This is a genomic window from Winogradskyella vincentii, from assembly GCF_020166345.1.
Classification (GTDB): Bacteria; Bacteroidota; Bacteroidia; order Flavobacteriales; family Flavobacteriaceae; genus Winogradskyella; species Winogradskyella vincentii.
Map to the genome: position 1 here is coordinate 1 of NZ_JAIUJS010000007.1, position 57,671 is coordinate 57,671.

Sequence of the window (57,671 nt, forward strand, 5' to 3'; positions counted from 1 at the left end):
TCTTACCATTCCGAACAGAGTAGTTAAGCCCGTTAGCGCCGATGGTACTGCTTTCTGTGGGAGAGTAGGTCGCCGCCTTTCTTGAAGGCCCTTTGCTGTTTTGCAAAGGGCCTTTTTTTATGCCTTTTTTTTAATCGTACGACCCCGCTCTTAAAACCAGAGTGGATTGCACTTCTAATTTAATATTTCATTATCTTCGAACTATCTTTTCATTTTAGTTAAAAATTTAAATAAAACTAAAATTTTTGATCAGCAAAAATAGCATATTATTTATATGAATAAAGCGGTATATATCGCATCGAATGATGCAGATAGTGGGAAGTCAATACTTACTATTGGACTGATGAATGCCTTATTAAGACATAAACCGTCAGTTGGTTATTTTCGACCTGTAATTGACGATAATTTAGAGAATAAAAAGGACAATCATATTAACACAATTTTATCTTATTTCTCAATTGACATAAAGTATGAGGACGCCTATGGTTATACCATGTCAAAACTTATAAAAAAATGGAATAACAATAAAAAAGAAACCATTTTAAATAAGATAATATCAAAATATAAGAAGCTTGAAGAAAGATTTGATTTTGTCATAGTTGAGGGAAGTGATTTTTCAGATTTCAGTTCGATTATTGAACTTGATCTGAATATTTTAATAGCTAAAAATCTTGGTACACCTGTAATTATTATTTCGAGTGCTCTGAATAAAGAAGTAGAAGAATTTTGTGATAGTTTACATCTCACATATGATTCTTTTGATCAAAAGGACGTGAATGTTATAGGAGTAGTCGCTAACAAAGTTGAGGAATATCATTTAAAAACTATAGAAAGGAGTATTGGTAGTTTATTGCCTGATACTATTACTACTAGTATTATACCAGTTGATGATAAGTTGAAAAATCCAACGATGAAAGAACTAGCCGAATATATTAAGGCGGATGTAATGTTTGGATCCGAATTTTTAGATAGACCGACTGGTGAAATTGAAATTGGTGCAATGCAATTGCAACACTTTTTAGAACATTTAACAGACGATGCAGTGATTGTTACTCCAGCAGATCGTGAAGATATCTTAATGGGAAGTTTGCAAGCAAATATTTCTTCTAATTATCCAAGTCTTGCGGGTATAATATTAAGTGGTAATATGGAATTGTCCCAATCAGTAGTTAAACTTATTGAAGGTTTAGATAAAGTTGTGCCAATTGTCAGAGTTAAGGAGCCTACTTTTAACATTGCATCTCAATTAGCAAATGTTAGATCGCATATCTATTCTACAAATACTGAAAAAATTAAGAAATCGATTGAGATTTTTGAAAATCATGTTGATGTGGACCGTTTGATGGAACATCTTGATTCTTATGAAATAAGCAACCTGATGACACCACGGATGTTTCAATATTATTTGATGAAACGTGCCATGCAAAAACGAAAGCACATTGTTCTTCCTGAAGGGAATGATGATCGCATTCTTTTAGCCGCATCAAAACTTCAGGAATTAGATATAATAGACTTAACAATCTTAGGTGACATTACTAAAGTCAAGTCTTCTGTAGAAAGGTTAAATATTCCTTTTGATTTTGATAAAACAGCAATTATTAATCCAAACAATTCTGGTTATTTAGACGAATTCACAAACACACTATATGAATTGAGAAAGCACAAAGGTATAAGCCCAGCAATGGCAGAAGACCTTATGAGGGATGTCTCATATTTTGGTACCATGATGGTTTATAAAGGCTTAGCTGATGGTATGGTTTCAGGTGCAGCACACACAACTCAACATACTATAAGACCGGCTTTACAATTTATTAAGACTAAACCTGGTTTTTCAGTGGTGTCATCTGTTTTCTTCATGTGTTTAGAAGACAGGGTAAGTGTTTTTGGCGATTGCGCCATTAATCCAAATCCTACGGCAGAACAATTATCTGATATTGCAATTGCATCTGCTGATACAAGTATATCATTTGGTATAGATGCCAAAGTAGCCATGTTGTCTTATTCTTCTGGAGTTTCTGGACAAGGTGAAGATGTTGATACGGTTAAGAAGGCCACAGCAATTGTTAAAGAAAAGCGTCCTGATATTAAAATTGAAGGACCAATTCAATATGATGCTGCTGTGGATCCTGAAATTGGGAAGAAAAAATTACCAAACTCTGAAGTTGCAGGACAGGCAAGTGTATTGATTTTTCCCGATCTAAATACAGGGAATAATACCTATAAAGCAGTTCAACGTGAAACAGGAGCATTGGCAATTGGGCCTATGCTTCAGGGTCTAAATAAACCTATAAATGATTTAAGTAGAGGTTGTTCTGTAGATGATATATTCAATACAGTTATCATTACAGCAATTCAAGCTCAAGAATAGAACTAAAGAGTATGAAGGTATTAGTATTAAATTCAGGTAGTTCCTCTGTAAAGTACCAATTGTTTTCCATGCCAGATGAAATGGTTTTATGCTCCGGTGTTGTAGATAGAATTGGACAACTAGACTCAAGTATTAAACACAGGTCTTCAAAACATAACCTTAATAAAAAGATTGAAATTTCAGACCATAAAAATGCTCTAGATTTAATAGTAAACTTATTGCTAGATGAAAATAATGGAGCCATTGCTTCGATTGATGAAATTGAAGCAGTAGGGCATCGCGTTGTGCATGGAGGTAGTTCATTTAAAGAGACAATTGAAATTGATTCTATTGTCAAATCACGAATAGAAGAATTGTTTATCCTGGCACCGTTGCATAATCCTGCCAATCTAGAAGGAATCAATGTGGCAGAATCAGTATTTGTAAATGCAAAACAAGCTGCTGTATTTGATACTGCATTTCACCAAACTATACCCGAGCACGCCTATAAATATGCGATACCTAATGAATTTTTAGAAGATCATAATATACGACTCTATGGTTTTCATGGTACAAGCCACAAATATGTTTCTGAAAAAGCAATTGAATATTTGGGAGTTAAGAATTCTAAAATAATTACCATTCATTTGGGTAATGGTTGTAGTATATCAGCAGTAGAAAATGGAGAATGTAAGGATCATAGTTTAGGTTTTTCACCAGCTAATGGACTGATTATGGGTACACGCTCTGGGGATATAGATCATTCAATTATTTTTTATCTGATCAATTCTTTAAAGTTTGATATTGATGAAGTGAATAAGATTTTGCAAACAAAAAGTGGTATGCTAGGCCTGACTGGTTTTAGTGACTTACGAGATATCGAAGCAGAAGCTCTTAAAGGAAATTCTGAATGTAAGCTTGCACTAGACATGAGTGTATATAGGATTAAGAAATATATTGGATCTTATGTGTCTGCAATGAATGGATTGGATTGCATAGTCTTTACTGCCGGGATTGGAGAAAATTCTGAACTTATGCGTGGATTGGTATGCGCCGATATGGATGTTTTTGGTATTGAATTAGACGAATCTGCCAATAGTTCTTACTCAAATGGTGTTTCGGACATAAGCAAGAAAAACTCAAAAGTGAAAATATTGATAATACCTACAAATGAAGAATTAGAGATTGCCAGACAAACATATAACCTATTCAATCAAGAATAGGCATTAAAAAACCGAGTAGAATTACTCGGTTTATTTATTTGTGGATATATATTATGTTGTTATTGGTTATCCTTTAATAACTCCTCTAGAAATTACGATTTTTTGAATTTCCGATGTGCCTTCATATATCTGGGTGATTTTGGCATCACGCATTAAACGTTCTACATGGTATTCTTTAACAAAACCATTTCCGCCATGGATTTGAACAGCCTCAACGGTTTGTTCCATTGCAACCTTAGAAGCATATAGTTTTGCCATTGCACTTGACATATCATGATTAACACCTTGGTCTTTTTCCCAAGCTGATTTCATCACTAAGTGTCTAGCAGCTTCAATCTCGGTGTACATATCTGCCAATTTAAATGCAATTGCTTGATGGTTACATATTTCTGTACCAAATGCTTTTCTAACTTTAGAATATTCAAGAGCTAATTCGTAAGCACCAGATGCGATTCCAAGTGCCTGTGAAGCGATACCAATACGACCGCCAGATAAAGTTTTCATAGCAAACTTAAATCCAAAGCCATCCTCTCCAATTCTATTTTCTTTTGGCACTTTTACGTCATTAAACTGCAAAGTGTGCGTATCACTACCTCTAATACCCAATTTATCTTCCTTTGGTCCAATATCAAATCCTGGTGTGCCTTTCTCTACAATAAAAGCATTAATACCTCTGTGCCCTTTTTCTCTGTCAGTCTGTGCAATAACAAGATATACATCCGATCTACCACCATTTGTAATCCAGTTTTTAGTACCATTAATCACGTAATGGTCACCCATGTCAATGGCTGTAGTTTTTTGTGAGGTTGCATCACTTCCAGCTTCAGGTTCGCTCAGACAAAAAGCACCTACATATTCTCCCGTAGCAAGTTTGGTAAGATATTTTTGTTTTTGTTCTTCAGTACCATAATTCTCAAGACCATAACAAACCAAAGAATTGTTCACAGATACAATAACAGAGGCAGAAGCATCAATTTTAGAAAGTTCTTCCATAATTAAAACATATGAAATTGTATCCATTCCACTTCCACCATATTTTGGATCTACCATAATTCCCAAGAATCCAAGTTCTCCCATTTTCTTCACCAATTCATCTGGAAATTCTTGTTTTTCATCACGTTCTATAACACCAGGAAGTAGTTCTGTTTTTGCAAAATCACGTGCAGCGTCACGTATCATTAAATGCTCTTCGGTCAAGCTAAAGTCCATATAACAAATTAATTATTGATTTGATAAAATTTTGATGCAAAGATAACTCTTATTTGCTGTATTTTCAATAACTAATAGTATTTTTACTAATATGATAAAATCTTCTTATAATGTAATTGGAGTAATGTCCGGAACATCATTGGATGGTGTAGACATAATTTATGCTCAATTTGATTATAATGCTAATTGGAATTTTAAGATAAAATATTCTAATACAGTCCCTTATTCTAACGAGTGGATAGAAAAATTAAAGTTACTGACTCGTAGTTCAAAGGAGCAATTAATAGGGTTAGATTTATCATACTCCAAATTATTAGCCAATATGATAAATGAGTTTATTAAACGGAACGAAATAAAAGATATTGACTTTATTTCGTCACATGGACATACAGCTTTACATAGACCTGACTTAGGTTTTACATATCAAATTGGGAATAAACAAATTCTTGCGGATACATTAGGTCAAAAAGTAATATGTGATTTTAGATTACAAGATGTAGAATTAGGTGGCCAAGGTGCACCTTTAGTTCCAATTGGTGATCAGCTTTTGTTTTCAGATTACCAATATTGTATTAATCTTGGTGGTTTTGCCAATATTTCATTTGATTTTGAAGATGAAAAAATAGCTTTTGATATATGCCCAGTTAATATTGTACTGAATCATTATGTTCATGATATAGGATTAGAGTTTGATGAAAGTGGCAAAATTGCATCCAAAGGTGAAGTAAATAGAAAATTATTAGATGAATTAAACGACCTGCCATTCTATAATCTATCACATCCAAAATCGCTGGGTTTAGAATGGGTTGATGATCATATATTTCCAATTATTGACAACTATACTTTAAAACTTGAAGATAAATTATCCACTTTTATTGAGCATATAGCAATTCAGATTTCAAAGTTTATTAGGAAAAAGGGTGAAAAGGTATTGATTACTGGAGGTGGTGTATATAACAAATATCTAATCTCCAGAATACAAGACCATGCCGATTCAATTATTGTAATTCCATCTAAAGATATTATTGAATTTAAAGAGGCTTTGATTTTCGCTCTATTAGGTATTTTGAAGGATAGAAATGAAGCAAATTGTTTAGCAAGTGTAACTGGCGCTAAAAAGAATCACTCATCTGGAAAAATTTTAATGCCGACAGTATAAATTAAGTTGTTAATTCACATTGTAGCTTTTTTAGTTTTTTATATTTGTTATAACTAACTAAATCACAACTCTTGATAAAGGAATTACTTCAGAAATACGAAAATAAATCTCCAGAAATCGTATTTCATTGGAACGATCCCGAGACAAATGCAGAAGGTTGGACCGTCATAAACTCCTTAAGAGGAGGTGCAGCAGGTGGTGGCACCCGTATGCGCAAAGGTCTTGATATGAACGAAGTACTTTCTCTTGCTAAAACTATGGAAGTAAAGTTTACTGTTTCTGGGCCATTAATCGGTGGTGCTAAATCTGGTATAAACTTTGACCCAAAAGATCCAAGAAAAAAAGGTGTACTTGAACGTTGGTATAAAGCTGTATCGCCCTTACTTAAAAGTTATTATGGTACAGGTGGTGATTTAAATGTAGATGAAATCCATGAAGTGATACCAATTACTGAGGCGAGTGGCGTTTGGCACCCACAAGAAGGAGTTTTTGAAGGTCATTTCAGGCCTACACAAGCAGATAAAATAAATAGAATAGGTCAATTGAGACATGGTGTTATTAAGGTAATTGAAAACCCAAAATATTCTCCAGATGTTTCAAGAAAATACACTGTTGCAGATATGATTACTGGATATGGAGTCGCTATTGCAACAAAGCATTTTTATGATTTAAATGATGATTCTATAAAAGGTAAAAGAGTTGTTGTGCAAGGGTTTGGCAACGTTGGCGCATCGGCAGCTTTCTATTTTGCACAAATGGGCGCAAAAATAGTTGGCATCATTGACAAAGTAGGTGGTCTTATTAATCCCGAAGGGTTTTCATTTAATGAAATTATAGAATTATATCTTAATAAAAGTGGTAATACTTTAGTAGCAGAAAATTTAATACCTTTTGAGGAAATTAATAGTTTGATCTGGTCCTTAAAAACCGAAGTTTTTGCTCCATGTGCGGCATCTCGCTTGATTACCAAAGACCAAATAGATCAAATGATTAATACTGGTTTAGAGGTTATATCTTGTGGAGCTAATGTTCCATTTGCTGATAAGGAGATATTTTTCGGGCCAATAATGGAACATACAGACCAAAAAGTTAGCTTAATTCCAGATTTTATTTCAAATTGTGGAATGGCAAGAGTTTTTGCTTACTTTATGGAAAGAAAAGTTCAAATGACTGACGAAGCAATTTTTAAAGATACCTCTAAAGTCATAAGAAAAGCATTAAGAGAAGTAAAGAAAAAGAATCCTAACAGAGTAGGTATTAGTGAAACTGCATTTGAAATAGCGTTGAGACAATTAATATAAAACATCCCATAATATGGAAACAGTAATAATTCTCGTTTTTATTGGTGGCTATTTAGCCATAACATTAGAGCATAATATTAAAATAGACAAATTGATTCCTGCTTTAGTCATGATGGCTATAAGTTGGGCCTTAATTTCCCTAGGTATTGATGATTTCTCTCAATGGTTTGACTCTGGCAAGCATAGCTTGATGGAGAATTTCGGCATGCTAGGTCATGAAGATAAAATGCATTTAATGGAGGAGACTTTATTACATCATTTGGGTAAAACTGCAGAGATCTTGGTTTTCTTACTTGGTGCAATGACAATCGTTGAAATTATAGATTATTTTGATGGATTTTCTACAATTAAAGCAGCCGTAAATTTTAATAGTAGAAAGAAATTGTTGTGGATGTTTTCTGTGTTAGCATTTATTTTATCAGCTATAATTGACAACTTAACAGCAACAATTGTATTGATTTCTATTCTTCAGAAAATTGTTAAAGATAGAAATATCAGAATTTGGTATGCAGGTTTAATAATTATAGCGGCAAATGCAGGTGGAGCTTGGTCTCCAATTGGAGATGTTACAACTACAATGCTATGGATTGGAGACAAGGTCTCAACAGGTAAATTGTTTATATATTTATTCATCCCATCATTGCTATGTATGGTAGTGCCAACCTTTATCGCGTCGCTACTTCCTTCGTTTCAAGGAGACCTGGAATTACAAGCAGATGATAATAAGCCAAAAAATAAGTTTAGCTCTACAATGTTATTTTTAGGTTTAGGTGCAATTGTATTTGTTCCTATTTTTAAGGTAATCACACACTTGCCACCTTATGTTGGTATGATGTTGTCCTTGGGTGTTGTTGCAATCTTTGCAGAAATTTATAGTAATTCTAAGTTTGCGATATCAACAATTACTTCAGAGGAGCATCATGAACATGCAAGTCATAGTCCTGTGCACTATTCATTATCAAAAATAGAATTACCAAGTATCCTATTCTTTTTAGGTATTTTAATGGCTGTTGCGGCGTTAGAGTCATTAGGAATATTGTTTGGTTTTGCCGATGGCTTAAAAGAAAATATTGGTCTATTAGGCACTGAACCAACAGGAACGATAGTTTCAGATTTGGTTGTACTATTACTAGGAGTTGGCTCTGCTGTAATTGATAATGTACCTCTAGTTGCAGCTAGTTTAGGGATGTTCTCAGAACCACTAGATAATCAGTTATGGCATTTTATTGCTTATTCGGCAGGTACTGGCGGAAGTATGTTAATTATTGGGTCAGCAGCAGGTGTTGTAGCTATGGGTATGGAAAAAATAGATTTCTTCTGGTATCTAAAGAAAATTTCTTGGTTGGCATTAGTTGGTTTTATCGCTGGTGCAGTTGCATTTATGGCCACAAGAGCTCTTTTCTAACATACTTAAGTAAAAAACTTAGCGTTATAACTTACAAGAACTTTTAAAATTAAAACTTATCATATGATATTACTAAGTAATATTCAGGATGAAACTGAACTGTTAACTGATAGTGAATCAGTAGAGAAAACCCTTTCTATAATAGAGTTAATTACCAGTGGTGGAACATCTGGAATGGTTATTATACTTATTTTATTCTTACTGCTTATTGTTGCTACTTATATTTATTTTGAACGAATTTTTGCTATTAAAGCCGCGTCCAAAGTGGATTCAAACTTTATGAATCAAATAAAGGACCATGTCAGTAATGGGAAAATTGATTCAGCACAAATGCTCTGTGCCCAAATTAATTCACCGGTTTCAAGATTAATATCAAAAGGCATAACTAGAATAGGTAAACCATTAGAAGATATAAATACTGCAATTGAAAATGCAGGCAGATTAGAGATTTATAGTTTAGAAAAGCACGTAAGCGTTTTGGCTACGATTTCTGGTGTGGCACCGATGATTGGATTCTTGGGTACAGTTGTAGGTATGATTCTATCCATTTTTGAACTTGCAAATGCTGGAGGAACAATTCAAATGGATGTTTTAGCAAGTGGTTTGTATACAGCCATGACTACAACAGTTGGTGGTTTAATAGTAGGTATAATTGCATATGTTGCCTATAACCACATTGTTGTTAGAACAAATAAGGTTGTCTATCAGATGGAGGCTAATTCAGTAGAGTTCTTAGACCATTTAAACGAGCCTATTTAACGTGAATATCAGAGGAAGAAATAAAGTTACTCCAGAATTCAATATGGCCTCAATGACCGATATTGTTTTCTTGTTGCTCATATTTTTTATGATAGCATCAACTCTTGTAACTACAAATGCAATTGATATTATTTTACCAAAGGCAAGTGGTAAAACTGAGAATAAAAGATCCGTTGCAGTAAGTATTAAAAAAGACTTGACTTATTACATTGACCAAAGAAGAGTAGGAGAGAGTATACTAGAAAATGAACTTATTACGGCATTATCCGATCAAGAAAAGCCAACAATTGTTTTAAGGGCAGAAAAATCGGTTCCTGTTGAGAATGTAGTAAAAGTAATGGATATCGCTAATAGAAATAAATTCAAGGTGATTTTGGCAGTAAAACCAAAATAAGCGGCATTATTTTTGAATTTATACTAAGAAACTTTAGTAATGAAGTATTTAGAGACTAAACATGAGCGTAATGCGGCGAGAATAACAACCTTGATTTCAATTATTTTGTTGTTATTACTATTTGTGGTTGGTCCTCAATATTTAGATCCTCCTGAAGAATATGGTGTGGCTGTTAATTTTGGAACTACCGATTTTGGAAGTGGTAACAGACCATTGAGCCAACCAAAGAAAGCTGTTAAAGAACAAATTGAAGAATCTCAACCTGAGACTTCTAAAGTTGCACCAACTAAAGCAGAATCAAAAACCGAAGAGGTTATCACTGAAGACAATGCAGAAGAAATTGCCATAAAAAAACAGAAAGAGGCAGAGGCAAAAGCAAAGGCAGAAGCAGAAAGAATTGAAAGGCAAAAGCGCGAAGCTGAGGAAAGAAAAAGAAGAGAGGAAGAAGAAAAGCGAAAGAAGTTAGATAATCTAATTGGTGGTGTTAAAAATTCTGATGGTAAAACTGATGGAGGTGAAGGGCGAGATAATCAAAACGGTAATATAGGAAAAGTAAATGGAGATCCATATGCACCAAGTATTTTTGGAGGATCAGGACCTGGAAAGCACGGGATTGGTTTTGGATTGAATGGACGTAAAAGATTGAAATTTACGAGATATCAACATGAATGCAATGAAACAGGATTAGTGGTAATGAGAATTTTTGTAAACAAGCAAGGAAAAGTAACCAAAGCAGAAACTTATAAGGGTACAGATAATACTGATCCATGTTTGGTTGAACCTGCCAGAAAAATAGCACTTTCTTATAGGTTTAATGATGTGTCCAATGATCCTCAAGCAAAAGAATTGCAAGTAGGTTTCGTAAGTATTAATTTTGACCTTGGTCAATAATCAATGAATTATAAGGATACAGTTTCATGGATGTTTAAGCAATTACCTATGTATCAAAATAAAGGTAAAAGTGCTTATAAGGAAGACCTGAGTAATACCATTAAACTAGCCAGTTATTTAGATAATCCTGAAAATAAATTTAAATCTATACATGTTGCGGGTACAAACGGAAAAGGTTCCACAAGCCATATGCTCGCATCTGTGCTACAAGAAGCAGGTTACAATGTCGGCCTGTACACTTCTCCTCATTTAAAAGACTTTCGAGAGCGTATTAGGATTAATGGTAAGCCAATAAGCAAGCAATTTGTTATTGGATTTATGAATAGAAACCTTAATTTTTTTGAAGACAATCAACTCTCTTTTTTTGAAATGACGGTGGGAATGGCATTCGATTATTTTTCTAAAAAAAAGGTGGATATTGCAGTAATTGAGGTTGGCATGGGAGGACGATTAGATTCTACTAATATTATAATGCCTGAGCTCTCTGTAATAACCAATATCGGATTGGACCATATGCAATTTCTGGGTAAAACACTTAGTGCGATTGCAAATGAAAAAGCGGGTATTATAAAACCTAATATTCCGGTTGTAATTGGTGAAACTCAGGCTGAAACCAAGGAAGTATTTCATAAGAGAGCTCTAGAAAATAATTCAGAGATATTTTATGCTGATAAAGAAATTGATGAGGTTTACAATAGTGATTTAAAAGGTTTATATCAAACTCATAATATCAAAACAGTTATTCAGTCTGTTCAGATCTTAAATTCTTTGGGTTATGGCATATCAGACACACATATGCAACACGGTCTATTAAATGTTATAAATAATACTGGCTTAATGGGGCGTTGGCAAACACTTGGCTATAAACCAAAAATTATTTGTGATACAGCTCATAACAAGGAAGGTATGACATATGTTGTGGAGCAACTTAAATTAGAACTCTATGAAAAATTACATATTGTTTTTGGTACGGTAAAGGATAAAGACTTAAGTGCAGTGTTACCATTACTGCCTAAAAATGCCAAATATTATCTTTGCAAACCAAGTGTTGATAGAGGCTTGCACGTTGATCAATTAGAATATGTATTTAAAGCAGCCAATTTGAATGTGACTAAACATGAGAGTGTAAACGAGGCATTAAAAATGGCCCGATTAAATGCTAACCCTGAAGACTTAATATTTGTTGGTGGTAGTACGTTTGTAGTCGCTGAAATAATTTAATATTTTTAATAAATTTCTTTTGAGATTTTAAAAACTAATCTATATTTGCAGTCCAATAAACGGGCGCGTAGCTCAGTTGGTTCAGAGCACTTGGTTTACACCCAAGGGGTCAGGGGTTCGAATCCCTTCGCGCCCACGGAAGTCCGCAGAAATGTGGACTTTTTTTGTTTTAATATTGGGTCATTAACTCAGTTGGTTTAGAGTGTTACCTTGACAGGGTAGAAGTCACTGGTTCGAATCCAGTATGACCCACTAAAAAGTCCTATGTAATTGCATGGGATTTTTCATTTTGTTTGTATTGGTTGTTGCCCGTCTATGATGAACTATGGCTAATACTTCTTTAAACCAAAATTTGAGACATCCTATAGTTATTCCAGAGATTTATACCAAATAACTATTTTTCAGGTAATAGAGCGAATTTTCCTATTGGTATGGTTTTTATTTAAATAAAAATCAGTAATTTATTTTCCAATAAATTGCTGAAAACCAACCCTATCCACATGCTATCTTTTTACAAGAGATTTTTTATTTCCTTATCGTTTTTTATTGCTTTTAGTTTAAATGGTCAAACTCCTTATGGTGATACTAATGATTTATCTTTATCAGACATAAGTATTAACGATATTCATTTTGAACAGCATTTAGATTATGTTCCAAATGGAGAAGAGCTATCTGAAGTTACAATCACAACACCTGTTGATGCATCGAGATCAAACGCTTTTGTGGATGCCTTTATTACCACATGGCAAACTACGGTGGCCAACGAAATGATTACCATACCCACCGTTGGAGCAGGCTATAATTATGACGTGGATTGGGGAGATGGCAATACTACAATCGGAGCCGGTGGGAATGCTTCTCATACATATAATGTTCCAGGTATGTATCAAGTGAGTATTACAGGTACTTTTCCTAGAATATATTTTATAGATGATGCTGTCAATGCCCAGAAAATAATTTCTATTGACCAATGGGGAACCATTGTTTGGTCATCCATGGAATCTGCTTTTTTTGATTGTATTAACCTCACCATGAATGCAACTGATATTCCCGATTTATCAAATGTATTGACCATGAGAGCCATGTTTCGTGGATGCGAGTCTCTTGGAAATGGTACAGGAAACTGGGACTGGGATACAAGTAATGTGACAAATATGTCCGTTTTGTTTAATAGATGTCCCAGTTTTAATAAGAATATTGGAAGTTGGAACACAAGCAATGTCACAACTATGGCTGTCATGTTTTCTCTAGGAGATGCTTTTAATCAAGATATTGGCAATTGGGATACAAGCAATGTAACAAACATGGGAGGTATGTTTATTGGGCAAGAGGTTTTTAACCAAGATATTGGCAATTGGGATACAAGCAATGTGACGAATATGCGTGCTATGTTCATGAGTAATACTTCTTTTAATCAAAATATAAGTAATTGGGATACAGCAAATGTAACAAGTATGGCAATTATGTTTTGGTACGCAACTTCATTTAATCAAGACATCGGTAATTGGAATACAAGCAATGTCACAGACATGAGTCAAATGTTCTACGAGGCCATATTATTTGATCAAGAAATAGGCAATTGGGTTACAAGTAGCGTAACTGATATGAGTTCAATGTTTTTAGGAGCAATAGCATTTAATCAAGACATTGGCAATTGGGATACAAGTAACGTTACGAATATGTCATTCATGCTAAGAGGAGCGACTTTATTCAATCAAGACATTGGTAACTGGAATACCAGTAATGTTACTGATATGGCAGCCATGTTTTGGGATGCAATTTCTTTTAACCAAAATATTGGTAATTGGGATACGAGTAACGTTACAAATATGTCATCCATGCTAAGAGGAGCGACTTTATTCAATCAAGATATCGGTAATTGGGCGACTTCAAATGTTTCTGCTATGCCTGTAATGTTTGCTAATGCAACCTCATTTGACCAAGATATTAGTAATTGGGACACTAGTAATGTTATTGACATGGGATTTATGTTTTACAATGCAACAGCATTTAATCAAGATATTGGTAACTGGAATACCAGTAGTACTACGGATATGGAGCAGATGTTTTTTGATGCAGTTAGTTTTGATCAAAATCTTGAGAATTGGAACGTGGAAAATGTAACAGTTGCAGATGGTATGTTTCTAGGAGCAACTTTGTCGGTAACAAATTATGACAGTTTACTTATTGGATGGAATGCCCAAAATTTAAATCCAAATGTTAATTTTAGTGGTGGCTTAAGTCAGTACTGTGCTGGTGAAGCAGCCAGAACAAATATGATTAATAATGATGGTTGGAACATTACAGATGGTGGTTTTGCTGGTGGTGTTTTAGATGATTTGGTAAATCAGGTGGTAAATGGCACATTTACGTTTCCACCGATATCGGGACCGAGTTTAACAGGCAATGAAGCCTATTATACGGGAACTAATGGAACTGGGACGCAGTATTTGCCAGGTGATGTCGTTAACTTTAATGATTTTGCAAGTTATCCTGTGACTTTATATATCTACCAAAATTATGAGACCACTTGTTTTTCTGAGCAAGATTTTCAATTAACCATAAACAATACCTGCGAGTTCATCACCACTTGGCAAACTACGGAGGCTAATGAAGAGATTATTATTCCCACATGGCCTCCAGAAACCTATGATTACAATATTGATTGGGGCGATGGCAATGTTACTTTGGGAGCAACTTCTCATGCTTCGCATATATATGCCACACCAGGTATATATGAAGTAACCATTACAGGATTGTTTCCAAGTATTAATCATGGTGCTGTTTCTCCTAATTCTGGTCTAAATCTACTGTCGGTAGAGCAATGGGGTTGTAATCCTTGGACATTAATGGAACAGGCTTTTATTGGTTGTCCAAATCTCGTGATTAACGCTACGGATACCCCTAATTTAGATAATGTAACGACCACTTTTAACATGTTTTATGGTTGTACTAATTTAGGTTTAGGAACAGGCAATTGGGACTGGGATATGACGAATATAGAAACAATAAGGGGTATGTTCGCTTATACCCCTAACTTTAATAAAGATATAAGTTCATGGGATACCAGTAATATTTCTTATATGGGAAGCGCCTTTTTTGGTTCTGGCTTCAATCAAAATATAGGCAACTGGGACGTCAGTAATGTGAGCTTTCTGCAAGACATGTTTAGGGAGGCTTTCAATTTTGATCAACCGCTTGATAATTGGAATGTATCTAACGTAACAAATGCAGGTTCCATGCTTTTAGCTACTAATATGTCCATTGAGAATTATGATAATATTCTTATTAGCTGGAATGCTCAAAATCTAAACCCTGATGTTCCGTTTACAAGTGATCGGCAATACTGTGCAGGAGAAGCAGCTCGGGCCAATATGATAGCTAATGATGGCTGGATTATAATAGATGGAGGTTATGCAGGATCTGTAGTTGATGATCTTCCAGACCAAAATACTGTGGGTAGTTTTACCTTTCCAGCAATTACAGGTACTAATTTATCGGGTAATGAAGCCTATTATACAGAGCCTAATGGTACAGGAACGCAATATCTGCCAGGTGATATTATCAATTTTGCAGATTTTGCGACCTATCCAATTACCCTCTATATTTATGATAGTCCAATTCCTGGTTGTGAATCCGAGCAAGACTTTTTGTTAACCATTGATTGTGTACTTTCAACTTTTTACGCTGATACGGATGGAGATGGTTTTGGAGATCTAGCCAATACGATACAGGCGTGCACTGCTCCCTCAGGCTATGTTACAGACAGCACAGATTGTGATGATAATAATGTTTTGATTAATCCTGGCTTAGATGAAATTTATTGTGATGGTATAGATAATGATTGTAATCCCAACACGCCTGATGACCCTCAATTACCAACTGTAGTAGGAATAGATTGGATAAAATCAGATGATACAAGATTGTTGGATTATGGTAGCGATGGTGGCTTAGAAAGGATAGGTGCGGTTGGTTGGGAAGTTGGCGCAAAATCTACGCCTATTGCAGGTGATTTTAATTTAGAATACGAAGTGGAAATATTTTCGGCTGGTGGCGTTGGAAATGGGGATTGCTTTTTTGGATATGCTACAAATGATATTGATCCGTCAAATATTGTGGTATATACAAATAATGATGATAGAAAGATGATTTATTTTGATCAAGGATATATGCTATCTGATTGGCCTGCAATTTGGGATGATCATGTTAATATTACAGCCTCAGTTGGTGATGTGGTAACTTTAAATATAACAAGAGTTGGAGGTTTAATTACTTATAGTTTAACGGGTGCCTCTAGTGGAAACGTATCGGGAATTATTGAGTCAGGAAATACGGATGTAGTTTATGCTATAACTTCATTTTACAATGCAGGGTTAAAGCTTAACAAAGCTATTTTAAGTGCAACTATAGCAGATTCAAACTTGCCAATTTTTTATGCTGATACCGATGGCGACGGTTTTGGTGATCCGGCAAACACCATTCAAGCCTGTTCGGCTCCTGATGGTTATGTTGGTAATGATACAGATTGCGATGATAACAATGATACGGTTTATCCGGGTGCACCAGAACTTTGTGATGGTGTAGATAATGATTGTGATGGTGATATTGATGAAGGGGCAGCTGTCACTTTCTATGCAGATATGGATGCTGATGGTTTTGGCGATCCGTCAAATACTATAGAGGCTTGCTCACCACCACCAGGCTATACTTCAGATAATACAGATTGTGACGACACTTATGATACGGTTTATCCAGGTGCACCAGAATTGTGTGATGGTATAGATAATGATTGTGACGGAGAAATTGATGAAGGGGTAACCACTACGTATTATGCAGATACAGATGGTGATGGATATGGTGACCCAGCAAATACTATAGAGGCTTGCTCACCACCACCTGGCTATACCTCAGATAGTACAGATTGTGATGATACGAATGATACTGTTTATCCAGGAGCTCCAGAACTTTGTGACGGTCTAGACAATGATTGTGATGGAGAAATAGACGAGGGAGTTGCAACTATTTTTTATGTAGATTCTGATGGTGATGGCTATGGCGATACTAACGACACAGGGATAGAAAGTTGCACGCAGCCTTTAGGTACAGTTCCTAATAATGATGATTGTGATGACTCAAATGTAATGGTCTATCCAAATGCACCAGAACTTTGTGACGGCTTGGATAATAATTGTGACGGCCAAATAGATGAAGGGGTCACAACAACCTATTACACAGATTCCGATGGCGATGGCTTTGGGGATGCCAATGATGTAGGCATAGAGAGCTGTACACAACCACCAGGTACCGTTTCAAATAGCGAAGATTGCGACGACACTAATAGTACGATTTATCCTGGAGCACCAGAACTTTGTGACGGTCTGGACAATGATTGTGACGGTCAAACAGATGAAGGTGTAACGACTACTTATTATATCGATGCCGATGGCGATGGTTTTGGTGATTTTAATGATAGTGGAGTAGAAAGTTGTTCCTCCCCTCCGGGTACTGTAGATAATAATGATGACTGCGATGATAGTAATGTTACGGTGTATCCTAATGCACCAGAACTTTGTGACGGTTTAGATAACAATTGTGATGGTGTTATTCCCGAACCCAATCTTGACAATCTAGCAGATCAGATTGTGAATAATACCTTTAACTTGCCTCCAATTTCTGGAATAAATCTTTCCGGTAATGAGGCGTATTATACAGGCCCAAATGGAACAGGGACACAATATTTTCCAGGAGATATTATTAATTTTGATGATTACCCTTCATATCCTATTACACTGTACATTTATGATAGTTATGTGGATGGTTGTGACTCGGAACAAACATTTAGCCTTACCATAATTGAACCCTTGCAGTGTGCAAGATTAAGTAGTCCAATAAATGGAGAATCAAATGTTTTTATTGATACGGACATATCATGGGACCCGATAGATAATGCTACGGGTTATATTATCAGTATTGGTACATCTTTTGAAGGTGTCGATATTTTAAACAATTTTGATGCTGGCGATGCGGTAATTTATGACCTACCAGAAGATTTACCTTTTTTAACAACTATATATGTAAGTATAGTTCCTTATAATGACGAGCACGTGGCACTAGGTTGCTTAACTGAATTTTTTGTCACAGAAAAAGGTGAATCACCACCATTGTTTTTTACACCAAACAATGATGGTCAAAATGATTACTGGATTGTTCCCGATCGATTTAACAGAATTGATGTAATTCATATTTTTGATAGATATGGGAAATTGTTAAAAGAAATTAATCGCATCGAACAAGGTTGGGATGGGACTTATAAAAACAGTCTTATGCCAACAAACGGTTATTGGTATCAAATAACATATAAGGATGGTGAAAGATTAAGAGGTAATTTTACCTTAAAGCGCTAGAAATATTACATTCTATTATTAAGTTAGATCTACAATATTTATAATTAAAGCGCATCCAATAGCCGCTCTAAAGCCATACCTCTTGAACCTTTAATCAATAAGGTTGAGTTGTCGAGTTCCAGTGTTTTTAATATTGGTTGTAAATCATCAAATGATTTAAATTTCTTAGTGCTCGTATTTGTTTTGCATCCAAAGAAGTTTTCACCAATTAGGTAAATATTATCTTCAAAATTTTCTTCTGCGAAATCTACAATGTTTTGGTGTTCAATATGAGCTTCCTCTCCGAGCTCAAACATATCTCCTAAAAACAAGAATTTACGTTTTGCACTTAATTGCTTCAAGTTTTTTAGTACACTTAGCATACTTGTCGGGTTAGCATTGTATGCATCTAGTATAATCTTAGTTGAGTCTTTTTCTATAATCTCCGACCGGTTATTTTTTGGCTGATAATTTTCAATCCCTTTTTTAATGTTTTCGGTTGATACATTAAAATGATTTCCGATAGCTATTGCCACCGAAATATTACTGAAATTATATGTACCAATTAGGTGGCTCTGTATTTCGGTATTTTTAAAACTTACTTTAACGAAAGGATCTGCATTCACAAAATCGATTATGCAATCATTTTCAGGTTTAGATCCGAATGTTACTATTTTGTTGTAGCCTGATATTTGTTCAATTTGCTTATTGTCTTCTGTATTTATAAAAGCAGTTTTATTATTTGCTTTTACATAATCATATAACTCTGACTTACCTTTAATAACTCCTTCAATACCACCAAATCCTTCCAGATGGGCCTTGCCAAAATTTGTAATCAGAGCATAATCTGGTTGAGAAATACTGCTTAAAAACTCAATTTCTTTTTGGTGGTTTGCGCCCATTTCTACAATCCCAAAATCTAGATCATCAGCAAAGTCTAACAACGTTAATGGTACACCAATATGATTGTTAAGATTACCTTGTGTTGCGTTTACTTTATAAGTGGTAGATAATACAGAGTAAATAAGCTCCTTAGTTGTAGTTTTACCATTGCTTCCTGTTAGCCCAATGATTGGAAAATTAAATTGATTCCTATGGTGTTTGGCCAACTCTTGTAAACTTGTCAATGTATCATCAACTAACAAGCAATTGTTGTTTATACATGCCGAAGTTTCGTCAACTATACAATACATTGCTCCCTTTTTAAAAGCTTCATCTACAAATTTATTGCCATTAAAATTTTCACCTTTTAGTGCAAAATACATTGAGCCTTCGGTCAATTTTCTTGTATCAGTAGATAGCTTATTACAGGCTTTATATTTTTGATATAATGCTTCTATTTCCATTGGCCTAAAAATAAAAAAGTCCTGATGAATTTCATCAGGACTTTTTTATTTATTTAATTAATCTAATTTAGTTTCGTCTTTTACTATTCTTCTGAGATTTAGAACCTACTCTTGATACTGCACATCTAAATCCAATATAGTCTGTTGCCATATCTTGAGGGAAGTAACGGCGTTGAGCTGGATCAATCCAATATGCTCTATCTCTCCAAGATCCGCCTTTGTAAACTCTTACTTCATCATTGATTAAAGATGTTCTGCTACTAGACTTATCGTATTCTCTCAACAGTTTACCATCTGCAGAATCTATTTCGACAGAATGCTTTGGTGAGTTATACATCTTTCTAGTTAAGTCTTTATTTTCATCTCTTTCCTCATCAAAGTTTTCTCTGTAGTAACGTGAAGAGCGTTTGTCACCATCTCTAAAGTTTCTGTTATCACTATCATCAAACTGAGTTCTTAAATAAGTTTCTTCTTCGTCAACAGGTATTTTAGCGATTTCACCAGGAAGGTTTCTTGCTATAATTTTACCATTGCTTAAAGTATCATAAACTATTTCTTCAACTGTAACTATTTTTACGGTTCCATCTTCATTAAGAGCATTCTTAGTATATACATTACCTCTATAGTAATTGAAATCGTTAAACTCATCATCAACAATTGGTCTATAAACGTCAGCAACCCATTCTGCAACGTTACCTGCCATGTCATATAAACCATAATCATTAGGTTGGTAAGATTTAACTTCTGCCGTAATATCGGCTCCATCATCAGACCATCCAGCAATTCCACCGTAATCACCTTTTCCTTGCTTAAAGTTAGCCATTTGGTCACCACGATTCACACGCTTTCCAGATCTTGTGTATTGTCCATCCCATGGATACTTTTTACGTCCTCTATATACATTATAGCTGCGTAATTCACTCATACCTAAAGCAGCGTATTCCCACTCTGCTTCAGTTGGGAGTCTATATTTTACAGGAATAACTCCTGATTCTCTTTTTGCATAAACATTGATCTCATTTCCATCAGCATCAGTCTGAGGCTTACGTCTTCCACCTTTTAATACGTCTTCATTTCCTCCATATGTTTGTGAAGGTGCATTAATATAAGTATCAGTACTAAATGTACTTTCTGCATTTACATCAGTATATTGTGCATCTCTCTTCAGGTATCCAGCTTCTTGAAGCGCTAATTCTGCAACACGATCTGTTCTCCAATTTGCATACTCTACTGCTTGTATCCAACTAACACCTACTACAGGATAATTAGCATAACCCGGATGACGTAAGTAATTTTCAGTCATCATTTCATTATACCCTAAACGATTTCTCCATACAAGGGTATCTGGTAATGCTCCTTTGTATATTAATGAGTAGTTCGGGTCATCAGGAGGATATACTCCTTTTAAATAATCTAAGTAAAACAGATAATTTAGGTTAGTAACTTCTGTTTCGTCCATGTAGAATGATTGTACATGTTGTTGATTTGGGGAGTTGTTCCAATCATGCATTGGGTCGTCTTGTACTTTACCCATTGTAAAGGTTCCACCTTCAATAAACGATGTTCCTTGAGGCGTTTCTTGCTCCTTGTAATTGGTGTTGTACTGAAAACCACCTTGTTTATCGTTGATTTTCCATCCAGTGGCGCTATCTACGTTACCAGAACTAGATGATCTTTTACAACCAACAATTGAAGTGCAAACCACTAATGCTAGTATAAATTTGAGGTTTAAGACATTTTTCATATCCATATGTTTAAGTAAGCTCGTTTAAAATTTAGATTCGCAATATAACAATTAAAGGTAAACTGACAACTTTTTTTTTCGACAAAATGCAAAAAAAAGTGCATTTCATCCCTTTTTTTTAACAATATATCGGATTTTTGACCGTTTATCGGGTGTATTTTGCTCTTTAATAACGACCTCAAAAATAAATTATTGTTGTATTTTTGAAATAAAAATTTAGAGGTCATAATAAGTCTTAATACAAGTCGTTATTTTACTAAAAATTATTGGTTTTAAGGTGAAATGTTTGACCACATCAGAAAAGGATAAATGAAACAATTCTATACAGTTATATTTTTTTGCTTTTTTCTATTAAGCTTCAGTCAACAAAAGCAAATTAATATAGAATGGGAAGACGCCAAAGTTTTAGAAAATGACTTTGGCAAGATGAGGGTTCCAGGTTTTAGTTCAAAACATTTTAGTTATTCAACAGAAAAAGGGCTTGTGTATTTTGCTCAATGGAGTAATAATGCAAAGCGTATTAATGAAAAATCAGTTAGCCTTTCAAATATTTCATATCAGACCATGACTAGAAATGATTTATTCGATTTAAATGAAGAGTTGATTCCTGAAGAACCTGTATTCAATATATACAATACCAATGCAAGAGGAAAGAAATCAATTTATTTTGAAATATCACCTATAGTAAAGCAAAATGGTGTGATTAAAAAAATTACGTCCTTAACCATTAACTACAGTACCACTAATGCTCAAACAAGTGGTTTAGCAAAGGATGGCAACGATATTACAAATTCAGTTTTGGCCAATGGAGAATGGTACAGGTTTTATATTGATGAGTCTGGAGTTTTTCAGTTAACCAAGAATTTTTTAAGTAGTTTAGGAATTAATACTAATTCTGTAGATCCTAGAACCATTAAAATTTTTGGAAATGGTGGTAGAATGCTACCGTTATCTAATGCTGAGGATTATCCTTTCGATGTTGTAGAAAATGCTGTAAAATTTGTAGGTGAGGAGGATGGAAGTTTTGATAATGATGATTTTATTCTTTTTTATGGAGAAGGACCAACAACCTATAGTGAAGAGAGTAATACTAATTTGAATCTGTATACAGACAAGACCTATTATTATGTGAATATAAGTTCTGGTAATGGTAAAAGAATTCAATCTATGCCAGAAATTGAGCTACCTGCAGATTTTGAAGTAAATACCTTTCAAGATTATCAATTTTATGAAGTTGACGAGTATAATCTTGCGAAATTGGGAAGACGCTGGTTTGGAGATCGTTTTGATATAGAAAATCAACAAACCTATAATTTTACTTTCCCAAATTTGGTCGCGAATGAACCAATTAATTTTGATGTTGCCGTCGGTGCAGTTTCTGAAACAGCCACTTCTATGATTGTTACGGTTAATAGCAATCCGTTAACAACTCTAAATTTAAATGCTATAACTGAGGGTTCCATTTTAGGTTCCGCAGCGAATTTTTCAGATGCTATAAATGTGTCTTCAGATAATATAACTGTCGTATTGGATTATATAAACAATGGTAATCCATCTGCAAATGGATATTTAGATTATATAAATATTGAAGCAACAAGACAATTGTCCTATGCAGGTGGTCAATTGAGGTTTATAAATAAATCTGTGGCAAATTCAGCTGGTATTGTGCAATATAATTTGTCTAATACAGGATCAATAAGAGAGGTCTGGGATATCACGGATAGGTTCAATGTACAAAATAAAGTAAATGCACAGGCACAAGGAAGCTATAGTTTTAAAGCACCTGCTGGAGAATTGCGAAGTTATATAGCATTTTCTTACGGTGACTTACTCGAACCAATTAGAGATGCCATTTCTACAGTGGCAAATCAAGATTTAAAAGGAACAATATTTAATGATGCTCCTATGGGTATTGACTATATTATTTTGACACCATCCCAGTTTGTTTCACAGGCAGAGCGCCTCGCTCAAATCAACAGGGATCAAAGTAATCTAGTTGTAAAAGTAGTTGATTTACAATTTATATATAATGAATTCAGTACAGGGAGTCAAGATATCGCGGCACTTAGGAATTTTGTTAAATACGTTTATGATATTGGCAGAGACCCTGATAATGGTTTTGAAAGGCAGTTAAAATACCTATGTCTATTTGGTGATGGGTCATACGATTATAAGGATAGATTAAATAACAATACCAATCTTGTACCATCGTGGTATACAAATAGTAGTTTTAGTTTAACTAGTTCTTTCGTTTCCGATGATTTTTATTGTATGATGGATGACAACGAAGGAACAATGGGTGGTGGAGATAGAATGGATATTGCTGTTGGAAGAATATTGGCAGAAGATGTTCAAAGAGCAAAGGAAATGGTTGATAAAATTGAAGCTTATTATCAGCCAGAAGCCTATGGCAGTTGGAGAAATAATTTATTGTTAATTTCTGATGATGTGGATATTGCTTGGGAAAAGATACTTCAAGAAACTACAGATGGAATTGGTACAACAGTTGAAGCTGAAAAGCCTTTTATGAATGTCGTTAAGATACACACAGATGCGTTCCAGCAAGAGGCGTCATCTGCTGGTAATAGATATCCTCAGGTAAATAAAGCTATTAAAGATGCAATTGAAGTTGGCGCATTGGTTGTTAACTATTTTGGGCATGGAGGTGAGGATGGATTGGCCAAGGAACGAATTTTCGATAAAATAGATGCTCAAGAAATAAATAATGTTTGCAAGTTCAATCTTTTTGTAACTGTAACTTGTGAATATACAAAGTTTGACGATCCAGGCAGGCCAACAGCTGGCGAGTACACATTTTGGAATAAAAATGGAGGTGCATCTTCTTTAATTACAACAACAAGGCAAATTTTTGTTACGGTTGGTGTTTCGTATAATGAAGTACTGGATGATTACCTATTTGCCTTTGGGTCAAATGACTACCCAACTATTGGTGAGGCCTTAAGATTGACTAAAATTGATGATAATATTTCAGGGATAAGTCAAAAAAGATTAGTGTTCTTAATTGGTGATCCTGCTATGAAGTTGGCATTTCCAGAACCAGATATTCGCCTAACAAAAGTAAATGACGTTGATATTACGCAACCTATTGATACTTTAAAGGCACTTAGCTATGCCAAGTTAGCCGGTGAAGTAGTTGATACTAATGGTAATATATTATCTAATTATAATGGAACATTAACCGCTACTGTATTTGACAAATCCATTGAGCGCCAAACCTTGGCTAATGATGGAATTACTGAAAATGGACAGCAAATAAAATTAGATTTCACAACGCTTGGAGAAGTTTTATTTAAAGGGCAGGCTAGTGTAGAAAATGGTCAATTTGAATTCGATTTTGTTGTACCAAGAGACGTAGGTATACCAGTTGGAAATGGTAAAGTAAGTTTTTATGCGCAAACAACATCTCCTTTGTCTGATCAAGCCGGAGCAAATTTCGATATTAAAATAGGAGGAATAAACGAGAATGCACCAGAAGATAATATAGGGCCTGTTATCAATCTTTTTATGAATGACGAAAATTTCGTTTCTGGAGGGATAACCAACGAGTCACCTACACTTTTAGTGAAGTTACAGGATGACAACGGAATTAATACTGCAAGCGGCATAGGACATGATATAACAGCTATAATTGATGGTGATGAAACTAATCCTGTAGTTTTAAATGATTATTATCAGGCCAATGTAGATGATTATACAAATGGTGTAGTGTCTTATGCCTTTAGAGATATAGAACCAGGTTTACATACACTTACTTTAAAAGCATGGGATGTGTATAATAATTCCTCAACTGCAGAAATTTTGTTTAATGTATTTGATAAGGATGAAGAACTTGTTATTGACAATGTTCTAAACTATCCAAACCCTTTTGTTAACTACACAGAGTTTTGGTTTAATCATAATAGTGTAGAACCTTTGGATATTTCAGTACAAATATTTACAGTATCCGGAAAATTAGTTAAAACATTAAATGGCCAAACTACTGGTAGTAGCAAAGGTGTAAGCTCGCTTTCTAAGGATATTGTATGGGATGGAAGGGATGATTTTGGAGATAAAATTGGAAAAGGAGTGTATGTTTATAAACTAAAAGTTAAATCTGACCGTTTAAATAAGCAAGTTGAAAAAATTCAAAAACTTGTTATACTATAATAAAAATTTATATTTGCTAACGAATTAGTCACTGTCTATCAGTACTAATAACCAACATGACCATGAAGAATTACGTAATTACCCTAATTGCTTTTGCAACGCTTAACCTAACTTTTGGGCAAGAAACAATAACGTTTCCAGACCAATCTTCAGTAATAACAACCGGAGTTCCTTTTATGCTTATCGCACCTGATGCTAGATCAGCTTCAATGGGAGATATGGGAGTAGCTACATCAGTAGATGGATTCTCACAACAGTATAATCCTGCTAAATATGCATTCTCTGAAGCTAAATCGGGATTGAGTTTAAGTTTTACACCATATTTGAGTCGATTGGTAAATGACATTTCTATTAGCTATGCTACCTATTTTAATAGATTAAATGAGTATAGTGCCATTTCGGCAAGTTTCAAATATTTTAGTTTGGGTGAAATTACATTAACTCAAGATGCGGACGATCCAGGAATAGTTGTTAAACCTAATGAATTTACAGCTGATTTCGCTTATGCTTTAAGATTAGGTGAACAATTTTCCATGGCTGTGGCATTACGCTACATGAGATCAGACTTAAGAATTAATCAAGTAGATAGAAATGCTGATCCAGCTGGTTCATTTAATGCCGATATTACTGGCTATTATCAAAGTGAAGAGGAAGCATATAATGATTTTAATGGAAGATGGAGACTTGGGTTTGCCATTCAGAACTTAGGTCCAAAATTTAAATATGATGATGGCGGTGAAGATATTTTTCAACCTACTAACTTAAGGTTAGGGGCAGGATTCGATTTTATATTCGATGAGTATAATAAACTAGGTTTAACCGCGGAGGTGTCGAAGTTATTGGTGCCAACACCTCCACTATACGGATATGTTGACACAAATGGAGATGGTGAACAAACAATGGATGATCCTAGTACACCAGATATTGATGAAGGTGAGCCAGAAATTATTACAGAAGGTCAGGACAACAATGTTAGTTTCATAAATGGAGTGTTTCAATCCTTTGGTGATGCGCCAGGAGGATTTAGTGAGGAGTTGAGAGAATTTGTTTGGTCTGTAGGAGCTGAATATACATATCAAGATAGTTTTGCATTTAGAGCTGGGTATTTTAATGAAGCTGAAGATAAAGGAGCAAGAAAGTTTTTTGCCTTAGGTGCTGGGTTTAAATACACCACGATAAATATCGATTTATCTTATTTATTCTCTGCCTCTCAAGTACAAAGTCCATTAGAAAATACATTGAGATTCTCATTGACATTTAATTTTGGAGATGGTGAGTACGATGAATATTAGAATACAATATTAATTAGATATTTAAACTATTGTTTTGTGAAAGACAATAGTTTTTTTGTCTTAAATAGATACTGATATGAAGGAAGTTAAAATAGAAACTACACTACAACTATTTGAGGATATTAGTGAACTTCCTAAAGATATTCAATCCCTAATGTCCTCAGCTATTGAAGCGAGGGAAAATGCCTATGCACCTTACTCTAATTTTAATGTTGGCGCTTCTATTTTATTAGATAATGAAGAGGTTATAACGGGTAATAATCAAGAGAATGCATCTTATCCTTCTGGGCTTTGTGCTGAAAGGACCGCGATATATTATGCTGGTGCCAAATACCCAAATGCCAAGATTTTGAAAATGGCCTTAACGGCATCTTCTAAAAATAAGCTCACTGATAAACCCATACCTCCCTGTGGTGCATGCAGACAGGCTATAGCCGAATATGAATTAAAGCAAGGCCAAGCCATAGAAATATATTTTATGGGAGCAACTGGTAGAGTTGCAAAATCCGATTCATTATCTAATTTACTGCCCTTTATTTTCGAAAGTTCAGTTTTATAAAGAATTCTTTAAATTAAAATCAGTTTTCATCGCTATTTTTTACGGAATACTGTTTCTCAATTATTTTCTAAAGTGTTATTTTTGTCTTTCGTTTTAAAAGAATTCATCATAAAATGCAAAAGATAACTAAAGAGATTTACTTAAAATGGTATGAAGACATGCTGTTTTGGCGAAAGTTTGAAGACAAATTAGCCGCAGTTTATATTCAACAAAAAGTAAGAGGATTTCTTCACCTGTATAATGGGCAAGAAGCTGTATTAGCAGGTGCTCTACATGCAATGGATCTAACAAAAGATAAGATGATTACAGCATATCGTAATCATGTGCAACCTATTGGTATGGGTGTAGATCCAAAACGTGTTATGGCGGAACTTTATGGCAAAGCTACAGGTACCTCTCAAGGCCTTGGTGGATCTATGCACATTTTTTCTAAAGAACATCGTTTCTTTGGTGGTCATGGTATTGTTGGTGGTCAGATTCCATTAGGAGCAGGAATTGCATTTGGTGATAAATATCATGGAAGTGATGCTGTAACTTTATGTTGTTTTGGAGACGGAGCAGCAAGACAAGGATCCTTGCATGAGACTTTTAATTTAGCTATGCTTTGGAATTTACCTGTTGTTTTTGTTTGTGAGAACAACGGTTATGCAATGGGAACTTCGGTTGAGAGAACTGCTAACCATCCTGATATCTGGAAACTTGGATTAGGATATGAAATGCCTTCTGGACCAGTTGACGGAATGAACCCTGTTAAAGTTGCAGAAGCATTTGATGAAGCAATACAAAGAGCAAGAAAAGGGGGAGGTCCATCATTCTTAGAAGTTAAAACCTATAGATATAGAGGACACTCTATGTCAGATGCACAACACTACAGAACAAAAGATGAGGTAGAAGAATACAAGAAGATAGATCCTATTACGCAGGTCAAGGATGTGCTTTTAGAAAAGAAGTTTGCTTCTGAAGAGGAAATAAAAGAAATAGATAAACGCGTTAAAGCTAGAGTTTCAGAATGCGAAAAATTTGCTGAAGAATCTCCATACCCAGACCTTAATGTTATGTATGACGCTGTTTACGAACAAGAAGATTATCCATTTATACCACATAAATTATAAGCTATGGCAGAAGTAATAAACATGCCGCGTTTAAGCGATACAATGGAAGAAGGTACCGTTGCAGCTTGGTTGAAAAAAGTTGGTGATAAAGTTGAAGAAGGAGATATCCTGGCTGAAATAGAGACTGACAAGGCAACTATGGAGTTTGAGTCTTTTTATGAAGGTACATTACTTCATATTGGTGTTGAAGAAGGCCAGACCACTAAAGTAGATGAACTACTTGCAATTATTGGTGATGAAGGTGAAGATATTTCAGGTTTGTTAAATGGGAGTTCAACTGCGAAAGAGGAATCAGATAGCGAAAGCTCAGAACCTTCTGAAGATGTTGCTGAAAAAGATACAAGTATAGAAACACCAGATATTCCAGAAGGTGTTATAGTGGTTACCATGCCTAGATTGAGTGATACAATGGAGGAAGGTACCGTGGCTACGTGGTTAAAGAAAATTGGGGATGAGGTTGAGGAAGGAGATATCCTTGCAGAAATAGAGACTGACAAAGCAACTATGGAGTTTGAATCCTTTCAAGCAGGAACTTTACTTCACGTAGGATTAGATGAAGGGCAATCGGCAAAAGTAGATGCATTGTTAGCTATAATTGGACCTGCTGGCACTGATGTTTCTAACATCGCTAAGAACTTTACAATTGGTGGGTCTGATAAAAAAGAGGCTCCTAAGAAAGAAGAAGTTAAAAAGGAATCACCTAAGACTAATGAACCTAAAAAGACAGAAACCAAGCCTTCAACTTCTGCTTCAATAACTTCAACCACTTCTGGCGGTAGAGTGTTTGCTTCTCCTCTGGCGAAGAAAATGGCAGAAGAAAAAGGAATAAATCTTTCTCAAGTTTCGGGAACAGGTGAGAATGGTAGAATTGTAAAGCGTGATATAGAAAACTTCACACCTTCAGCACAAGGTGCAACAGTTGGTAAATTTGTACCGATGGGACAAGAAGATTTTGATGAGGTTCCTAATTCTAACATGCGTAAAGCAATTGCCAAGAATTTAGCTAAATCTAAGTTTACTGCACCACATTATTACTTAAATGTGGAGTTTGATATGGATAATGCAATTGCATTCAGAGCGCAATACAACTCAATACCTGACACTAAAATATCATTCAACGATATGATAGTTAAAGCGTGTGCTTTAGCATTGAAACAACATCCTCAGGTTAATTCGCAGTGGTTTGATGATAGAATGCAATTAAATAACCATGTACATATTGGTGTTGCAGTTGCTGTACCAGACGGATTGGTTGTACCAGTTGTTAAATTTGCTAATGAACAAAGTTTAACTCAAATTGGCGCAGCGGTTAAAGATTATGCTGGTAAAGCAAGAAATAAAAAACTTACCCTTGATGAGATGGAGGGAAGTACCTTTACTATTTCAAATCTAGGAATGTTTGGTATTGAAAGTTTCACTTCAATCATAAATCAACCAAATTCAGCAATTTTGTCTGTAGGAGCAATTGTATCTAAACCAGTAGTGAAAAATGGACAAGTTGTTCCTGGTAACACTATGAAATTAACAATGGCTTGTGATCATAGAACTGTTGATGGTGCAACAGGTGCACAATTCCTTCAAACATTGAAGGGATATATTGAGAACCCTGTAACAATGTTGGTTTAATGAAAGTAAATCACAATTATAAAATTCAAATCCTGTTTCATTTAATTGAATCAGGATTTTTTATTTAAATATATAAACATGAAAATAATTTTATCAATTTTTAGTCTTTTTTTGGTCTTTTCTTGTTCAGTTAGACAAAAGGGTCTTGATGGTGCGTCAGGAAATGATGGAAGCTTAACCAAGGTAGAAGTTTCAGCAAATTCCATAAAAACTAGTATGGAGTATCTGGCTTCAGATGAACTTAATGGGAGAGCCACAGGCAGTGATGGTATCGAAAAAGCAGCTGTTTTTATTGAGAGTTATTTTAAAGGAAATAACATTAAACCCTTTTTTGAAAATTATCGAGACAATTTTACAGTTAAAAGAAATGTAGGTGGTGAAGGTAGTGGTGAAGTTATTGAAATTAAGGGTTATAATATTGTTGGATTTGTAGAAGGAAATGATCCTAAACTAAAAAATGAATTTGTCATACTTGGCGGTCATTATGATCATATTGGTCAAGGTAGAGAAGTAGAAGGTGATAGTATTGCCAATGGTGCAAATGATGATGCTTCTGGTACAATTACCGCTATGGAATTAGGAAGATATTTTTCTAAAACAAAATCTAATAAAAGGAGCTTGTTGATTACCTTGTTTGCAGCAGAAGAAATGGGACTTAAAGGGTCAGCTCATTTAGCAGAACGATTAAAATCACAAGGACTCAATGTCTATACAATGATAAATTTTGAAATGGTTGGAGTTCCAAGAGCAGAGGGTAAATCAATGGCGTACATGAGTGGTTTTGAAAGATCTAATTTTGCGCCAAAACTTAATGAATATGCAGGAGAAGAGGTTGTTGGATTTTTCCCAAAGGCAAAAGAATTCCAGTTGTTTTTTAGATCTGACAATTTTCCGTTCTATAAAGAACTCAATATACCTGCACATGCGATATCAACTTTCGATTTTACAAATTATGAATATTATCATCATGTAGATGACGAAGCTGATAAAATGGATTATGAGCATATGGCTAGCTTTACAAATAAAATGGCAAAAGCTTTTGAGGGCATATTAAATTCACCAAATAAAGAAGTTGTATTAAATGAAGAATAAGAATATTGTTATAACTGGTACCAGTAGAGGTATTGGATTTGAGTTGGTGAAGCTATTTGCAAGAGAAGGCCATAATGTGCTAGCATTATCTCGAAATGCTAATCCTGTTACAGAATTGAAACTTAAAAATGTGGTTGCTTTACCATTCGATTTAAGTAACCTAGATGATTATATAGATGTTGAAAAGTTGATAAAAGATCAATGGAGCCATGTTGACATTTTAATAAATAATGCTGGTTTACTCCTCAATAAACCTTTCGCTGAAACAACATTTCAAGATTTCCAAAAAGTTTATCAAACTAATGTGTTTGGTGTTTCTGAGCTCTCTAGAGTATTAGTGCCGTATATGCCCCAAGATGGGCATGTTATTACGATTAGTTCAATGGGAGGAATACAAGGCAGTATGAAATTTCCAGGTTTGGCAGCCTATAGCTCTAGTAAAGGTGCGGTGATTACTTTAAGTGAATTATTGGCTGAAGAGTATAAAGAAACAGGTCCGCAGTTTAATGTTTTGGCATTAGGCGCTGTTCAAACAGAAATGTTGAAAGAAGCTTTTCCAGATTACCAAGCGCCAACAACTGCTTTAGAAATGGCTACATATATAATGGATTTTGCCTTGTCAGGTAATAAAATTTACAACGGTAAAGTACTACAGGTATCAAATTCTACACCCTAAATGAGTAAATACAAGTGTATCATTTTTGATTGTGATGGTGTTCTTGTAGACAGTGAGCCATTGAGTAATCAGGTGATGGTAGATATTGCCAATGAATTAGGTGCAAATATCAATTTGGATTATGCTCTACGAAATTTTAAGGGTAACTCTTTTAATAACTGTGCAGAACAAATTTCTAACTTAATAGGTAAGGAAGTCCCTCGTGATCTTGAAGACATTTACCGCCAAAGGTCCTTTGAAAAATTTAGAAATGAAATTAAACCCATCGAAGGAATAAAGGCTGTGCTGGATGTATTGAATGTTCCTTTTTGTGTTGCATCAAGTGGGCCTGAGAGTAAAATTAAACTTAATTTAGAGCTGACAGGTTTGTTGGAATACTTCATAGACAATATTTTTAGTTGTTATACAATTGGTAAATGGAAACCAGATCCATCAATTTTTATTTGGGCTGCCACAACTATGGGTTATAGTCCAAATGAATGTTTAATTATTGAAGATAGTATAATTGGAGTAAATGCTGCTTTAAAAGGAGGATTTGATGTTTTTGGATATACTGCTCATGATTACAATGATGAATTACAAAAAAAAGCGACAAAAACCTTCTCGAAGATGTTAATTCTTCCAGAGTTGCTCTAGTTTTGCTTCTAATTTTTATATTTATAGAAAATTCGAATTATGAGAAGAAAATTACCCCTAAAATTATCTTCTTTCATCTTAATCGTTATATGTTTTCTATCTCAAAAAATTGTGAGTCAATCTTTTGATAGAGTTGAAAATACGATAGGGTTAGGTGTTTTGCAAGAGAATAATGGTGTGGCCGTAGCTGATTATGACAATGATAATGATCTTGATATTTTCATTGTAGCAAATGCGGTTGAAAACCCAGATATTCCATCATCTTACAGTAAGTTATTTAGAAATAACAATGATGGTTCTTACACTGATGTAACCGAATTTTCAGGATTAACCGGTTTATTTACTGAAGAGGACGACGCTCAAGTAACATTAGCTCAGCAAGGATTTAAATTTGGGGCATCTTGGGGCGACTATAATAACGATGGTTTTCCTGATTTGTTCTTAACTTATTCATACAAGGTTGAACTTTGGAGAAACCTCGGAAATGGGACATTTGCCAATGTTACAGGAATTTCTGGATTTGATACATCTAATGAATGTATTAACACTGGTGCCACATGGTTAGATTATAATAACGACGGTTTTTTGGATATCTATTTTAGTGATTGGAATAGATGTGACTCAAATTCATTTTATAGAAACAACGGTAACGGCACATTTACTAATGTTACCGAAGATTTAGGGTTAACGGAAGTTGATTCAAATTATAGTTATACCACAATTCCATTTGATATTAATGATGATGGTTGGATGGATTTAATTGTTACCAATGATTTAGAGGATGCCAATTATTTATACGTTAATCAAGCAGGTACTTCTTTTATAGAAGATGCATCATCCTACGGTTTAGATAATATGATAGACGATATGGCTTTGGCCATAAGTGATTTTGATTTAGATCAAGATTTTGACTTTTTTATTACTGGAATTGATGAAAATGCGCTTCTAGAGAATGATGGTTCAAACAATTTTGTAGAATCTTCGTCTAATTTCGATTTACTTCCAACAGGATGGTCTTGGGGAGCGAGATTTGCTGATTTTGATTTAGATGGTGATGAAGATCTTTTCATTGTTAACGGATATGATTTTGAACAAAGAGGACCTGAGTTTAATGTATATTATAGAAACTTACATGCTCAAGGACAGATGGGTTTTGAAGATGTTTCTGCTACAATAGGATTAAATGCAGAAACCGAAAGTGTAGAAGTATTGGATTTTGATTATGACAATGATGGTGATCTAGATATTATTATTACAAATGGAGATGGATCTGTTTTATTCTACGAGAACAAACTGCTCAATTTTGATGATGTTTCACCAGCATCTAACTGGTTTAAGCTTCACCTAGAGGGTACGGTTTCCAACAGAGACGCTATCGGTACAACAATAAGCCTAACCACTTCTAACGGTACATTGAAGCGTTATTATTCTGGTGTTGGTTTTTTGAGTCAAAGCTTGCAAGCGGTCCATTTTGGTCTGGACGATGCTACCGAGATAATGGAGTTGGAGATCAAATGGCCATCTGGCCTTGTGGAGACCTACAATTCAATTTCAACCAATATTGAGGTAAAAGCCACCGAAGGACAAGGCTATGAGGTGTTGGATATTGACCCTAGCCAAAAGGTATACGGCTGCACAGATCCGGTTTCTTGTAATTACAATCCAGATGCCACCTTGGATGATGGGTCTTGTACTTATTTGGATCCGCAGAGTATCGTTGGTCCAACTGAATCCTCATTTTTGAGAACAGAAACCTATAGTTATGCCATTGCAAATGGGTCAACGGCACAATGGCAGGTAATGGGAGGCGAACTATTGAGTGGTCAGGGAACAGATACGATAATGGTAAATTGGGGAATTGAGGAATCAGGTTTTGTTTCAGTAATAGAATCCGATGATCAGTGTTCTAGCCTACAAGCTTCCATAAACGTAGAATTAAGTGCGGATGATCTGCCTGAAGATATTTCTATAGCAAGACTATGGAACGAGGCTTTATTGGATGCCATTAGAGGTGACTTTGCCAGACCGACAGTCCATGCACGCAATCTGTTCCATACCAGTGTTGCCATGTACGATATTTGGGCTATATATGATGAGGTTGCAGAACCTTATTTAATTGGTAACGAAGTAAATGGTTTTACTAGTGGGCTTGAAGATTTTGTTTTAATAGAAAGCAAGGAGGAGTCCTTGAAACGTGCCATTAGTTATGCAATGTACCGTTTGTTGACACACCGTTTCCAAAATTCGCCAGGTGTTGATTCGTCACAAGAACGTTTTGATCTGATCATGGATAGACTGGGCTATGATACTAGTTATTCATCGATGCTTTACGAATTCGGTAATGCAGGAGCTTTAGGAAACTATGTGGCACAGACTATCATAGATTATGGTCTACAGGATGGGTCAAGAGAAGCAACAGGTTATGATAATGCCTATTACGAGCCTGTTAATGAAGTATTTGCACTTGATTCAAATGATAACCCACCGCTTAATGATCCCAACAGATGGCAGCCACTTGGTTTAGATATTTTTATTGATCAAGGTGGTAATTTGGTAGATGGCAATGTACCACCGTTTTTGAGTCCTGAATGGGGTAACGTTTATTCCTTTGCGTTAAAAGAAGAGGATAAGATGACCTACGAAAGAGATGGCAATCAATATCATGTATTCCATGATCCTTCGGATCCGCCATACATTAGTCTAACTGAGGACAACCAAATGAGCGATGCTTATAAATGGGGCTTTTCAATGGTATCTGTTTGGCAGTCTCATCTAGATCCTAGTGATGGTGTTATGTGGGACATCTCACCAAATTCCATTGGCAACGTAGATATCGGTACATTCCCAACGGATTATTCGGACTACCCGAACTTTTATGACTTCTTTGAAGGCGGAAGTACAAGTGCGGGACATAGTATAAATCCGTTTACAGGGAACCCGTATGAGACCAATATGGTGCCAAGGGGAGATTATGGAAGGGTGCTTGCGGAATTTTGGGCAGACGGTCCTGACTCTGAGACACCACCGGGACACTGGTTTACTATATTAAACTATGTCAGCGATCACCCGGAATTCGAAAAGCGGTTCCAGGGAGAGGGAGAAATACTCGATGCGTTGGAGTGGGACGTGAAGTCGTATTTCATACTGGGAGGCGGTATGCACGATTCGGCAGTTGCGGCATGGAGCGTTAAGGGCTGGTACGATTATATTAGGCCGATTTCGGCGATTCGCTATATGGCTGAACGTGGACAGAGCACTGATACTACATTGGACAATTACGATGTGTCAGGGATACCTTTAATTGATGGATATATCGAGGTGATAGAAGCAGGCGATCCTTTAGCTGGCTTTGTGAACCAATATGTAGGTCAGATTAAGCTTTATACTTGGAAGGGCCACGACTTTATCGATGATACGGAAGTAGACCAGGCTGGAGTTGGGTGGATTAGAGCATCGGATTGGTACCCTTACCAGAGGCCAACTTTTGTTACGCCGCCATTTGCTGGTTATGTGTCTGGTCACTCGACATTTTCCCGTGCAGCAGCAGAACTTTTGACAATGATGACGGGAAGCGAATTCTTTCCTGGAGGATTGGGAGAGTTTGTTGCCAAGAAAAACGAGTTTCTGGTATTTGAAGAAGGACCATCTGTCGATGTTGTGCTACAGTGGGCAACTTATAGGGATGCTTCGGACCAGACGAGTCTTAGCAGAATCTGGGGAGGTATTCATCCACCAGCAGACGATATACCAGGACGGTTTATTGGTCAGGAGGTAGCGGAAGATACATTTGAATTTGCCGTACCTTATTTTAATAGTAGTTTGACTATTGATCAATTTGATGATATTGAGTTTAAGGTATATCCTAATCCGACGCTCAATAAGAGGTTGTTTATTACAAACACAGATAGTTTTGATACTATTGAGATATTTGATATCAGAGGTAGGGAAATTAGTATTGATAATAGAAGTTATGATGAGTTAAATAATACAACTAGTATTAATCTAAATTCGGCGACACCAGGATTGTATATGCTTAGTGTTAATAGAAATTCAAAAATGATTGTTATTAAAGATTAGTAATGAAAGATTACTTATAGCTTTGTAACCATGCAAAAAAATCTTTCCGATTATCTTCCTAAAGATGCAATTGATATGGTGCAAATCATTTTGGCTAGTGATAATTTGGTCATTAAAGTAAAGAATGAAAGAAAGACCAAGCATGGTGATTATCGCGAATTGCCTAATGGAAAACATCAAATAACTATTAATTCTAACCTGAATCCTTTTAGATTTCTAATTACTTTAATTCATGAGATTGCTCATTTTGAGGCTTATAACAAATATGGTAGAAGAATTAGACCTCATGGAAAGGAATGGAAGTTAACATTTCAGCATTTAATGTTACCTTTTTTAAGACCAGAAATATTTCCAATAGAATTGTTGCCGTTATTAGCAAAACATTTTAAAAACCCAAAAGCATCTAGCGATACAGATTCGTATCTCGCCTTAGCATTAAAGCAATTCGACGAAGGTCCACCTAAGACATACGTTTTTCAAGTACCTTTGGGTAATAATTTTAAACTTTATAACGGTAGAGTTTTTAAAAAAGGAAGTAAACGTAGAAAACGCTTTGAATGTGTTGAGGTGAAAACAGGGAAGTTATATTTGTTTAATCCTAATGCAGAAGTAGAAATAATTGATTAATGAAAAACAAGAACTATTACGCCATACTTATGGCAGGTGGAGTTGGATCTAGATTTTGGCCAGTTAGCACTCAAGATTTCCCAAAACAGTTTCATGATATGTTGGGGACTGGTGAAACTTTGATACAAAAAACATTTAATAGGCTCGCAAGATTTATACCATCTGAGAATATTTTTATTCTAACTAACGAACGCTATAACGATTTGGTATTCGAACAATTACCAGGCGTGACCAAACGACAGGTTGTTTTAGAACCAGCAATGAGGAATACGGCTCCATGCATTTTATATGCCTCTTTAAAAATTCAAAAGGAGAATAAAGACGCCGTAATGATTGTGGCACCAAGTGATCATTGGATTGAAGATGAAGATGCATTTTCAGAAAATGTCAAGACGGCATTTGATTTTTGCGAATCTAATGATGCATTAATGACTCTTGGAATAACACCAACTTTTCCTAATACTGGATATGGATATATAGAATATGATAAAACCTCTACCAATGAGATAAAGTCAGTAAATCAGTTCAGAGAAAAACCAGATTATGAAACTGCTAAAACGTTTTTAGATCAAGGTAATTTTCTTTGGAACGCTGGTATTTTCATGTGGAGTGTAAAAACTGTTGTTAATACATTTAAATCTAATCAGCCTGAATTATTTGAGCTTTTTGAAAGCGGTTTCAATGTGTACAATACAGAGTTTGAGGATGATTTTATAAGAGACAACTATGGCAAAGCTGAGAATATTTCTGTTGATTATGCCATAATGGAAAAAAGTAGTAATGTATATGTGATCCCAGCCACTTTCGATTGGAATGACCTTGGTACATGGGGAAGTCTTTACGATAAATTAGATAAGGACAAAAATGCAAATGCCGTTGTTAACTCTAAAGTTCTGTTAGAGGATTCTAATGGTAATATGATACGTTCAAAAAAAGATAAAATTGTTGTTGTTGATGGACTAAATGACTACATAATTGTTGACAAAGACGAAGTTTTACTTATCTTTCCTAAAGAAAAGGAACAAGATATTAAAAAAGTACTCCAAAATGTGAAAGCTAAATTTGGAGAAGAATATGGTTAATAATTAATGGAAGAAAATAAATTTAATTTTTCTGAAGAAGACGAGAGGCAAAAATTAGAAAAGGACAAGACTGTAGAAGATAAAAAAGAAGCAGTCAAACAAGATGCAAAAGGTCTTTTTGCTAGTATAAGGACATTCCTAAGTGAATTACTTGATTTTAGAGAAGACACAGATAGAGATGCTACAATTGCAGCTATAAAGGGTGATATTGCCTTTAAAGGAGCTACAGCTTGGATATTGATATGTTCAATTTTTGTTGCCTCTGTTGGTCTTAATGCGAACTCCACGGCAGTTGTGATAGGAGCCATGTTAATTTCTCCCTTAATGGGTCCTATATTGGGAGTTGGAATGTCAATTGCAATAAACGATATTGATACTTTACGACGTTCTTTGATCAATCTAGCAACAATGATTGTACTAAGTTTGATTACTGCATTCCTGTTTTTTTACCTTTTTCCATTAAGTGAAGATACCTCAGAACTTCTTGGTAGAACAAGCCCAGATATCCGAGATGTTTTAATTGCCTTTTTTGGTGGGCTTGCATTAATTATAGCTAGAACTAAAAAAGGAACTATCGCTTCGGTTATTTTTGGAGTAGCTATTGCCACAGCGTTAATGCCACCACTTTGTACGGCAGGTTATGGATTGGCTAAAGCCTTAAGCGGAGAAACTGCGATTAATATGCAAGGTAACGTTGTTACAGGATGGGATTATGCCTTAGGAGCAATGTATTTGTTTACCATTAATACAATTTTTATTGCATTGGCAACCTTTATGGTTCTTAAGGTTTTACGATTTCCTATGCTTAAATATGCGAACTCTGCTAAAAGAAAACGTATAGCTCAGATAGCTTCAATTTTGGCTATAATTGTAATGATACCCGCCTCATTTACATTTGTTGATGTACTTAAGAAGAGTAGATTTGAATCTGCTGCAAAAGCATTTATTAGTAACGAATTAGAAACACTACCAAATAGTAATTATATTAAAAAGAATGCCAATCCCATATATGATCCAGAAGGAGAATCTATTATAGAGTTAATACCATTTGGAACAGATGAAATATCTGAGGATACCAGAAAATTATTGGAAGCGAGATTTAATGATAAGGATTATGTGCCTTTAAGGAATACTAAGTTAGCTATTAACCAAGTTAAAAATAGAGCTATAAATAATCTGGAATATATGGAGGAGTTAAGAACAAGGGACTCTTTGGACTTACTTTCACAAAGCCAGAAAATTTCTTACTTAGAGAATAGGGTTAAAAGTTTATCTCGATTAGAAAAAGATCAAATACCATTTCAAGAAGTGGTGGAAGAAGCAAAAATAAATTATGAAAAACTAGAAGCTATAACCTATGCAAAGGAGATAAAATCTAACTTTTCAAAAACTGATACGTTATCTGTATTTTCATTCAAATGGATAGATTCATTATCTACTCCAGAGTCAATCCAAAAAGATTCAAAGAAGTTAGGTGAGTGGTTAAAAGTAAAATTGAAAAAGGATACGCTCGTAATAAAGCAATTAAAATAAAATCACTATTGATTCTCTTCCTGGTACATTCTGCGAACTTTTTTGAATAATTCAGAAGAATAAACAAAGTCTGTTACTGCTTTATTGTCGGTTCTAAAAATTGTTTCTTTAGACCCTTCCCATTCCTTAAAACCATTTTTAAGAAAAACTATTTTCTCACCAATTTCCATTACAGAATTCATATCGTGCGAGTTAATTACCGTGGTAATGCTAAACTCATCAGTAATTTCTTGAATAAGGTTATCAATTACAATTGCAGTTTTTGGGTCCAATCCAGAATTTGGTTCATCACAAAATAAATACTTGGGATTATTTACAATAGCCCTTGCAATGGCGACACGTTTTTGCATTCCACCCGAAGCCTCACTCGGCATTTTCTTATGAGCATCAGGTAAATTAACACGGTTTAATACCACATTAACTCTATCTTCCATTTCACTTAAACTTTGTTTTGTGAACATCCGTAGTGGGAACATTACATTTTCAGCAATCGTCATTGAATCAAACAAGGCACTTCCTTGAAATACCATTCCTATTTTTGCACGTAAGTCTCTTTTTGCGTCTGGACTTAAATCACTTATAATTTTGCCATCATAAGAAATGGTTCCTTTTTCATAATCAAACAAACCAAGTAAACATTTCAAGAACACAGTTTTACCCGAACCACTTTGTCCAATGATAAGATTAGTTTTACCTTTTTCGAAAGAGGTTGTTATGCCCTTAAGAATGTGGGCATCTCCAAATGATTTATGTAAGTCATTAACCTCAATCATTAGCCTAAAAGTAAACTTGTTATTAAATAATTTACGAGTATTATTACCACACTTGTCCAAACAAATGAAGTCGTACTTGCTTTACCCACCTCTAATGCCCCACCTTTCATAAAGTAACCATAAAAAGATGGTATTGTAGCCAAAATAAAAGCAAAAACCATAGTTTTAAGAAATGCGTATGTCATGTGGAATGGTATAAAATCATTTTGAACACCATCAATATAATCTTCCATCGTGCCATATCCTCCATAAACGCAAGCTGCCAATCCACCAACTATGCCAAGAAACATAGCTATAGATATAATAAATGGATACAATGTAAGAGCAATAAATTTTGGAAATACTAAATAGTTAATAGCGTTAATTCCCATTACTTCTAGTGCGTCAATCTGCTCTGTCACTCGCATCGTGCCAATACTAGAGGTTATAAATGAACCTACTTTACCGGCCATAATAATTGAAATAAAAGTAGGTGCAAACTCTAAAATAATTGATTGCCTTGTTGCAAAACCAACTAAATATTTTGGAATTAATGGATTACTTATGTTCAGCGACGTTTGGATAGCAACAACTCCTCCAACAAAAAATGAAATAAATGCTACAATACCCAATGAGTTAATGATAAGATCATCTATATCTTTTAAGATAAGTGTTTTCATCACAGACCATTTAGTTGGTTTGCGAAACATATCTTTAATCATTATAAAGTAGGTGCCAATATTATGAAGGTACTTCATGCATGAATTTCTTAACGCTAAAGTATAAAAAATGATTAGTTTATTAATGTTAATTTAAATTAAGATGGACTAAAATCCGTATTTTTGAAATACATAAAAAAGACATTTCTGGTATGAAAAAAACACTTCCTTTATTTCTGTTTTTGTTGATTTTTGGCTCATGCGCAGCTCAGACTGTTAATTCATCTCTAACTGATTCTAGACCAAAATTGGTGGTCGGTATAGTTGTAGATCAAATGCGATATGATTACCTAACTAGATTTGAATCTAAGTTTGGCAATGGCGGTTTTAAGCGAATGATGAATGAAGGATTTAACTGTAAGAACAACCATTTTAACTATGTTCCTACATATACAGGTCCGGGCCATGCTTCTGTTTTTACTGGCACTACACCTAAGTATCATGGAATAATAAGTAATAATTGGTACGATAAAGAAACAAAGAAAGTGGTGTATTGCGCAGGCGACGATACTGTTGAATCAGTTGGTACAGAAAGTACTGCAGGTAAAATGTCACCACATAGGATGCTGACCACAAGTTTTGCGGATGAGAATAGGTTGTTTACTCAGATGAGAGGAAAAACAATAGGTATTGCACAAAAAGATAGAGGAGCAATTTTACCAGCTGGCCATACTGCAGATGCGGCATATTGGTTTCAAGGTGCAGATGAGGGAGCATGGATTACTAGTACATTCTATATGGAAGAATTACCAAAATGGGTTAATAAATTTAATAAGTCAGATGCAGCTGAGTCTTATTTTAAGGATTGGGTTACAATGTATGATATAGAAACTTATATAGAAAGTGGAGCAGATGAGAATGATTTTGAAGGCGGTTTTACAGGAAAAGAAACTGCCACTTTCCCATATAAATTAGCAGAGTTAAAGGATGAAAATGGAGGATTTGATGTGATTAAATATACACCATATGGCAACAGCCTTACCACTGATTTTGCTATAGCTGCAATTGAGGGTGAAAATTTAGGTGAAGACTCAATTACAGATGTACTAACAGTAAGTTATTCTAGTACAGATTATGTTGGACATAATTTTGGAGTTAATTCTAAAGAAGTACAAGATACTTACCTGCGTTTAGATAAGGACTTAGAAAGACTTTTTGACTTTCTTGACTCAAAGGTTGGAAAAGGAGAGTATACGGTATTTTTAACTTCAGATCATGGTGCAGTGGAAGTGCCTGCTTACTTAGAATCTGTAAGAATTCCAGCCGGTTATTTAAATTATAATGATAGAAAAGCCAGATTCACAAAGTTTTTAGAGTCCACTTATGGTACTAAGGAAATTGTAGAAAATGTAAGTAATAATCAGATATTCTTTAATAAGGCGAAATTAAAGGAGCTAGGATTGAACATTCATGAGGTTGAACAAGCATTGGTTGATGAACAAATTAGTTACCCTAATATTGCGAAGGTATATACTGCTACTACCATGAATAGTACAAATTTCACGACAGGCATTGAAGCACTTTTACAAAATGGATTTAATCAGAAAAGATCTGGTGATGTTATAGTGGTAGATGATATTGCACATATTGCGTACAGCAGAACGGGTTCTACCCATGGTAGTGGACTAAACTATGATACACATGTTCCATTATTGTTTATGGGTAAGGGAATAAAACAAGGCCATACGTTTAAGAAGACTGTAATCCCAGATATTGCACCAACAATGTCTGCATTATTAGGCATCAGTTTCCCGAATGGTTCTACCGGCAAGCCGTTAGGATTTGTTTTTGATTAGGTAATTTTTTTCCAAATACCTTTCCATCGAAGTTTTCTTATAAATTTACCCTCTGCTTTGTTTACTAGAAAAGGAACCTTGTTAGATTTAGCTTTTAGGTAACCTGAGATGTAATGCCAAAATAGCATTACACTGCGTTTTTTATATGCTAATTTTATTGCAGATATTAGTGTTATCACAAAACCATAGCGCAATTTATACATAGCTTCGCCTTGTAGAGACTTTGATGCTTTATTGTAGGATTTTCCAGTAGGCTTTAAATGCATTACGTGCAACGATTCGTCTGTTAGTATTTCCCAACTATGATAACTTGCTAATAACTCGTCAACGGTATCCCAACCCATAGACGGTTTTAATTTGCCTATTTGCAAAAAGCACTCTTTTTTGTAAGCTTTCAATGCACCTCTAATGTGGTCTTTATTGGTGAGGTTTTCTAAAATCCAGTTACCGTTTTTTTCTATATAACAAAAGCCAGACGCCATACCTAATTTAGGGTTAGATTTAAAATGCTTTGATAATTTTTCTAGATAGTTAATAGGAAAAATAAGATCAGCATCAAATTTGCAAATCACATCGTAATTCTCATCTAATTGTTCAAACCCTTTATAAAATGCATTTATAATTTTAGAACCAGGTAAGTGTATATCACTAGATGTGGAATTTATATAAGTAATCCAAGGGAAATTATTTGAATATGATTTCAAAATTTCTTCAGTACCATCAGAAGAATTATCATTAACAACAATTAGTTTTTTTGGTAGAAGTGTCTGTGTTGAAAGTGATTCAAGTGTTTGTGCTATAAATTTTTCTTCGTTGTGAGCTGGTATGACTATGTAAAAATCCAATAATATTAATTATATAAACTCAAAGTTAAACTCTTTCAGCATATACTATATAATATCTCGGTGTAAACCGCCTTAGAACTGGCCGAATACCAATTTTATCCACAGGATTAGTCCATTTTGCCCTGTCTTTAATTTTCCAACCTGTTTTTTCAAGTAACCAATCTAATTGCCAGTCTTCAAATTCATGATAGTGTCTGTCACGTTCGTCGGTTTTACTTCTATAGGCCGAAGAAAACCAAAGTCTAAGAGGTACACTGATTAAGATTTTTTTAGATTTTATAGATTTCAAAACTTCGTAAGGTGAAAGCAAGTGTTCAAAAATCTCAAAGGCGGTAACAACATCGGATTCTGAGTTAAGGATACTGCTGTGATCTTCGTCCAAATCCTCCCCAGAAGTATTTGTTACATTATAACCTTCAGAAATCATTATATCTGAAAATGGATTTTTTACGCCTAAATCTAAAATTGATTGAGATATATCAACGTGCTTTTTTAAAAACTGAAGTGTATGTTTAAAGCGTTTATTTGGAAAGGTTTTTTCGTACATAAAGGGTTTGCAAAATGTATAAAATGGAAGTAGTATTAATATTTATATACAACTGCATTAATATGCATACCAGCCCCTACACTAGCAAATATGATTACATCACCTTTATTGATTTTGTGATCATCCAATTTATTGTTTCTTATTAAATCGAAAAGTGTTGGGACAGTAGCAACTGAGCTATTACCAAGTTTATGAATGCTCATAGGCATAATATCTTCTGGTGCTTGAGATTTAAATAATCTGTAAAATCGTTTAACAATTGCTTCATCCATTTTTTCATTGGCTTGATGAATCAATACCTTTTTTACGTCAACTATATCTACACCACTTTTATCCAAACAATCCTTCATTGCCTGTGCGACATTGGTTAATGCAAATTCATAGATTTTGCGACCATGCATTTTTATATAACGTGTGTCAGGACACAATGCTTTGTTGTTTGAATTCCCGAAGAACAGATAATAGGCTTCGTCATACGTAAATGATGCTGATTCATGAGCTAGAATGCCACCTTCTTCCTCTGTAGCTTCTACAATACTTGCACCAGCTCCATCTGAATAAATCATAGAATCCCTATCATGTTTGTCCACAACACGTGATAATGTTTCAGTGCCAATTACCAGACATTTTTTTGCCATTCCGGCTTTAATGAAGGCTTGTGCTTGTATAACACCTTCTACCCAACCTGGACATCCAAACAGGATATCATATGCCACACATTTAGGATTCTTAATTTTTAAGCGGTGTTTGATTCTTGAAGCTAAACAAGGTAATATATCACTTTGAACTGTATTAGCTCTGACATCACCAAAGTTATGAGCACATATTATATAGTCAATCTCTTCTTGATCAATGTCTGCGTCGTCTATGGCTTTTTGTGCAGCTAAAAAGCCAAGATCTGAAGATGTTAGATTGTCATCCGCATAACGCCTTTCAACAATGCCTGTAATTTCTTTAAATTTTTGAACGATTACTTCATTTGGATAATTGATTGAAGAGCCATCTGCATTCAAAAATTCATGTTGATGAAAATCCTCGTTTTTTTCAATCTTCTTTGGTATGTAACTACCTGTTCCAGTTATTTTAATGCTCATAATCCGTTTTCTAAAATTTTCATTTAAAGTAAAAAAGCAATGTAATTATATTTATTTAAAACAAAAGTAAAACATGTTCGTTTTTACGATGTTCAAACACTAAAATTAGGCTTCCGTATAAGCTTCAATCGGTGCGCAGCTACACACTAAATTTCTATCACCAAAGGCTTCGTCAACACGTCTAACAGTTGGCCAAAACTTATTATCCTTTACATAGTCTAATGGAAAAGCGGCAGTTTCTCTAGTATAGGGCAGCAGCCATTCATCTGCAGTCAACATTTCTAATGTGTGTGGTGCATTTTTTAAAACGTTATTAGGCTCTTCCTTGGAAGTTTTATCAATTTCTTTTCTAATAGATATCATTGCCTCACAGAAACGATCCATTTCCACTTTACTTTCACTTTCAGTCGGTTCTATCATCATTGTGCCAGCAACCGGGAATGAAACCGTTGGAGCGTGAAAACCGTAGTCCATAAGTCTTTTGGCTATGTCTGTAACTTCAATTCCTCTAGATTTGAATTCACGGCAATCTATTATCATTTCGTGTGCTGCCCTACCATTTTCACCTGTATATAGTGTATCATAGTAGCCCTCTAGTCGTTCTTTAATGTAGTTGGCATTTAAGATTGCAACTTCAGTGGCTTCTTTTAGTCCATTTGCACCGAGCATTTTAATATATCCATATGATATAATACAAGCCAATGAAGAACCAAATGGTGCAGCTGAAATAGCAGAAATAGCTTGATGTCCACCTGTTTTAATTATTGGGTTCCCAGGTAAAAAAGGAACTAGTTGTTCAGCAACACAAATTGGCCCAACTCCTGGACCGCCACCACCATGAGGAATAGCAAAAGTTTTATGCAGGTTCAAATGACATACATCCGCACCTATATTGCCTGGGTGTGTTAAACCTACTTGTGCATTCATATTGGCACCATCCATATACACTTGACCGCCATTATCATGTATAATCTGAGTAATATCTTTAATTGCAGATTCAAATACTCCATGGGTGGAAGGATAAGTAACCATTAATGCAGATAGATTGTCTTTGTGCAATTCTGCCTTTTCCCTTAAATCATCGACGTCAATATTGCCGTCTTCTGATGCTTTTGTTACAACAACTTTCATTCCGGCCATAACGGCACTTGCAGGATTTGTACCATGTGCAGATGATGGGATCAAGCATATGTTTCTATGATGGTCACCTCGTGACTCATGATACGCTTTAATTACCATTAGACCTGCAAACTCACCTTGAGCACCTGAATTTGGTTGTAGCGATGTTGCCGCAAAACCAGTTATTTCAGTTAATTGATTTTCTAAAGAATTAAGCATAAGGTGATATCCTGCAGCCTGATTAATTGGAGCAAAAGGATGCATATTTCCCCAACTTCCCCAGCTTAATGGCAACATTTCAGAAGCAGCATTAAGTTTCATAGTACAAGACCCTAGTGAAATCATAGAATGATTTAGTGCTAAATCTTTACGTTCTAACTTTTTGATATAACGCATAAGTTCAGTTTCAGAATGATATGAATTAAAAACTTCATAGCTTAAAAAATCTGACTTGCGTTTCAGGGTATTAGGTATTGTGTCCTCTTCAGTTATAGAGGTAATTTTGTCTGTTTTTTTGCCTGTAACTTTTTCAAAAATTGAGATTATTTCATTTAAATCTGCTATGGTTGTAGTCTCATTGATTGAGATGGTTACAGTATTGTTGTCAGGATAATAAAAATTCACTTCTTGTTTTTCTGCTTCGTACATCACCTTAACAGGGTCAGCTTTAATTTGAAGCGTATCAAAATAGTGAGAGTTTATTTGATCTAATCCTAATTTTTCAAGTGCTTTCGCCAAAGTTGAGGTTGAGTTTTTTACTTTATCCGCTATAAAAGTTAAACCCTTTGGACCGTGATAAACGGCATACATACCAGCCATAACAGCTAGTAATACCTGAGCGGTACAAATGTTAGAAGTTGCTTTATCCCTTTTAATGTGTTGCTCTCGAGTTTGCAGAGCCATTCTTAGTGCTCTGTTGCCGTTTGTGTCTTTGGTAACTCCTATTATTCTTCCAGGGACATCACGTTTGTATGCTTCTTTCGTTGCGAAATAAGCCGCGTGTGGTCCACCATATCCCATCGGTATACCAAATCGTTGTGTTGTCCCCACAACAACATCTGCACCAAATTTCCCAGGGGCTTCTAATTTAACTAGGCTTAAAATGTCTGCAGCAACAGCCACTTTAATATTAGAGTTCTTGGCTTTTTCAATAAAAGCTTTTATATCTGTAATTTGCCCATTTTTACCAGGGTACTGTACTAAGGCACCGAAAAATTCATCACTTAAATTAAATTCTGCCTCATTTCCAATCACTAATTCAATCCCAATTGGGACAGCCCTTGTTTCAAGTAATGCTATTGTTTGTGGTAATACTAAATCAGAAACAAAAAATTTGTTGACTCCGACTTTCTTTTGCGCTCTTTCTCTAACAGCATACAATAGTCCCATTGCTTCGGCTGCCGCAGTACTTTCATCTAGTAATGAAGCGTTAGCAATTTCCATTCCAGTCAAATCAATGACCATTGTTTGAAAGTTTAATAATGCCTCTAAACGTCCTTGAGCAATTTCTGCTTGATAAGGAGTGTAAGCAGTATACCATCCTGGATTTTCTAAAATATTACGCTGTATTACTGCTGGTAAATTAGCTGGGTGATATCCTAATCCTATATATGATTTGTAAACTTTATTTAATTGCGAAAGTTTATAAATGTGACTTAAATATTCTTGTTCGCTCATTGCAGGATCTAATTCTAAATCCTTATCGAGACGAATCCCAGCGGGAATAGTTTCGGAAACTAATTGTTCAATACTTGTTACGCCAATTGTATTAAGCATAACTTTCTGATCGTGAGAATTTGGGCCAATATGCCTTAGTGCAAAAGAGGTAGTATCCATTCTTTTTAGTGCTATTTTTTTGATAAGCAAAAATACGTAAATACCCTCTTTTATTAGTTAAGGAAAACTAAAGTTTTTAACGGATTTAAAGGGTTATTAACACATTGACTATTTTTGTAATGTGAGGAATATTAAACAACTTTTTCATTTCTATATCAATAGTAGTATTCATGTAGCATTAGCGGCATATGCATTAACATGGGTTACTCTTTTAGAATATGATCTGGAATATGATAAAAACAGCCTTTATTTCGTCTTTTTTGCAACCATTACAGGATACAATTTTGTTAAGTATTTTGGTGTTGCAAAATTTCATCATCGAAGATTGGCAAATTGGTTAAAAGCCATACAGTTGTTTTCATTTATTGCGTTTATAGCATTGGCATATTATGCCTTTCAACTTTTGGTGAATTCTAAAGTTTTGATTCTACTGTTAGGGGTTATAACATTTTTGTATGCCATTCCCTTGTTACCAAAGAAATATTTTATTGATGATCAAAGCAACCTTCGACAGATTAGTGGGCTTAAGGTTTATGTAATCGCAATTGTATGGTCTTTATCAACGGTTGTTTTACCACTAATTCAAAATGAAATAGAAATTGGTGCAGATGTTGTTATTACAAGTCTTCAGAGGTTTTGCTATATAATTGTATTAATGCTGCCATTTGAAATTAGAGATTTAAACTATGATAGTTTAAAACTTGGGACAATTCCGCAACGAATTGGAGTTAAACGAACAAAAATTATTGGAATATTTCTTTTAATGCTTTTCTTTTTCTTGGAATATTTTAAAAATGAAATTGATTCTAAAGCGCTAATTATTTTACTGACAATAACATTTGTTACAGCTCTGTTTTTAGTTTTTTCCAATAAAAATCAATCGAAGTATTATAGTGCTTTCTGGGTAGAAAGTTTGCCTGTTTTTTGGCTGGTTTTATTTTTGATGCTTAGCTAGTTCTTTTTCAAATGCTACTTTAATCTGATCTTTTGCCGAGTGGTCTAAGTATTCCATTTTAGAGGATTTAACCAATTTAGTTAACTTGGAGTTCCTTGCTGTGTATTTACGGCATGCTCTACAGTAAATTAAATGTAAATTCAGTTTAACTTTTTCCCAAAAGCTAGCTTCCTTGTATTGTGTTTTATCACAAACATGATTTGCCTCCTCACAACTTAATTTAAACTTACTCATAATTTAAAACCAGTTTTTTTCCATGCAATCAGCCAAAGCAGTACGTGCTCTATGGATGATTACCCAGAGGTTAGACGCAGTAATTCCTAATTCATTACAAATAGTTTCTGTGTCATAACCTAATATTGTTTTCATTTTAAAAACTTCTGCTTGTTTTTGTGGTAATTTGTCTAAACAGTCATATATAGCATTACCTAACTCAGCGTTTTCCAATTTATCTTCTGCGGTCTTATCAAAAGGATCTGCTATTCTTTCTTCCAGCCAATCACCTTCGGCATCAGAATCATTGCTGTAACTCATTCTAACTTCAGCCTTGCCTTTTTTCGAGTTTATTTTACGGTAGTGATCAATAATTTTTCGTTTGAGTATTGAAACTAACCAGGTCCTTTCACTAGCTTCACCTTTAAAGTTTGCCATGGATTTTAAACCGGCCAAAAACGTTTCAGATACTAAATCTTGCGCAATTATCCGATCACTTACTCTTGTAACCGTGTAATTAAAAAGATAATCTGAATATTGTGAAATCCAGTTGTTGGGATCTATTTGATGATTAGGCATTTTTCTTTTTCATTGCTGTCTCAAAAATAGGTTAAATTAATAAATTCTAAAACTGTAAATAAAACAGATTGAATGAAGTCTTTTTAAGAATATCCTAATTCAATCTGTTTAACACTTTAAATTTGATTTTTTAAACTATGAAGTTTTTAGTTTTTATAGTCATTCTAGATTTACTTCTACCTCTAAAAAACAGGTATAAGTTTAGAAATAACATAACACCAAGGTATATTGTATAGCCACCAATTTTCTTGCTCAATATTTCCATTAGAGTTTGGTTGCTCATATCATAGTTACTGCTGTAGCCATAAATTTTCATAATATATAGAGCAAAGCCAATATTGATGAGATAAAATCCAATTTCAAATAATTTATTGGTTGCCAATGCAATATCTTCTTTTCCTCTAAATATATCTATCATAAAATGCTTACCGTTTTTAAAAAGCATTTTGGAAATGTAGATTGTAAGAACAATGACAATAGGTAAATAGATAGCATAACCGATTACAATTTTTGAATTTTCCATAATTAATGATTTAAAAGTTTAGAATTATTTAATTGTCTTAGCCAAAATATGTTGTTGTAATGCATAATAGCTAGGAGCAAGATAATTTTGCCAATGGTTTTTGAGAGTGAATTGATCATCTCTATTGCTGAGGTCAAATTTTCCCAATATGAAATTGTTATGATGGCGTAACCTATGTTGGTTAAATAATACCCAATAAGCAAGAGGTTATTTATGCTTTTAACCAGAGCTGCATTATTATGAAAAAGGTTTAACAGAAAGACTTCCCCATTTTTATAAAAAAGCCAACCAATTTTTACCATAATAAATGAGATTATTGGCAAGTAGATGTAATATGTTATAATATTATAATTCATAATTAAATTAAGTTAGATATAGCCAAGTAAGTATATATTGTTGCGAAAAGTGTAAATAAGAAGTTCATGAAATAACTACCTATTTTGAAAATTAATTTTTGTGGAATCTGATACATTGGATAGTAGGCAATTTGGGTTATTACTTTACCAACCCAATAGGCAGCAATAAGTGTAGTTAGAGCAAAGGCCAATCTAGTTCCATTTTTTAAATCATTGGGCAGTAAAATTGCTATTAAACCAAAAGAAAAGTTTAGACCTTGTATGTATCTTCCATATGTTTTGGCAATTTCTTGGTTAAGGGGTTTTAGCAGTTTTACATCATTGTACCAATCAAAAACGTTATGTCTTATATATGGATAAATAAGTGCGGTAAAGATTTGACCAACACCGCCTAATACGATCAACCAATTTGGAATTTGAAATTTCATATAAGTGTTATTTTAGTTTTTAAACTTTCAGAAATAATTGAAAGTTGTAATTAAAAAAAATATGAACCTATTTTAGCATTTTTAAAACTGATTTTGTTACCCAATTTTGATTTTGGTTTACAAGTTTGGTCATAAGGTTATCTAAGTCTTCAGTGATTACGTGTAAGGCTTTGGTCTGTTTAATAAGTTCTTTTGTTTTTTCGCTTCCATCATTCTTGATAGAAGAGACTTCATTTAATACTTTTATCACAGGTCTTATTTCTCGTCTACTGCGTTCTTTGGCAATTACCCTTGCTAATTCTTGTACGTCCTTCTCAGTTGTAAAATACTCTCTGCGTTCTCCAGTTTTTAATACTTTGGTTACAATTCCCCAATCCATAAGTTGACGTAAATTCATACTAGTATTACCACGAGAGATCTTGAGTTCTTCCATAATGTCTTCCATAGAAAGAGGCGTAGTAGAAATAAAAAGAAGTGCTTGAATTTGAGCCATAGCTTTATTTATGCCCCAAAGTGTGCCTAAACTTCCCCAAGTATTTATAAACTTTTCTTTTGCTTCTTCGTAACTCATAGTACAAAGATACAATTATTTTTAAACTTTCAATAAGTATTGAAAGTTTATTTTATTTCAAAATGAATATGATCATCATGTCGAACAGACTGGCATCCATGAAAGCGAATTTCATTATAATCTTGAAGTTTGAGTTCTTTCTTTAAATAAGGTTCTATAAAGATTTTGGAGTTTTTTGCACGATAGAGCAAACCCTGTATAAGTGTTTTTGTATTTTCCTTATCCAAAGTGAGTTCTTTATTTGAACCAAAGGTTAGGTACTTTGTTATGTCATATTGCCAAAATCCTATGCTCTTACAATAATTTAATGTGGGATTTGAATCAGATGTGTATGCACCATAACCGCTAGTTGACGGTTTTTTGTTTGTTTTTTTGCCGTTTTCTAGATACATAAATGCAATATCTATTTTATTACCATCATCATGACTAATATGTGGCAACAAAGGGAAGCCATCAATAAAAGGAAAATTTGCATCGAGGTATGTCACTCTTATTCCAAGATGTGCCAAGTCAATTGATGATTGTAACAACAAGGAATTAAGTTCCTTACTCACATAATTTCTAAACAGTAATGGGTAAATTAAATTATGTGGTTTCAATGTATTGCTTGTTACTGGTAGTTTAGTTCTACCAAATAATGGTGCAGTAATTGGAATTACAAACAGATTAAAGGCTAGATAAAGAATGGGGAAAACATATCTTTTTTTCTTTTTCCATTTATAGCAAATTATAAGGCAGAGCAACCACATTAGTCCTCCAATTTGAGTAAGAATAGTTAAGACAATTACTATAAAGACATGTAGAGCTATTTTAAAAATCACCATATCTTTAAAACGAATTAATATTACATCTTATTTTATCAACCCAGCTCGTCGCAACAATGCTTCTGGTTTGGGTTCTTGCCCTCTGAATTTTTTGTATAAAGTCATTGGGTTTTCGGTGCCACCTTGAGACAAGACATAAGTTTTAAACTTATTAGCAACTGTTTTATTAAATATACCTTCTTCCTTAAAATACTCAAAAGCATCTGCATCTAATACTTCGGCCCATTTATAACTATAATAACCTGATGAGTATCCGCCTTGGAATATATGTGCAAATGCAGTACTCATACAGTTCTCTTTAACATCTGGATAAAGTTGTGTTTCGCCAAATGCCTTGAGTTCATAAGTTTTTACATCCATTATGTCAGATGGGTCAACACCATGCCATGCCATATCTAGCATACCAAAACTTAACTGTCTTAGGGTTTGTATTCCTTCATTAAAGGTTGCTGATTTTTTAATCTTTTCTATTAATTCCATCGGAATTACTTCATCAGTTTTATAATGTTTGGCAAATAGCTTCAACGTTTCTTCTTCATAACACCAATTCTCTAAAATCTGACTTGGTAGCTCCACAAAATCCCAATATACACTTGTGCCAGAAAGGCTTGGGTAGGTTGTATTGGCCAACATGCCATGTAGTGCGTGGCCAAACTCATGAAATAGTGTGGTAACCTCGTTAAAAGTTAATAATGAAGGTTTACTCTTTGTTGGCTTTGTAAAATTGCAAACAATTGACACATGTGGTCTTTCATTAGTGCCATTTTTTATCATCTGCGGTTTAAATGATGTCATCCATGCACCATTTCGTTTTCCTGCTCTAGGAAAAAAGTCCGCGTAGAAAATAGATACTAATTCTCCATCTGCATCTACAACCTTATAGGTCATTACATCTTCATGATACTTGTCTATAGTATCTATTTCATTAAACTCTAATCCGAATAATTTGTTGGCCACAGTAAATGCACCTTCAATGACATTTTCTAGTTTAAAATAAGGTTTCAATTTTTCATCATCTAAGTCGAACAACTTCTGTTTCAATTTTTCGGAATAGTAAGCAGAATCCCATTTTTGTAACTGATCAATATCATCTAATTCCTTAGCAAAATCTTGGAGTTTTTTAAATTCTTTTATGGCTGCAGGTTTGGCTTTTCCTAATAGGTCTTCTAGAAAATGATTTACTTTAATAGGAGATTCGGCCATACGTTCTTCGAGAACAAAATGTGCATGGGTCTTATAACCTAATAATTGAGCCCGTTCATATCTGAGATTGGATATTTTTAAAACAATATCCTTGTTGTCTAATTCATCATTTTTAAAACCTTTACTCCCAAAAGCTTTAGATAAATTTTTTCTTAGACTTCTGCTTTTAGCGTAAGTCATAAATGGAATATAACTTGGGTAATCTAAAGTTATTAGCCAACCTTTTTTACCTTTACTTTCTGCCAACTGCTGCGCTGCTTCTTTGGCACCTTCTGGTAATCCATCTAAATCGTCTTTTTGAGTTAAGTGCATTTCAAACTTATTGGTTTCGGCTAATATGTGCTCACCAAACTTTAGTTTAAGTTGACTTAATTCTTTATCAATGGCTCTCAGTCTTTCTTTTTTATCTTCAAGTAAATTAGCACCGTTTCTAGCAAAACTTTTATATTTTTTATCTAGTAACGTTGCTTGTTCTGTATTTAATTTTAAATCTGATTTAGAATCGTATACTGATTTAACACGCTTAAATAAATCTTCATTCAGGGTTATGTCATTACTAAATTCTGAAAGTAGTGGTGACACTTCTTGAGCAATCTTTTGTATTTCATCATTGGTTTCGGCAGAATTAAGATTAAAGAAAATACTAGATATTCTGTCTAACTCTTCACCTGAATAGTCGAGTGCCTCAATGGTATTTTGAAATGTTGGCTTTTCTTTGTTATTAACAATAGTATCAATCTCTAATTTAGCTTTTTTAATTGCTGTCTTAAAAGCGGATAAAAATTCTTCGGTTTTTAGTTTTGAAAATGGAGCTGTATTGTACTGTGTATCAAAGGGTTTATTGAGAATTGTCATTTTATGCCGTCTTAATTTTCTTACTATATTGCTGATATTGTGAACTTTAACTCAATTTTAAGTTCATAAAAATCAATTTCGTATTTATCTTTTGTTTATTTTTGTAACTCTTTTAGAACAAAATCTATTGTTCAAAAAGGATTGGTTAATAGCGAGAAGCCTTGGCGATAGTCAAGGCTTTTTTTATAAATCTTTTGCAGATTCTATAACCTTTGCCTTTAAACCTTCTTTGTAGACTACAATTTTATCTAAAATACATTGGTCTGCACTTCCTAAAATTTGTGCGGCCAAAATACCTGCATTTTTAGCACCGTTTAAAGCAACAGTTGCTACGGGTACTCCTCCTGGCATTTGTAAGATGGATAATACAGAATCCCAACCATCAATGGAGTTGCTACTTTTTACAGGCACACCAATAACAGGTAATGGAGATAAAGAAGCCACCATGCCTGGTAAATGTGCAGCGCCTCCAGCACCTGCAACAATAACTTTTATGCCGCGTACATGAGCATTTTTACCATAATAGAATAACTTATCTGGTGTTCTATGTGCAGAGACAATATCAACCTCTACTTCAACATCAAATCCTTTTAAAATATCAATAGCGTCTTGCATAACGGGCAAATCGCTTTTGCTTCCCATAATTACACCTACTTTACTCATAATTTATTCACTTATAACTTGGATTGTTCTTTTTACTTTTTCTGCTATCGCTCTAGCTTTGTCAATATCTTCATTTACTATGGTGACATGACCCATCTTTCTGAAAGGTCTTGTCTGTTTTTTGCCATAAATATGTGGTGTTACACCATCCATCGCAAGAATTTTTTCAATGTTTTTGTAAAGTACATTGCCTGTGTAATCTTCTGCGCCAACAAGATTAACCATAACACCAGCAACTGTACTTTCAGTTTTACCTAACGGTAAACCTAATATAGCTCTGAGATGTTGTTCAAATTGATCTGTATAACTTGCTTCGATGCTATAATGGCCAGAATTGTGTGGTCTTGGAGCAACTTCATTGACTAAAATATCATCATCTTCCGTCTGAAACATTTCGACTGCCAATAGACCAACATGTTCATAGGCAGCTGCAGTTTTTAAGGCTACTAGTTCAGCTTTTTTAGCTATATGATCTGGTATTCTTGCAGGACAAATCACATATTCCACTTGATTCGCCTCTGGGTGAAATTCCATTTCAACTACAGGGTAGGTTTTTAAGTCACCTTTTGTATTTCGTGCAACAATAACGGCCAATTCATTTTTAAATGGAATTAGATTTTCTGCAATACATTCAACATTGGGCAAATCAATTAAATCCGTATATCGTTTCACTATTTTTACGCCTTGACCATCATATCCAAATTTGGCACTTTTCCAAACAAATGGGTAACTCAACCCGCCATTGTCCACAGCCTCATCAATTTCCGATGTATAGGCAAATCTTGAGAAATCTGCAGTTGGTATATTATGATCTCGATAAAATAGTTTTTGGTGTGCTTTGTTCTGAATGGTTTTTAAAGTCTTAGCCGAAGGATAGACCTTCACACCATCATTTTCAAGTTTTTCTAAGGCGTCAACATTAACATTTTCAATTTCAATAGTTAAAATGTCTACTTTTTTGCCAAAATCAATGACTGTATCATAATCTAACAAGTCACCAACAGTAAATTCATCACAAGCTAATCTTGCTGGAGCATCCTTACTAGGATCTAATACACAAGTATAAATATCAAATTTCCGTGTGGAATACAATATCATTTTACCCAATTGTCCACCGCCTAAAATACCAAGTTTAAATTTTGAAGAGAAGTAATTCATTTTAAATATCTATCTAGATACCAACTTAAATTGCGTTAAAGAGACAAAAATACACTAATTATAGTACAAAATTCTAAAATCATAAATCAAAAAATAGTCTTTCGTTAATCAAATGATTATCTTTGCATTTCTAATAATTAGTGCACATTGATTAAGCTTCACGATTTATATTTTAAACCCTTTATTTCTGAAGAGCAAATTCAATCTTCAGTTGAAAAATTGGTCGAAGAAATCGCTTCGGATCTTGGAGATGAGATGCCTGTTTTTGTTGGTATACTCAACGGCTCATTTATGTTTGTGAGCGACTTTGTGAAATTATATCCAAAACCTTGTGAAGTAACTTTTATTAAGTTAGCATCATATGAAGGTGTAAAGTCTACTGAGGATATACAAAGGTTAATTGGATTAACACAAGATTTAACAGGTAGAACTGTTGTAATATTAGAAGATATTATAGATTCTGGTAATACGTTGGAAGAAGTACATAGAATTTTTAGAAATGAGAATGTAAAACAGCTAATTATTGCTACGTTATTCTATAAACCAGAAGCTTACAAAAAAGATTATAAACTCCATTATGTTGGTATGGAGATTCCTAATAAGTTTATCGTCGGTTACGGATTAGACTATAAGGGACTTGGAAGAGACATGCCAGCTGTATATCAATTAAAAACAACTCAATACATGACTAATATCGTTCTATTTGGCCCTCCAGGTGCAGGTAAAGGAACTCAAGCGAATTTTTTAAAGGAAAAATATGATTTAGTGCACATC

General features: G+C 34.5%; 43 protein-coding genes, 2 tRNA genes and 1 rRNA gene (1 of these 46 running past the window's edge). 28 read left to right on the forward strand and 18 right to left on the reverse strand.

Features of this window, described 5'->3' with window-relative positions; all coding sequences use genetic code 11:
• From rrf to LBV24_RS12010, 3 genes are all read left to right on the forward strand, one after another.
• Window positions 1-81: ribosomal RNA gene (gene rrf / locus LBV24_RS15375) — 5S ribosomal RNA — on the forward strand; the annotation flags it as partial.
• Window positions 82-274: 193 nt separating this feature from the next.
• On the forward strand, window positions 275-2,368 hold the full coding sequence (pta, locus tag LBV24_RS12005) for a phosphate acetyltransferase (protein WP_224478920.1): 2,094 nt from the start codon (window positions 275-277) through the stop codon (window positions 2,366-2,368).
• An 11-nt stretch (window positions 2,369-2,379) separates the two neighbouring features.
• The gene (locus LBV24_RS12010; RefSeq protein WP_224478921.1) at window positions 2,380-3,570 is read left to right on the forward strand and encodes an acetate/propionate family kinase; all 1,191 of its coding nucleotides are present in this window, start codon (window positions 2,380-2,382) and stop codon (window positions 3,568-3,570) included.
• A 66-nt stretch (window positions 3,571-3,636) separates the two neighbouring features.
• Here the strand turns inward: LBV24_RS12010 and LBV24_RS12015 are convergent, their stop codons facing one another.
• Window positions 3,637-4,779 (reverse strand): acyl-CoA dehydrogenase, encoded by a 1,143-nt coding sequence (locus LBV24_RS12015; protein WP_224478922.1) that lies wholly within the window; start codon window positions 4,777-4,779, stop codon window positions 3,637-3,639.
• 91 nt (window positions 4,780-4,870) lie between these two features.
• Between LBV24_RS12015 and LBV24_RS12020 the strand changes: the two genes are divergently transcribed.
• From LBV24_RS12020 to LBV24_RS12065, 10 genes are all read left to right on the forward strand, one after another.
• Window positions 4,871-5,938, forward strand: a complete 1,068-nt coding sequence (locus LBV24_RS12020; protein WP_224478923.1) for an anhydro-N-acetylmuramic acid kinase — start codon at window positions 4,871-4,873, stop codon at window positions 5,936-5,938.
• Between the two features lie 74 nt (window positions 5,939-6,012).
• The gene (locus LBV24_RS12025) at window positions 6,013-7,239 is read left to right on the forward strand and encodes a Glu/Leu/Phe/Val dehydrogenase dimerization domain-containing protein (RefSeq protein ID WP_224479025.1); all 1,227 of its coding nucleotides are present in this window, start codon (window positions 6,013-6,015) and stop codon (window positions 7,237-7,239) included.
• A gap of 13 nt (window positions 7,240-7,252) precedes the next feature.
• A complete protein-coding gene (gene nhaD / locus LBV24_RS12030; RefSeq protein ID WP_224478924.1) occupies window positions 7,253-8,644 on the forward strand; it encodes a sodium:proton antiporter NhaD in 1,392 nt (463 codons plus the stop codon).
• A gap of 63 nt (window positions 8,645-8,707) precedes the next feature.
• Window positions 8,708-9,403, forward strand: a complete 696-nt coding sequence (locus tag LBV24_RS12035; protein WP_224478925.1) for a MotA/TolQ/ExbB proton channel family protein — start codon at window positions 8,708-8,710, stop codon at window positions 9,401-9,403.
• 1 nt (window position 9,404) lies between these two features.
• Complete coding sequence (locus LBV24_RS12040; RefSeq protein WP_224478926.1) at window positions 9,405-9,797, forward strand: ExbD/TolR family protein; 393 nt, start codon at window positions 9,405-9,407, stop codon at window positions 9,795-9,797.
• Between the two features lie 39 nt (window positions 9,798-9,836).
• Window positions 9,837-10,688 (forward strand): energy transducer TonB, encoded by an 852-nt coding sequence (locus tag LBV24_RS12045; RefSeq protein ID WP_224478927.1) that lies wholly within the window; start codon window positions 9,837-9,839, stop codon window positions 10,686-10,688.
• Window positions 10,689-10,691: 3 nt separating this feature from the next.
• Complete coding sequence (locus tag LBV24_RS12050; protein WP_224478928.1) at window positions 10,692-11,909, forward strand: bifunctional folylpolyglutamate synthase/dihydrofolate synthase; 1,218 nt, start codon at window positions 10,692-10,694, stop codon at window positions 11,907-11,909.
• 61 nt (window positions 11,910-11,970) lie between these two features.
• A tRNA-Val gene (locus LBV24_RS12055) sits at window positions 11,971-12,045 on the forward strand.
• Window positions 12,046-12,086: 41 nt separating this feature from the next.
• Window positions 12,087-12,161, forward strand: a tRNA-Val gene (locus tag LBV24_RS12060).
• 248 nt (window positions 12,162-12,409) lie between these two features.
• The gene (locus tag LBV24_RS12065; protein ID WP_224478929.1) at window positions 12,410-18,313 is read left to right on the forward strand and encodes a BspA family leucine-rich repeat surface protein; all 5,904 of its coding nucleotides are present in this window, start codon (window positions 12,410-12,412) and stop codon (window positions 18,311-18,313) included.
• Between the two features lie 44 nt (window positions 18,314-18,357).
• On the opposite strand, the gene LBV24_RS12070 is transcribed toward LBV24_RS12065, so the two are convergent.
• Window positions 18,358-19,638 (reverse strand): UDP-N-acetylmuramoyl-tripeptide--D-alanyl-D-alanine ligase, encoded by a 1,281-nt coding sequence (locus tag LBV24_RS12070; protein WP_224478930.1) that lies wholly within the window; start codon window positions 19,636-19,638, stop codon window positions 18,358-18,360.
• Between the two features lie 67 nt (window positions 19,639-19,705).
• Window positions 19,706-21,388 (reverse strand): gliding motility lipoprotein GldJ, encoded by a 1,683-nt coding sequence (gene gldJ / locus LBV24_RS12075; RefSeq protein WP_224478931.1) that lies wholly within the window; start codon window positions 21,386-21,388, stop codon window positions 19,706-19,708.
• A 303-nt stretch (window positions 21,389-21,691) separates the two neighbouring features.
• Here gldJ and porU point away from each other — a divergent pair, with 303 nt between their 5' ends.
• The 12 genes from porU to LBV24_RS12135 all read left to right on the forward strand — a co-directional run bounded on the left by porU (window position 21,692) and on the right by LBV24_RS12135 (window position 39,861).
• Window positions 21,692-25,549 (forward strand): type IX secretion system sortase PorU, encoded by a 3,858-nt coding sequence (porU, locus tag LBV24_RS12080; RefSeq protein WP_224478932.1) that lies wholly within the window; start codon window positions 21,692-21,694, stop codon window positions 25,547-25,549.
• Window positions 25,550-25,611: 62 nt separating this feature from the next.
• Window positions 25,612-26,841: a type IX secretion system outer membrane channel protein PorV gene (gene porV / locus LBV24_RS12085; RefSeq protein ID WP_224478933.1), complete on the forward strand. Its 1,230-nt coding sequence runs from the start codon at window positions 25,612-25,614 to the stop codon at window positions 26,839-26,841.
• A gap of 76 nt (window positions 26,842-26,917) precedes the next feature.
• Entirely contained in the window at window positions 26,918-27,400 is a 483-nt protein-coding gene (cdd, locus tag LBV24_RS12090) for a cytidine deaminase (protein ID WP_224478934.1), read from the forward strand.
• A 113-nt stretch (window positions 27,401-27,513) separates the two neighbouring features.
• On the forward strand, window positions 27,514-28,512 hold the full coding sequence (gene pdhA, locus LBV24_RS12095) for a pyruvate dehydrogenase (acetyl-transferring) E1 component subunit alpha (RefSeq protein ID WP_224478935.1): 999 nt from the start codon (window positions 27,514-27,516) through the stop codon (window positions 28,510-28,512).
• A 3-nt stretch (window positions 28,513-28,515) separates the two neighbouring features.
• Window positions 28,516-30,138: a pyruvate dehydrogenase complex dihydrolipoamide acetyltransferase gene (locus tag LBV24_RS12100; RefSeq protein WP_224478936.1), complete on the forward strand. Its 1,623-nt coding sequence runs from the start codon at window positions 28,516-28,518 to the stop codon at window positions 30,136-30,138.
• Between the two features lie 78 nt (window positions 30,139-30,216).
• Complete coding sequence (locus LBV24_RS12105) at window positions 30,217-31,230, forward strand: M28 family metallopeptidase (protein ID WP_224478937.1); 1,014 nt, start codon at window positions 30,217-30,219, stop codon at window positions 31,228-31,230.
• On the forward strand, window positions 31,220-31,906 hold the full coding sequence (locus LBV24_RS12110) for an SDR family NAD(P)-dependent oxidoreductase (protein WP_224478938.1): 687 nt from the start codon (window positions 31,220-31,222) through the stop codon (window positions 31,904-31,906). The genes LBV24_RS12105 and LBV24_RS12110 overlap by 11 nt, the downstream gene beginning before the upstream one ends.
• Window positions 31,907-32,542, forward strand: a complete 636-nt coding sequence (locus LBV24_RS12115; RefSeq protein WP_224478939.1) for an HAD family hydrolase — start codon at window positions 31,907-31,909, stop codon at window positions 32,540-32,542.
• 111 nt (window positions 32,543-32,653) lie between these two features.
• Window positions 32,654-36,619, forward strand: a complete 3,966-nt coding sequence (locus LBV24_RS12120) for an FG-GAP-like repeat-containing protein (RefSeq protein WP_224478940.1) — start codon at window positions 32,654-32,656, stop codon at window positions 36,617-36,619.
• 30 nt (window positions 36,620-36,649) lie between these two features.
• The gene (locus LBV24_RS12125; RefSeq protein WP_224478941.1) at window positions 36,650-37,246 is read left to right on the forward strand and encodes a SprT-like domain-containing protein; all 597 of its coding nucleotides are present in this window, start codon (window positions 36,650-36,652) and stop codon (window positions 37,244-37,246) included.
• A complete protein-coding gene (locus LBV24_RS12130; RefSeq protein ID WP_224478942.1) occupies window positions 37,246-38,328 on the forward strand; it encodes a mannose-1-phosphate guanylyltransferase in 1,083 nt (360 codons plus the stop codon). Before LBV24_RS12125 ends, LBV24_RS12130 begins: the two co-directional genes overlap by 1 nt.
• Window positions 38,329-38,334: 6 nt before the next feature.
• On the forward strand, window positions 38,335-39,861 hold the full coding sequence (locus LBV24_RS12135; protein ID WP_224478943.1) for a DUF389 domain-containing protein: 1,527 nt from the start codon (window positions 38,335-38,337) through the stop codon (window positions 39,859-39,861).
• 5 nt (window positions 39,862-39,866) lie between these two features.
• On the opposite strand, the gene LBV24_RS12140 is transcribed toward LBV24_RS12135, so the two are convergent.
• Window positions 39,867-40,634, reverse strand: a complete 768-nt coding sequence (locus LBV24_RS12140) for an ABC transporter ATP-binding protein (RefSeq protein WP_224478944.1) — start codon at window positions 40,632-40,634, stop codon at window positions 39,867-39,869.
• Window positions 40,634-41,371: an MlaE family ABC transporter permease gene (locus LBV24_RS12145; protein WP_224478945.1), complete on the reverse strand. Its 738-nt coding sequence runs from the start codon at window positions 41,369-41,371 to the stop codon at window positions 40,634-40,636. Before LBV24_RS12145 ends, LBV24_RS12140 begins: the two co-directional genes overlap by 1 nt.
• A 113-nt stretch (window positions 41,372-41,484) precedes the next feature.
• On the opposite strand from LBV24_RS12145, the gene pafA reads away from it, so the two are divergent.
• Window positions 41,485-43,128: an alkaline phosphatase PafA gene (gene pafA, locus LBV24_RS12150; protein WP_224478946.1), complete on the forward strand. Its 1,644-nt coding sequence runs from the start codon at window positions 41,485-41,487 to the stop codon at window positions 43,126-43,128.
• On the opposite strand, the gene LBV24_RS12155 is transcribed toward pafA, so the two are convergent.
• The 4 genes from LBV24_RS12155 to gcvP all read right to left on the reverse strand — a co-directional run bounded on the left by LBV24_RS12155 (window position 43,125) and on the right by gcvP (window position 48,569).
• Window positions 43,125-43,973 carry a glycosyltransferase family 2 protein gene (locus tag LBV24_RS12155; protein ID WP_224478947.1) on the reverse strand — a complete coding sequence of 283 codons (849 nt, stop codon included), beginning with the start codon at window positions 43,971-43,973 and terminating at the stop codon, window positions 43,125-43,127. The two genes, pafA and LBV24_RS12155, sit on opposite strands and share 4 nt — an antisense overlap.
• A gap of 25 nt (window positions 43,974-43,998) precedes the next feature.
• Window positions 43,999-44,520: a class I SAM-dependent methyltransferase gene (locus tag LBV24_RS12160; RefSeq protein WP_224478948.1), complete on the reverse strand. Its 522-nt coding sequence runs from the start codon at window positions 44,518-44,520 to the stop codon at window positions 43,999-44,001.
• 35 nt (window positions 44,521-44,555) lie between these two features.
• Window positions 44,556-45,614 carry a 3-oxoacyl-ACP synthase III family protein gene (locus tag LBV24_RS12165; RefSeq protein ID WP_224478949.1) on the reverse strand — a complete coding sequence of 353 codons (1,059 nt, stop codon included), beginning with the start codon at window positions 45,612-45,614 and terminating at the stop codon, window positions 44,556-44,558.
• Between the two features lie 105 nt (window positions 45,615-45,719).
• The gene (gene gcvP, locus LBV24_RS12170; RefSeq protein ID WP_224478950.1) at window positions 45,720-48,569 is read right to left on the reverse strand and encodes an aminomethyl-transferring glycine dehydrogenase; all 2,850 of its coding nucleotides are present in this window, start codon (window positions 48,567-48,569) and stop codon (window positions 45,720-45,722) included.
• Between the two features lie 121 nt (window positions 48,570-48,690).
• Here gcvP and LBV24_RS12175 point away from each other — a divergent pair, with 121 nt between their 5' ends.
• Window positions 48,691-49,524 (forward strand): UbiA prenyltransferase family protein, encoded by an 834-nt coding sequence (locus LBV24_RS12175; RefSeq protein ID WP_224478951.1) that lies wholly within the window; start codon window positions 48,691-48,693, stop codon window positions 49,522-49,524.
• Here LBV24_RS12175 and LBV24_RS12180 read toward each other — a convergent pair.
• The 9 genes from LBV24_RS12180 to LBV24_RS12220 all read right to left on the reverse strand — a co-directional run bounded on the left by LBV24_RS12180 (window position 49,504) and on the right by LBV24_RS12220 (window position 56,897).
• On the reverse strand, window positions 49,504-49,758 hold the full coding sequence (locus LBV24_RS12180; protein WP_224478952.1) for a hypothetical protein: 255 nt from the start codon (window positions 49,756-49,758) through the stop codon (window positions 49,504-49,506). The genes LBV24_RS12175 and LBV24_RS12180 overlap by 21 nt on opposite strands.
• Window positions 49,759-49,761: 3 nt before the next feature.
• The gene (locus LBV24_RS12185) at window positions 49,762-50,316 is read right to left on the reverse strand and encodes a sigma-70 family RNA polymerase sigma factor (RefSeq protein ID WP_224478953.1); all 555 of its coding nucleotides are present in this window, start codon (window positions 50,314-50,316) and stop codon (window positions 49,762-49,764) included.
• A gap of 130 nt (window positions 50,317-50,446) precedes the next feature.
• Window positions 50,447-50,839, reverse strand: a complete 393-nt coding sequence (locus tag LBV24_RS12190) for a hypothetical protein (RefSeq protein WP_224478954.1) — start codon at window positions 50,837-50,839, stop codon at window positions 50,447-50,449.
• Window positions 50,840-51,197: 358 nt separating this feature from the next.
• Window positions 51,198-51,623 (reverse strand): hypothetical protein, encoded by a 426-nt coding sequence (locus LBV24_RS12195; protein ID WP_224478955.1) that lies wholly within the window; start codon window positions 51,621-51,623, stop codon window positions 51,198-51,200.
• A 67-nt stretch (window positions 51,624-51,690) separates the two neighbouring features.
• The gene (locus LBV24_RS12200; protein WP_224478956.1) at window positions 51,691-52,194 is read right to left on the reverse strand and encodes a GbsR/MarR family transcriptional regulator; all 504 of its coding nucleotides are present in this window, start codon (window positions 52,192-52,194) and stop codon (window positions 51,691-51,693) included.
• A gap of 47 nt (window positions 52,195-52,241) precedes the next feature.
• Window positions 52,242-53,018 carry a hypothetical protein gene (locus tag LBV24_RS12205; RefSeq protein WP_224478957.1) on the reverse strand — a complete coding sequence of 259 codons (777 nt, stop codon included), beginning with the start codon at window positions 53,016-53,018 and terminating at the stop codon, window positions 52,242-52,244.
• 27 nt (window positions 53,019-53,045) lie between these two features.
• Window positions 53,046-55,076: a M3 family metallopeptidase gene (locus LBV24_RS12210; RefSeq protein WP_224478958.1), complete on the reverse strand. Its 2,031-nt coding sequence runs from the start codon at window positions 55,074-55,076 to the stop codon at window positions 53,046-53,048.
• Between the two features lie 183 nt (window positions 55,077-55,259).
• Window positions 55,260-55,739, reverse strand: coding sequence for a 5-(carboxyamino)imidazole ribonucleotide mutase (gene purE, locus LBV24_RS12215; RefSeq protein WP_224478959.1), 480 nt, complete (start codon window positions 55,737-55,739; stop codon window positions 55,260-55,262).
• Between the two features lie 3 nt (window positions 55,740-55,742).
• Window positions 55,743-56,897 (reverse strand): 5-(carboxyamino)imidazole ribonucleotide synthase, encoded by a 1,155-nt coding sequence (locus LBV24_RS12220; protein ID WP_224478960.1) that lies wholly within the window; start codon window positions 56,895-56,897, stop codon window positions 55,743-55,745.
• Window positions 56,898-57,044: 147 nt separating this feature from the next.
• Between LBV24_RS12220 and LBV24_RS12225 the strand changes: the two genes are divergently transcribed.
• A protein-coding gene (locus LBV24_RS12225) for an adenylate kinase (RefSeq protein ID WP_224478961.1) crosses the window boundary here: on the forward strand, window positions 57,045-57,671 show its 5' portion. Its footprint extends 483 nt past the window's final position; 627 of the gene's 1,110 nt are visible here — the first part of the coding sequence; it begins with the start codon at window positions 57,045-57,047; its stop codon lies off the right edge, out of view.

Coding starts and splice junctions, on each gene's coding strand:
- LBV24_RS12125 (WP_224478941.1), top strand. CDS start 36,650: ATGCAAAAAAATCTTTCCGATTATCTTCCTAAAGATGCAATTGATATG.
- LBV24_RS12130 (WP_224478942.1), top strand. CDS start 37,246: ATGAAAAACAAGAACTATTACGCCATACTTATGGCAGGTGGAGTTGGA.
- LBV24_RS12115 (WP_224478939.1), top strand. CDS start 31,907: ATGAGTAAATACAAGTGTATCATTTTTGATTGTGATGGTGTTCTTGTA.
- LBV24_RS12135 (WP_224478943.1), top strand. CDS start 38,335: ATGGAAGAAAATAAATTTAATTTTTCTGAAGAAGACGAGAGGCAAAAA.
- LBV24_RS12010 (WP_224478921.1), top strand. CDS start 2,380: ATGAAGGTATTAGTATTAAATTCAGGTAGTTCCTCTGTAAAGTACCAA.
- LBV24_RS12065 (WP_224478929.1), top strand. CDS start 12,410: ATGCTATCTTTTTACAAGAGATTTTTTATTTCCTTATCGTTTTTTATT.
- LBV24_RS12045 (WP_224478927.1), top strand. CDS start 9,837: ATGAAGTATTTAGAGACTAAACATGAGCGTAATGCGGCGAGAATAACA.
- LBV24_RS12160 (WP_224478948.1), bottom strand. CDS start 44,520: ATGTACGAAAAAACCTTTCCAAATAAACGCTTTAAACATACACTTCAG.
- LBV24_RS12015 (WP_224478922.1), bottom strand. CDS start 4,779: ATGGACTTTAGCTTGACCGAAGAGCATTTAATGATACGTGACGCTGCA.
- LBV24_RS12190 (WP_224478954.1), bottom strand. CDS start 50,839: ATGGAAAATTCAAAAATTGTAATCGGTTATGCTATCTATTTACCTATT.
- LBV24_RS12050 (WP_224478928.1), top strand. CDS start 10,692: ATGAATTATAAGGATACAGTTTCATGGATGTTTAAGCAATTACCTATG.
- LBV24_RS12195 (WP_224478955.1), bottom strand. CDS start 51,623: ATGAAATTTCAAATTCCAAATTGGTTGATCGTATTAGGCGGTGTTGGT.
- nhaD (WP_224478924.1), top strand. CDS start 7,253: ATGGAAACAGTAATAATTCTCGTTTTTATTGGTGGCTATTTAGCCATA.
- LBV24_RS12205 (WP_224478957.1), bottom strand. CDS start 53,018: ATGGTGATTTTTAAAATAGCTCTACATGTCTTTATAGTAATTGTCTTA.
- cdd (WP_224478934.1), top strand. CDS start 26,918: ATGAAGGAAGTTAAAATAGAAACTACACTACAACTATTTGAGGATATT.
- porV (WP_224478933.1), top strand. CDS start 25,612: ATGAAGAATTACGTAATTACCCTAATTGCTTTTGCAACGCTTAACCTA.
- LBV24_RS12200 (WP_224478956.1), bottom strand. CDS start 52,194: ATGAGTTACGAAGAAGCAAAAGAAAAGTTTATAAATACTTGGGGAAGT.
- LBV24_RS12020 (WP_224478923.1), top strand. CDS start 4,871: ATGATAAAATCTTCTTATAATGTAATTGGAGTAATGTCCGGAACATCA.
- purE (WP_224478959.1), bottom strand. CDS start 55,739: ATGAGTAAAGTAGGTGTAATTATGGGAAGCAAAAGCGATTTGCCCGTT.
- LBV24_RS12140 (WP_224478944.1), bottom strand. CDS start 40,634: ATGATTGAGGTTAATGACTTACATAAATCATTTGGAGATGCCCACATT.
- LBV24_RS12210 (WP_224478958.1), bottom strand. CDS start 55,076: ATGACAATTCTCAATAAACCCTTTGATACACAGTACAATACAGCTCCA.
- LBV24_RS12100 (WP_224478936.1), top strand. CDS start 28,516: ATGGCAGAAGTAATAAACATGCCGCGTTTAAGCGATACAATGGAAGAA.
- LBV24_RS12110 (WP_224478938.1), top strand. CDS start 31,220: ATGAAGAATAAGAATATTGTTATAACTGGTACCAGTAGAGGTATTGGA.
- LBV24_RS12105 (WP_224478937.1), top strand. CDS start 30,217: ATGAAAATAATTTTATCAATTTTTAGTCTTTTTTTGGTCTTTTCTTGT.
- pafA (WP_224478946.1), top strand. CDS start 41,485: ATGAAAAAAACACTTCCTTTATTTCTGTTTTTGTTGATTTTTGGCTCA.
- LBV24_RS12145 (WP_224478945.1), bottom strand. CDS start 41,371: ATGAAGTACCTTCATAATATTGGCACCTACTTTATAATGATTAAAGAT.
- LBV24_RS12035 (WP_224478925.1), top strand. CDS start 8,708: ATGATATTACTAAGTAATATTCAGGATGAAACTGAACTGTTAACTGAT.
- LBV24_RS12165 (WP_224478949.1), bottom strand. CDS start 45,614: ATGAGCATTAAAATAACTGGAACAGGTAGTTACATACCAAAGAAGATT.
- LBV24_RS12185 (WP_224478953.1), bottom strand. CDS start 50,316: ATGCCTAATCATCAAATAGATCCCAACAACTGGATTTCACAATATTCA.
- gldJ (WP_224478931.1), bottom strand. CDS start 21,388: ATGGATATGAAAAATGTCTTAAACCTCAAATTTATACTAGCATTAGTG.
- gcvP (WP_224478950.1), bottom strand. CDS start 48,569: ATGGATACTACCTCTTTTGCACTAAGGCATATTGGCCCAAATTCTCAC.
- pdhA (WP_224478935.1), top strand. CDS start 27,514: ATGCAAAAGATAACTAAAGAGATTTACTTAAAATGGTATGAAGACATG.
- porU (WP_224478932.1), top strand. CDS start 21,692: ATGAAACAATTCTATACAGTTATATTTTTTTGCTTTTTTCTATTAAGC.
- LBV24_RS12220 (WP_224478960.1), bottom strand. CDS start 56,897: ATGAATTACTTCTCTTCAAAATTTAAACTTGGTATTTTAGGCGGTGGA.
- pta (WP_224478920.1), top strand. CDS start 275: ATGAATAAAGCGGTATATATCGCATCGAATGATGCAGATAGTGGGAAG.
- LBV24_RS12180 (WP_224478952.1), bottom strand. CDS start 49,758: ATGAGTAAGTTTAAATTAAGTTGTGAGGAGGCAAATCATGTTTGTGAT.
- LBV24_RS12070 (WP_224478930.1), bottom strand. CDS start 19,638: ATGGAAATAGAAGCATTATATCAAAAATATAAAGCCTGTAATAAGCTA.